Origin of the sequence: Streptomyces sparsogenes (genome assembly GCF_001704635.1) — a bacterium.
Taxonomy (GTDB): domain Bacteria; phylum Actinomycetota; class Actinomycetes; order Streptomycetales; family Streptomycetaceae; genus Streptomyces; species Streptomyces sparsogenes.
Genome location: NZ_MAXF01000234.1, coordinates 1 through 49,693 on the forward strand (window position 1 = coordinate 1; position 49,693 = coordinate 49,693).

38 protein-coding genes and 4 pseudogenes are annotated in these 49,693 nt (G+C 69.2%); 22 read left to right on the forward strand and 20 right to left on the reverse strand.

Annotation, left to right across the window (positions count from 1 at the left end; all coding sequences use genetic code 11):
- Positions 1–296, forward strand: a 296-nt coding sequence (locus BBH68_RS38175; RefSeq protein ID WP_170066648.1) for a tyrosine-type recombinase/integrase, incomplete at its 5' end; no start/stop codon positions are given.
- Between the two features lie 1,084 nt (positions 297–1,380).
- The gene (gene acs, locus BBH68_RS38185; protein WP_065968504.1) at positions 1,381–3,336 is read left to right on the forward strand and encodes an acetate--CoA ligase; all 1,956 of its coding nucleotides are present in this window, start codon (positions 1,381–1,383) and stop codon (positions 3,334–3,336) included.
- 366 nt (positions 3,337–3,702) lie between these two features.
- Here the strand turns inward: acs and BBH68_RS38190 are convergent, their stop codons facing one another.
- Positions 3,703–4,335 carry a DUF2461 family protein gene (locus BBH68_RS38190; protein ID WP_245738532.1) on the reverse strand — a complete coding sequence of 211 codons (633 nt, stop codon included), beginning with the start codon at positions 4,333–4,335 and terminating at the stop codon, positions 3,703–3,705.
- A gap of 129 nt (positions 4,336–4,464) precedes the next feature.
- Here BBH68_RS38190 and BBH68_RS38195 point away from each other — a divergent pair, with 129 nt between their 5' ends.
- The 3 genes from BBH68_RS38195 (at position 4,465) to BBH68_RS38205 (ending at position 7,138) form a co-directional block, all read left to right on the forward strand.
- A complete protein-coding gene (locus BBH68_RS38195; RefSeq protein WP_158080333.1) occupies positions 4,465–5,448 on the forward strand; it encodes an AraC-like ligand-binding domain-containing protein in 984 nt (327 codons plus the stop codon).
- Between the two features lie 158 nt (positions 5,449–5,606).
- A complete protein-coding gene (locus BBH68_RS38200) occupies positions 5,607–6,338 on the forward strand; it encodes a hypothetical protein (protein WP_141713165.1) in 732 nt (243 codons plus the stop codon).
- Positions 6,339–6,697: 359 nt separating this feature from the next.
- The gene (locus tag BBH68_RS38205) at positions 6,698–7,138 is read left to right on the forward strand and encodes a hypothetical protein (protein WP_065968508.1); all 441 of its coding nucleotides are present in this window, start codon (positions 6,698–6,700) and stop codon (positions 7,136–7,138) included.
- Between the two features lie 285 nt (positions 7,139–7,423).
- Here BBH68_RS38205 and BBH68_RS38210 read toward each other — a convergent pair whose 3' ends face one another.
- The 6 genes from BBH68_RS38210 to BBH68_RS38235 all read right to left on the reverse strand — a co-directional run bounded on the left by BBH68_RS38210 (position 7,424) and on the right by BBH68_RS38235 (position 13,787).
- A complete protein-coding gene (locus BBH68_RS38210) occupies positions 7,424–8,275 on the reverse strand; it encodes a class II fructose-bisphosphate aldolase (RefSeq protein WP_065968509.1) in 852 nt (283 codons plus the stop codon).
- Positions 8,276–8,370: 95 nt separating this feature from the next.
- Complete coding sequence (locus BBH68_RS38215) at positions 8,371–9,321, reverse strand: DMT family transporter (protein ID WP_065968510.1); 951 nt, start codon at positions 9,319–9,321, stop codon at positions 8,371–8,373.
- The gene (locus tag BBH68_RS38220; protein ID WP_065968511.1) at positions 9,318–10,310 is read right to left on the reverse strand and encodes a BadF/BadG/BcrA/BcrD ATPase family protein; all 993 of its coding nucleotides are present in this window, start codon (positions 10,308–10,310) and stop codon (positions 9,318–9,320) included. The genes BBH68_RS38215 and BBH68_RS38220 overlap by 4 nt, the downstream gene beginning before the upstream one ends.
- A 49-nt stretch (positions 10,311–10,359) precedes the next feature.
- The gene (locus BBH68_RS38225) at positions 10,360–11,517 is read right to left on the reverse strand and encodes an SIS domain-containing protein (RefSeq protein WP_065968512.1); all 1,158 of its coding nucleotides are present in this window, start codon (positions 11,515–11,517) and stop codon (positions 10,360–10,362) included.
- Positions 11,514–12,809, reverse strand: coding sequence for a D-tagatose-bisphosphate aldolase, class II, non-catalytic subunit (locus tag BBH68_RS38230; protein ID WP_065968513.1), 1,296 nt, complete (start codon positions 12,807–12,809; stop codon positions 11,514–11,516). Before BBH68_RS38230 ends, BBH68_RS38225 begins: the two co-directional genes overlap by 4 nt.
- A gap of 189 nt (positions 12,810–12,998) precedes the next feature.
- A complete protein-coding gene (locus BBH68_RS38235) occupies positions 12,999–13,787 on the reverse strand; it encodes a GntR family transcriptional regulator (protein WP_065968514.1) in 789 nt (262 codons plus the stop codon).
- Between the two features lie 443 nt (positions 13,788–14,230).
- Between BBH68_RS38235 and BBH68_RS38240 the strand changes: the two genes are divergently transcribed.
- Positions 14,231–16,306 carry a glycoside hydrolase family 36 protein gene (locus BBH68_RS38240; protein ID WP_065968515.1) on the forward strand — a complete coding sequence of 692 codons (2,076 nt, stop codon included), beginning with the start codon at positions 14,231–14,233 and terminating at the stop codon, positions 16,304–16,306.
- Between the two features lie 114 nt (positions 16,307–16,420).
- Positions 16,421–16,816 (forward strand): MFS transporter, encoded by a 396-nt coding sequence (locus BBH68_RS38245; protein ID WP_065968516.1) that lies wholly within the window; start codon positions 16,421–16,423, stop codon positions 16,814–16,816.
- 596 nt (positions 16,817–17,412) lie between these two features.
- Here the strand turns inward: BBH68_RS38245 and BBH68_RS38250 are convergent.
- Entirely contained in the window at positions 17,413–18,681 is a 1,269-nt protein-coding gene (locus tag BBH68_RS38250; protein ID WP_245738533.1) for an MFS transporter, read from the reverse strand.
- Positions 18,682–18,758: 77 nt separating this feature from the next.
- Positions 18,759–20,033 carry a lyase family protein gene (locus BBH68_RS38255; RefSeq protein ID WP_065968518.1) on the reverse strand — a complete coding sequence of 425 codons (1,275 nt, stop codon included), beginning with the start codon at positions 20,031–20,033 and terminating at the stop codon, positions 18,759–18,761.
- Between the two features lie 191 nt (positions 20,034–20,224).
- On the opposite strand from BBH68_RS38255, the gene BBH68_RS38260 reads away from it, so the two are divergent.
- Positions 20,225–21,064 carry an IclR family transcriptional regulator gene (locus tag BBH68_RS38260; RefSeq protein WP_065968519.1) on the forward strand — a complete coding sequence of 280 codons (840 nt, stop codon included), beginning with the start codon at positions 20,225–20,227 and terminating at the stop codon, positions 21,062–21,064.
- A 145-nt stretch (positions 21,065–21,209) separates the two neighbouring features.
- On the opposite strand, the gene BBH68_RS43890 is transcribed toward BBH68_RS38260, so the two are convergent.
- Positions 21,210–21,545, reverse strand: coding sequence for an integrase core domain-containing protein (locus BBH68_RS43890; RefSeq protein ID WP_342673170.1), 336 nt, complete (start codon positions 21,543–21,545; stop codon positions 21,210–21,212).
- A gap of 493 nt (positions 21,546–22,038) precedes the next feature.
- Positions 22,039–24,783, reverse strand: coding sequence for an NACHT domain-containing protein (locus tag BBH68_RS38265; RefSeq protein WP_065968520.1), 2,745 nt, complete (start codon positions 24,781–24,783; stop codon positions 22,039–22,041).
- A 202-nt stretch (positions 24,784–24,985) separates the two neighbouring features.
- Here BBH68_RS38265 and BBH68_RS42665 point away from each other — a divergent pair.
- Positions 24,986–25,529 (forward strand): annotated as a pseudogene (locus tag BBH68_RS42665) (IS5 family transposase); the annotation flags it as partial.
- Between the two features lie 276 nt (positions 25,530–25,805).
- On the forward strand, positions 25,806–26,699 hold the full coding sequence (locus BBH68_RS38275; protein WP_065968521.1) for a LysR family transcriptional regulator: 894 nt from the start codon (positions 25,806–25,808) through the stop codon (positions 26,697–26,699).
- Between the two features lie 71 nt (positions 26,700–26,770).
- Here BBH68_RS38275 and BBH68_RS38280 read toward each other — a convergent pair whose 3' ends face one another.
- On the reverse strand, positions 26,771–27,742 hold the full coding sequence (locus BBH68_RS38280; protein ID WP_065968522.1) for an amidohydrolase family protein: 972 nt from the start codon (positions 27,740–27,742) through the stop codon (positions 26,771–26,773).
- A 173-nt stretch (positions 27,743–27,915) separates the two neighbouring features.
- Between BBH68_RS38280 and BBH68_RS38285 the strand changes: the two genes are divergently transcribed.
- From BBH68_RS38285 to BBH68_RS38315, 8 genes and pseudogenes are all read left to right on the forward strand, one after another.
- The gene (locus BBH68_RS38285; protein ID WP_065968539.1) at positions 27,916–28,809 is read left to right on the forward strand and encodes an alpha/beta fold hydrolase; all 894 of its coding nucleotides are present in this window, start codon (positions 27,916–27,918) and stop codon (positions 28,807–28,809) included.
- A 251-nt stretch (positions 28,810–29,060) separates the two neighbouring features.
- Positions 29,061–29,324, forward strand: a pseudogene (locus BBH68_RS44680) (MFS transporter); the annotation flags it as partial.
- Between the two features lie 121 nt (positions 29,325–29,445).
- Positions 29,446–30,117 carry a hypothetical protein gene (locus BBH68_RS43900; protein ID WP_245738534.1) on the forward strand — a complete coding sequence of 224 codons (672 nt, stop codon included), beginning with the start codon at positions 29,446–29,448 and terminating at the stop codon, positions 30,115–30,117.
- 242 nt (positions 30,118–30,359) lie between these two features.
- Positions 30,360–31,862 carry a class I adenylate-forming enzyme family protein gene (locus tag BBH68_RS38295; RefSeq protein ID WP_065968524.1) on the forward strand — a complete coding sequence of 501 codons (1,503 nt, stop codon included), beginning with the start codon at positions 30,360–30,362 and terminating at the stop codon, positions 31,860–31,862.
- A gap of 228 nt (positions 31,863–32,090) precedes the next feature.
- A complete protein-coding gene (gene ubiA, locus BBH68_RS38300; protein WP_245738535.1) occupies positions 32,091–33,032 on the forward strand; it encodes a 4-hydroxybenzoate octaprenyltransferase in 942 nt (313 codons plus the stop codon).
- A gap of 125 nt (positions 33,033–33,157) precedes the next feature.
- Positions 33,158–33,688, forward strand: a complete 531-nt coding sequence (locus BBH68_RS43905) for a hypothetical protein (protein ID WP_141713166.1) — start codon at positions 33,158–33,160, stop codon at positions 33,686–33,688.
- A gap of 8 nt (positions 33,689–33,696) precedes the next feature.
- Complete coding sequence (locus BBH68_RS38310; protein ID WP_065968527.1) at positions 33,697–35,118, forward strand: FAD-dependent oxidoreductase; 1,422 nt, start codon at positions 33,697–33,699, stop codon at positions 35,116–35,118.
- Positions 35,115–35,492, forward strand: a complete 378-nt coding sequence (locus BBH68_RS38315; RefSeq protein ID WP_245738536.1) for a nuclear transport factor 2 family protein — start codon at positions 35,115–35,117, stop codon at positions 35,490–35,492. Before BBH68_RS38310 ends, BBH68_RS38315 begins: the two co-directional genes overlap by 4 nt.
- 11 nt (positions 35,493–35,503) lie before the next feature.
- Here BBH68_RS38315 and BBH68_RS40330 read toward each other — a convergent pair.
- Positions 35,504–36,191, reverse strand: a pseudogene (locus BBH68_RS40330) (transposase).
- A 367-nt stretch (positions 36,192–36,558) separates the two neighbouring features.
- Between BBH68_RS40330 and BBH68_RS40335 the strand changes: the two are divergent.
- Positions 36,559–38,280, forward strand: coding sequence for a protein kinase domain-containing protein (locus BBH68_RS40335; protein WP_079151484.1), 1,722 nt, complete (start codon positions 36,559–36,561; stop codon positions 38,278–38,280).
- A gap of 49 nt (positions 38,281–38,329) precedes the next feature.
- Here the strand turns inward: BBH68_RS40335 and BBH68_RS38330 are convergent.
- The 4 genes and pseudogenes from BBH68_RS38330 to BBH68_RS38345 form a co-directional block, all read right to left on the reverse strand.
- Positions 38,330–38,994 (reverse strand): annotated as a pseudogene (locus tag BBH68_RS38330) (transposase).
- Positions 38,995–39,291: 297 nt separating this feature from the next.
- Positions 39,292–42,036, reverse strand: coding sequence for an alpha/beta hydrolase (locus BBH68_RS38335; RefSeq protein WP_174589144.1), 2,745 nt, complete (start codon positions 42,034–42,036; stop codon positions 39,292–39,294).
- A 330-nt stretch (positions 42,037–42,366) separates the two neighbouring features.
- Positions 42,367–43,221 (reverse strand): alpha/beta hydrolase, encoded by an 855-nt coding sequence (locus BBH68_RS38340; protein WP_065968531.1) that lies wholly within the window; start codon positions 43,219–43,221, stop codon positions 42,367–42,369.
- Positions 43,218–44,480: a metal-dependent hydrolase family protein gene (locus BBH68_RS38345; protein WP_245738537.1), complete on the reverse strand. Its 1,263-nt coding sequence runs from the start codon at positions 44,478–44,480 to the stop codon at positions 43,218–43,220. The genes BBH68_RS38340 and BBH68_RS38345 overlap by 4 nt, the downstream gene beginning before the upstream one ends.
- A gap of 16 nt (positions 44,481–44,496) precedes the next feature.
- On the opposite strand from BBH68_RS38345, the gene BBH68_RS38350 reads away from it, so the two are divergent.
- Positions 44,497–45,102, forward strand: coding sequence for a TetR/AcrR family transcriptional regulator (locus BBH68_RS38350; RefSeq protein WP_065968533.1), 606 nt, complete (start codon positions 44,497–44,499; stop codon positions 45,100–45,102).
- Between the two features lie 56 nt (positions 45,103–45,158).
- Entirely contained in the window at positions 45,159–46,469 is a 1,311-nt protein-coding gene (locus tag BBH68_RS38355; protein WP_065968534.1) for an NAD(P)/FAD-dependent oxidoreductase, read from the forward strand.
- Between the two features lie 32 nt (positions 46,470–46,501).
- On the opposite strand, the gene BBH68_RS38360 is transcribed toward BBH68_RS38355, so the two are convergent.
- From BBH68_RS38360 to BBH68_RS38370, 3 genes are all read right to left on the reverse strand, one after another.
- Positions 46,502–47,200, reverse strand: coding sequence for an aspartate/glutamate racemase family protein (locus tag BBH68_RS38360; RefSeq protein ID WP_065968535.1), 699 nt, complete (start codon positions 47,198–47,200; stop codon positions 46,502–46,504).
- A 185-nt stretch (positions 47,201–47,385) separates the two neighbouring features.
- A complete protein-coding gene (locus BBH68_RS38365; RefSeq protein WP_065968536.1) occupies positions 47,386–48,255 on the reverse strand; it encodes an LLM class flavin-dependent oxidoreductase in 870 nt (289 codons plus the stop codon).
- A 140-nt stretch (positions 48,256–48,395) separates the two neighbouring features.
- Positions 48,396–49,133 (reverse strand): SDR family oxidoreductase, encoded by a 738-nt coding sequence (locus BBH68_RS38370; RefSeq protein ID WP_065968537.1) that lies wholly within the window; start codon positions 49,131–49,133, stop codon positions 48,396–48,398.
- Between the two features lie 127 nt (positions 49,134–49,260).
- On the opposite strand from BBH68_RS38370, the gene BBH68_RS38375 reads away from it, so the two are divergent.
- Positions 49,261–49,693 (forward strand): MarR family winged helix-turn-helix transcriptional regulator (locus BBH68_RS38375; RefSeq protein ID WP_065968538.1); only part of this gene is annotated, 433 nt, incomplete at its 3' end.

Here is a 49,693-nt window from a genome sequence, read left to right on the forward strand (position 1 = left end):
CATCGCCTCAAACCCGCAGCAGCAAGAACTGGGTCGCCATCCCTCCGCGCGTGGCAGCCGCGCTCACAAAGCAGGCGTCCCCCCGCATCACCCTTCACGACCTGCGACACCTCGCCGCCACCCTCTCCATCACCGCGGGCACCCCACTCACCGTCGTCTCCAAAACCCTGCGGCACTCCACCCTCTCCACCACCGCCAACCTCTACAGCCACCTCACCCAGCAAGCCGCCCACGACGCCGTGGACGCCATCGACACCGCACTGCTCCCCCGCTGCTCCATCACGCCCAGCGGCTAGACCGCCGCGCCCACACTTCGTCGCCACGTCCGCGATATCAGGCGAGGTCAGGCACTCAACTCTCAACCCGGCCACGTGGAGCGACATCTCCCTTGCCTTGATCGATATCGACGTGTTAACGCAGTTGTCCGCCACTCCTCGCGCCCTGCGCGCGTCACAGAGAGGAGCGGACCCTTCAGTTGGTTAATGAACACTAACGAATCTGGGCTCACTCTCGGGCCTTGACCTCGATCGGGCCACCCCCATACGTTATTGCCGAATAACATTCGACGGAAGGGTAGGTTGGTGTATGGACTTCATCCTCGCGAACACCTGCAACGCCCCTGCCTCCCAAGCTGCCCGCGAGGTGTGGAATGACTGAGCAACTGCAAGGGGTGGACGCAGCTGCCTTCCGCTCGGCGCTGGTGAACTCTGCGCTCGGCGCCCTCGTCCAGGGCGGCGGGGCCATTGTTCGGGAACCGGAGGAGGGCCCCCACGAGGTTCGGGCCGTGGCTCGAGACCCATGGGGCAACACCGTGGTGCTCTACGGGCCGCGGTAGGCGGTCAGTTCCGGTCCCGGGGGCCCGAACGTGCGAAGCCCAACGCGCTCAGCATTTCGTCCTCATGCGTCTTCCCTGCGCTGATCTACACCTCACCTTCTTCTGGCCGAGGTTCAATCGCAGAGGGCTTCTCTGGTCGGTCTATGGAGGGCTGGCACTGTGTCCCCTGTTCACGATTGGCTCACCGGCCGTCTCAGGGACCGAGAGTTCGCTATGGCCGACACTGGACCTCAACTGGTACCCCTATTACAACGCAGGATTGTTTTCCACGCCAGCGGCACTCTTTCTCGGATGGCTCGGAACTCTCACCTCGTCGAGGCACAACGGAACAAAATCGCGTGAAGCGTATAGGCGGAAAGGGGGGTCGGGTCCGTGGCCACGGCCAGGAACTATTGGTTCAACTCCGGGCTTGCGCGGATACGCGCTGCCCCAAGCAGCAAGAAGATCACGCCCTACTAGAGGCCGAACGCCCTCCCTCATTACGGGAGGGCAAGTCGGCCTGTCATACGGGACAATTGTTGTCTGCATGTCGGGAGAGCCATAAAGTGAACGAGCGTCCGTCAATCGCAAAACTCAAGGAAGAGCGCAGGTTCGCACCCCCCGCCGACCTGGCCGCAGGCGCCAACGTCACCGCGGAGGCGTATGAACAGGCCAAGGCTGACAGGCTCGGCTTCTGGGCCGAGCAGGCCCGCCGGCTGACCTGGGCCAAAGAGCCTACCGAGACGCTGGACTGGTCGAACCCGCCGTTCGCGAAGTGGTTCAAGGACGGCGAGCTCAACGTCGCGTACAACTGCGTGGACCGGCATGTGGAGGCCGGACACGGCGACCGGGTCGCCATCCACTTCGAGGGCGAGCCCGGCGACAGCCGCGCGATCACCTACGCCGAGCTCAAGGACGAGGTCTGCAAGGCCGCCAACGCCCTGCTGGAGCTGGGTGTCCAGAAGGGCGACCGGGTCGCGGTCTACATGCCGATGATCCCGGAGACGGCGGTCGCGATGCTGGCCTGCGCGCGTATCGGCGCGGCGCACTCCGTCGTCTTCGGCGGCTTCTCGGCGGATGCCATCGCCACCCGGATCCAGGACGCGGACGCCAAGGTCGTCATCACTTCCGACGGCGGCTACCGACGCGGCAAGCCGACTGCGCTCAAGCCGGCCGTGGACGACGCGGTGGCGCGCGTGGAGAACGTCGAGCATGTACTCGTCGTCCGGCGCACCGGTCAGGACGTGGCATGGGACGACAGCCGCGACGTGTGGTGGCACGAGATCGTCGAGCGGCAGAGCGCCGAGCACACGCCTGAGGCGTTCGAGGCGGAGCACCCGCTGTTCATCCTGTACACCTCCGGGACGACGGGTAAGCCCAAGGGCATCCTGCACACGTCCGGCGGCTACCTCACCCAGACCGCATATACCCACCACTCCGTCTTCGACCTCAAGCCGGAGACGGACGTCTACTGGTGCACCGCCGACGTCGGCTGGGTGACCGGGCACTCGTATGGCGTGTACGGGCCGCTGGCGAACGCCGCGACGCAGGTCATGTACGAGGGCACGCCGGACGCACCGCACCAGGGCCGGTTCTGGGAGATCGTGCAGAAGTACGGTGTGACGATCCTGTACACGGCGCCGACCGCGATCCGTACGTTCATGAAGTGGGGCGACGACATCCCCGCGAAGTTCGACCTCGGCAGCCTGCGGCTGCTGGGTTCCGCAGGTGAGCCGATCAACCCCGAGGCGTGGATCTGGTACCGCAAGAACATCGGCGCCGACCGCACCCCGGTCCTCGACACCTGGTGGCAGACCGAAACCGGCGCAATGATGATCTCGCCACTGCCGGGCGTCACCGCGACCAAGCCCGGCTCCGCGCAGAGCCCGCTGCCCGGCATTTCCGCGACCGTCGTCGACGACAAAGGCAACGAGGTGCCCGACGGTGATAGCGGCTACCTTGTGCTGACCGAGCCGTGGCCGTCGATGCTGCGCACCATCTGGGGCGACGACCAGCGGTTCCTGGACACGTACTGGTCGCGGTTCGAGGGCAAGTACTTCGCCGGCGACGGGGCGAAGAAGGATGACGACGGGGACATCTGGCTGCTGGGCCGGGTCGACGACGTCATGGTGGTGTCTGGGCACAACATCTCCACCACGGAGGTGGAGTCGGCGCTGGCGTCGCACCCTTCGGTCGCCGAGGCGGCCGTCGTCGGCGCAACGGACGAGACGACCGGGCAGGCGATCGTCGCCTTCGTGATTCTGCGCAGTACGGCCGCCGAGACCGAAGACCTGGTCGCCGACCTGCGCAACCACGTCGGCGCCACCCTCGGCCCGATCGCCAAGCCGAAGCGGATCCTGCCGGTGGCCGAGCTGCCCAAGACCCGCTCCGGCAAGATCATGCGCCGGCTGCTGCGGGACGTCGCCGAGAACCGCCGGCTCGGTGATGTCACCACGCTGACCGACGCGACCGTCATGGACCTCATCCAGGCGAAGCTCCCGGCGGCGCCGAGCGAAGACTGAGCGAGGAACGCGTCCGGAGGGCACCCGGCGACCGCGCCAGGTGTCCTCCGCGAACGTATGGCGGAGCCCGCCGATATAACGACATTCCGGCATGTCGCCGTAGGACTGGCCGTCGGCGTGCTGCTGCTCGCCGGCCCGGCAGTCGCCCCGCGACCGACAACGACACGGTCGTGGCGGCAGGCTGCGGTACGAGCGCCAACGCCGACTCACGCCAGCGCTGTATCGGGCCGTGTTCAGCGTGTCTGCCGATGGTGTGAGCGGCGCTTGACCTCGGCGACGGCCGGGGGAGAGGGTCTGTACGCACGGTCTGCTGGCGACGTGCACCAGTTTCTCTGATGGCCTCGGCGCCGGCTCCTCTTGCTTGAGTCACGCGGAGCGCCCCACGTAACGGACCAGCCACGTGAGCATGGCGTCGAGGTCATTGGCGGCCGAGAGGACCTTGTCGACGGCTTCCGGGGTGTGTAGCCAGTCGTCGCAGCCGAGGGGGCGGGCAGCGATCAGTGAGCGGTGGCGCAGCAAGTCCGTACGGGAGTGGCCGGGCGGATATCCCCGCGGGGTCTGTTTCATCACGTCCCCGGAGATGTCGTAGCCCCTCTTTCTCAAGTCCTCGATGATGGCGGCGAGCTCGCGGCCGCTGCCCTCGGCGGCGACGCCTTTGCGGAACATGGCGACCTGGCCGGGGTCCGGATACCACCAAGCGCCCTGGATCCGCAGGCCGTCCAGGTCGAACCGCAGACCGATCTCGATCTTGCGGCCGAGACGGATCACCGCGCCCTGATGCTGCCACCACCAGGAGTTCCTGCGGTAGTGCCAAACGGAGAAGTCCTCATACCGGGGATCGGCGTCTGCCACATCATTCAGCAGTGCGATCATCGGCTGCCGGACCAGACGTTCGCGATCCGCGCGGTACTGCTCGCGCACTGCGTGTGACGGCTCGCCCTGCAAATGCAGCAACACGTCCATGGCTCGCTCTGGCCAGCCGGTGAATCCTTTGCTCATGCGGGGCACGATAAAGCCAGAGCGTCGACCGAACAGGGTTGGATACAGAGCAGGAGGCTGGGTCGCCTCGGCCGGGGTTGCGACAGGGGCGTCGGAGTGGCGATTCCGGGGGGCGCGATGTGGCAGAGGGTGTCGAATGAGGCACTGCCCGCGAAGGAGCAGTTGCCCTATTGGGCCGAGTTGGTCTCCCGTGAGCTGGCACCGCTCACCCTGAGCAGCGCGAACGTCGCGGGCTTCCCCGCGCGGGCCTCCGTGCTGTCCCTGGGCTCCGTACGGGTGGCCGCGTTCGACAGCCCGCCCGCGCACCTTAGACGCACCTGGGCGGACATCCGGCGGTCCGACCCGGGCACGTACCAGCTGACCTTCGTCTCCGGCACCTCTTTGTGGATCAGCCAGCGGCGCCAGGACTCCGGGCTGGTGCTCGGCGACATGGTGCTCTTCGACGTATCGCACCCGTTCGAGGGCGCGGTGCCCGACCAAGGCCGCCACACCCAGGTGGTCATCATGCAGTTGCCGCGCGAACTGCTCCCGCTTCCGCCGGACAAGGTCCACCGGCTCCTCGCCCAGCCCTTGTCGGCCCGCACGGGCATGGGAGCGATCCTCGCCCGGTTCATGACCACACTGGACGCCTACGGCCCTGACTGCGACCCCCGCGAACTGAGCCGATTAGGAGTGATGGCGCTCGACCTGGCGGGCGCCTGTCTGGCCCAGCACCTCGGAGCCTACGACGACCTTCCGGTCGAGACCCGCCAGCAGGCCATGCTGGACCGCGTCAACGCCTTCATCGACCACAACCTCAGCGATCCGGAGCTGAGACCGGCGGACATCGCGGCACACCATCACATCTCCGTGCGCTCCCTGCACACGCTCTTCCAGCAGCAGGGGGAGACCGTGGCGGCCTCGATACGCCGGCGCCGCCTGGAACGCTGCCACACCGACCTCACCGACCCACGGCAGCGGCGGCGGTCCATCAGCGCCATCGCCGCCCGGTGGGGATTTGTGCGCCCGGCGGACTTCAGCCGGGCGTTCCGCGGCGCGTACGGCGTGACGCCCAGAGAACTCCGGCAGGCGGCACTGTGCAGTCAGCCGGATACGCGCAACGGGCTGCGCTGAACGACAAGTAACACCGCACGCATCGCCAACTCGCAGCCGGCGGCGCGTGCCACGATGTCAGGCGGGAGAAGGGTACGGGGGCCCAGCGCCGCACGAAGCCCTGCTCGGCGTTCCGGTCGCAGTCGTCAATCACTCATGACGGACGGGGCGTTCCAGCGATGCGCAAGCACCTCGGCGGGGCGCCGGGTGAGACCAGCGCAACCCTTCACGTGGATGTCCAAGGCACTCATGGAGGTTCCTCTGTGATCTCACGGCACGCACGAGGGGCGCGGCTCCTCTTGGCCCTACTTGCCGGGCTCGCAGCCTGCACGTTCACCATCGCACCTGCCACGGCGGACGAGCAGGCAAGGACGGAAAGACTGGCGATCAGACCCCAGGGAGCGCTTATCGATCTTCCCGCGGCCCACCGGGAGGCCCGGAGCGTAACCGTGAAGGCCGCGCCCCCGACGAGCTGTGTATGGGGCTGGGACCAGGGAACGGAGGCGTTGGCCTGGTACGCCGAAAACAAGTTGGTCAATACTCACAACCAGTGGACGGGCCACTGGGAGTGTCTCGCGGCCGAGCCTGGTTCCGAGTACGGCTATCTCGATGCGAACAGCGAGATCATCCTCAACGGTGTCGAGAGGGCAGACGGCGTCATGGACTCCTGCGAGCAGGGGGACCTTGGCGGCTGCCTGGGCGTTGCCACGCCCGGGCAGTGGGACTGCTCGGGAGGCGCCGCTTGCGCGGGGAACTACACCATCCAGGCAGCCTTCATCGTTGAACTGGCTGATGGGTGGACGTGGACTGGCCCCGGAACAGACGGGCCGTGTAGGTACTGGAGCGCGGACCACACAACCATCGCCTGCTTAGCGCAGTGGAGTTACCACTTCCCGGCCGTACGACCGTAACGACGCGCCGCACCTGCGAGGGCGAAAGAGAGCGCCAAGGCGCTGCTTCCGCCTGAGCGGGTGCGACCGCAGAGCCGTAGGGGAGCCTCCACGCCGGCCGAGCCCGCCTCACCGTCGAGAATCTGGCCAGGCGCCTACCGCGGCGTCCACGCCCCCGCCCGCGGCCGCAACGACAGTCTGGCCCGCCGCCCCGGCTCCGCGGCCAGGAACACCACCTGCTGCACCTGAGGCCCACACCCGGGGCACCCGAGCCCGTGCCGCACCTCAGCCCGCAGGCCCGCCACGCCTCTCCCCACCACCCTCCTCTCTCCGGCCCCTCCCAGGCCCCGCCCGTTCCACGCCCACCCAAGGAGCTGACGATGTCCGAGATGAACACCGCGTGCCCCGTGGCAGCCCTGACCGCCGCCGCAGCACTGCTTGCAGCAGGGATCACACTGGCCGCCGCACCCCCAGCCGCTGCCGCCCAGGGTGACATCAACTGCCCCAGCGCCCAGTGGTACGCCGACGACATCGACTGCCGCATGACGCACAACGGCCCCGGCAGCCGGTGGTACGAAGGCGAATGGGTGGCGGTGCACATCACCCGCTACGGCACGGCCTGGGCCAACGGATACGACCCCCACGCCGGCCATTACTACAGCGTGCTGCTGTCCAATGGCTCCACCAGCATGTACTCCGAGGCCAAGTACGGCGGTACCGGCATCGGCGTCTCCGTCGGCACGGTCTCGGTGACCAGCCAGGTCAAGGCCGCCCTGGGCGTCCGAAACGGCAACATCATCACCGTCACCCGCAGAGCCTGACCCTGCTCACCCAGTGAAGAACCACCATGAATGCGGCTCCGGCGGCCGCCGTCGCCCCGCAGCACGGCCCTCTCCAGCGCGACCAAGACCTCCTCGTCGACCCGCAGGCCCGCCGCGTCGTGATGGGCCCGGGCCATGGTCGAGTCGATGCTGACCAGCGAGAGATCCACCTGACCCCGCCTGGCGGCTCCGCGTCTCGCCACACGAGTGTTCCACCAGCCCGGGTGATCACGACTCCGTACACGCCCTTGGCGACATCAGGTGCGGGGAAAGCTTCGGCCCCGCTCAGCCACTCACCACACCGAGCAGGACCCGGACCGTCTCCGCCATCGCCTCCCGGCCCTGGGCGACGTAGGGGCGGGGGTCGGTCAGGTCGGGGCGCTCCGCCAGCGTCTCGCGGACCGCGCCGGTGAACGCGATGTTGAGAGCGGTACCGATGTTGATCTTCACGATGCCCGCCTGAACGGCTTGTCGCAGATCGTCGTCGCCGACGCCCGACGAACCGTGCAGCACCAGAGGTACGGGCACGGCCTCCCGCAGGCGTTCGATGAGCGCGTGGTCCAGTGTCGCGGAGCGTTCGGTCATCGCGTGGCTGCTGCCGACGGCGACGGCCAGGGCGTCCACGCCGGTGTCCGCGACATAGCGCGCCGCCTCCTGTGGGTCGGTGCGCACCCCGGCCGCGTGGGCGCTCGCGGGAGCGTCGGGCTTGCCGCCCACATAGCCGAGTTCGGCCTCCAGCCACAGGCCCGCGCCGTGGGCCCACTGGGTCGCGGCGCGGGTGGCGGCGAGGTTCTCGGCGTACGGCCGCGCCCCGGCGTCGAACATCGCGGAGGAGAACCCCGCGTCCGCCGCCGTGCGCAGCAGCCGCATGTCCGTCACGTGGTCCATGTGCAGTGCGACGTCGACGTCACAGGCCTTGCCGACCTCGGCCGCGGCCCGCGCGATCGGCTCGACCCGGCCGCCGTGGAACCGTACGGCGTTCTCGCTGATCTGCAGGATCACCCCCGGGGCGCCCGCGGCGGCCGCGCCGGCGGTGATCGCCTCGGCGTGCTCCAGCGTGATCACGTTGAACGCCGCGACGGCCCGGCCTGCGGCGGCGGCCTTCGAGACGAGTTCGCGCGTGGGAACCAGGGGCATAAAGGTGTCCCCTCGCTTTCATGTCGGTTCGGTGAGTACGGGCCGGTGTCGGCCCGTACCGCTACGTGGTTCGGCCGGTACGGATATGTGGGCGATCAGGACTTCTGCGGGGCCGGACTCACGTCCGCGCCGTCGTCCGCCGCGCCCGGGGCCACGGAGTTCTCGCCGCTCTTCTCGTCGCTGTAGACCATCAGGGTCGAGCCCGCGAGGGCCAGCACGATACCGAGGGCGCCCCACACGTTCGGGAGCGTCCGGTAGACCGCCAGGGACAGCACGATGGTCAGCACCGGGGCCAGCGCGTTGGTGATGGGGGCGACGACCGTGGCCTTGCCCCGGCTGAACGCCATGACCAGGAACAACGCGCCGACCGCGTTGAGGACCTGCGTCACCGCGGTGAGGGCCGGCGCCTGCCACGGAGCGTCGGACGGGAATTCGCCCATCATCGCGAACGCCACCGGAACCAGCAGCAGTCCGCTGATGGTCATCCAGCCGAAGGTCGTCGCGTCGTTGACCCCGACCACCGCGGCCTTGCGCATGCAGAACGCCTGCACGCCCCAGGCAACACAGATCAGGATGGCCATCAGCAGCCACGGGCCGTGCGAGTTCGAGTCGTCCTTGCCGCTGGGAATGCTGAGCAGCACGATCGCCGCCAGCGCCGCGACGACACCCACGAGGGCGAGCCGGTTGATCCGCTCCCGCAGCAGCGCCATCGCCATGAGGACGGTGACCACCGGGGAGAGCGACACCAGGGGGAAGATCAGGTACGCCGGGCCGTTGGCGAGCGCGTGGAACAGCAGGAGTTGGCCGCCGGCACCGGTCAGCCCCGCGATCAGTCCGTACACGGCGGCGATCGGCCGGCGGTCGAATGTGTGGCCGCGCATCGCGAAGTACGCGGGTATGAGCATCGTGAAGGCCCAGATGATGTAGATCATCTCGTTGGGGTAGCCGTACCTGCTGTTCGGCTCGCTGGAGAAGGCGCCCCACACACCCCAGAACAGGACCAGCAGCGACGCGTACGGGATCCAGCTCTTCGTGCCTCTGTTCATCGGTCTTCCCCTCGTGAGGCGGAGATCCCGGAGGCCATGCGCAGCGCGTCGAGCGCGGGCCGGCCGAGCGGAATTCCGGCGATTTTCGCCGCGTACAGGGCGGCACCTACGACGGGCTCGTACAGAGGCTGTCGCAGTTCGTAGTGGGTGAAACGACTCTTCAGTTCGGTGGCGAACGCCTCCAGAACCGCGTCCGCGCCGAAGGTGCCGCCCGAGCAGGAGACCGGTACGGTCTCGTCCGGGCCGAACTCCAGCCGCTCGCGGGTGACTTCGACGAGCAGGGCGAGTTCCCGGCCGGCCTCGGCGAGGATCGCCGAGGCGGCCTCGTCGCCCAGACCGGCCGCCTCGGCCACCGAGCGGCTGAGCGCGGCGATCCGGCCGCGGTCGCCCTGCCACTGGTTGTGGACGACGTCGATCACGTCGAGGTCGGACGCGAGATCCAGGTGGCGCCGGAACACCTCGGCCAGGGGGCCCTCGGGGAGCCGTCCGTCGCCCATCCGCGAGAAGGCGTTGAGGCCGCGGATCGCGATCCAGTGCGCCGATCCCTCATCGCCGAACATCTCGCTCCAGCCACCGACGCGCACGCTCCGGCCCAGCCGCTCGCCGTAGGTCATGGAGCCGGTGCCGCTGATGACGTTGATGCCGTCGACCGCGCCCAGTGAACCAGCCCAGCCGCAGACCATGTCGTTGTCGCAGGCGTAGCGGTCGTGTCCGAGCACGGCTCGCGGGGTCGCGTTCAGGACGGGCAGATCGCGGGCCGCCTCCCCGTAACCGGGCAAGCCGAAAAAGGCGTACTCGATGTCGGCGGGGGTCAGCTCGGCCGCCGCACAGACAGCGTCGACGCCTTCCCCCAGCACACGCTCGACGAGCTCGATGCCGTGGGAGAAGTAGTACGAACTTGCCGCCTGCGCTCGCGCCACGACTTGTCCGCCCCGGTCGACCAGGCAGAATGCGGTTTTCGTACCGCCGCCGTCGACACCTAGGAACATCGTTGTACCTCCGTCCGGCGCCCTGGATCCGCGCCGTTGATGCCTTTGATCAGTGGTGCAAGGAGTGCAGGGTCACGCCCTGCACGACGCGGTTGACCTCACCCGAGGGGAACGGGTTGTCGGCCCGCAGGCCCAGGGCCTGGGAGGCGCGCAGGGCGATGAGCTGGGCGTACACCACAGCGGACAGCGCCAGGGCGACGTCCTCGACGCCATCGAGGCCCGGCAGCGGCCAGGCGTCGTTGCCGTCCGCTTCCGCGTCGGGGCCCGCGGAGACCGTGACGACGCTGCCGGCGGGAAGATTTCCGCGCAGCTCCGCGGAGATGTCCTGGTCGTACTTGCGGGTGTAGGGGTCGTTCGACATGTACACCACGGCGACCGAACGGTCGTTGAGCACCGCCTTGGGACCGTGCCGGAATCCCAGCGAGGTCTCCGAGACGGCCATGAGCCTCCCACCGGTGAGTTCGAGCACCTTCAGCGCCGACTCCGCGGCGAGGCCCTTCAGCGGGCCGCTGCCCAGGAAGACGATGCGCTCGGGCGCGCGGGCCACGAGGGCGCCGACGGTGCGGTCCACGGCGTCGCTCTCGCAGATCGACTCGACCGCCTCGGCCAGGCGTTCGGCGACCCCGTCGTAGGCGCTGCCGCCGAGAGCGAGCAGTGCCGCGAGCGTCATGCACGTGAAGCTCGACGTCATGGCGAAACCGCGGTCGTTGGACGCGGCCGGCATCAGCAGCACGTGGGACTTCGGCAGCTCCGCGTGCTCGCGGGCCAGGCGGCCCTGCTCGTTGCAGGTGATCACGAGGTGGTGCACCTCGGAGAGGACCTGGTCGGCCAGGGCGGTGGCGGCCACGGACTCCGGGCTGTCACCCGAGCGCGCGAAGGAGACCAGCAGCGTGGGAACGTCCTCGGCGAGACAGCCGCGGGGGTCGGCGACGAGGTCCGTGGTGGGGACCGCGTCGACGCGGCGTCCCAGGCGCCGGGCCAGGGCGGGCTGGAGCACCTGGCCGGCGAACGCGGAGGTGCCGGCACCGGTGAGTACGACGCGCAGGTCACCGCGGGCGACGAGCGGACGTAGGAAGGCGTCCAGCGACTCCCGGGAGTCCGCGACGATCCGGTCGACCTCCCGCCACAGGGCGGGCTGCTGGGCGATCTCGCGGGCGGTGTGGGTGGCGCCGTCGTCCAGGGACAGGGCGCCGGAGGGCGTGGTCACACGTGCTCCATCAGGTGGGGGTGGGAGGCGCGGTCGTAGTCGCGCAGAACGTCGCGGATGTGGTCCACGGCCAGGTCGCGCGGCCGGGCGGCGAGCTCGCCGTGGCGGACGCGGGCGTACTGGAGTGGGAGGTGGGCGCTGAGCAGCGGCAGGGGGATGTCCACGGCCGAGAGGTTGTCCATCAGCCGGGCCTGGGCCTTTTCGATCTCAGGGTCGGGCCAGTAGTAACGCATCCGGTCGCTGTAGCTGTAGCGGCGGGCGAGGCGCTGCTCGGCAGCGCTGCCCGGATAGTAGCCCTCCCACTTGGCGGGCTCGGCGAGCATCCGCTCCTCGACGACCTCGGGAAGGCGTGACCGCTCGGCGGCCGGGACCAGCTCGTCCTCGATCGCGGCGAGGGCGAACAGCGCCTCGCGCAGGGCGAAGGTCAGCCCGGGGCCCACCTTGAGGACCGCCCAGTGGTCCTCGACCAGTGCGGTGAGCGTCTCGGCGGTCTGGTAGTCGGTCGAGTGGGCCTCGTAGACCATGGTGGGCTCGTCGTCGAGGACCTTGCGCAGCTCCTCGGTCAGCTCGCGCCGGTAGTCGACGACCTGCACATGGTCGAACTCGACGGCCGGCTGGACCACGAGGGCCATGACGCGCGGCCAGACCTCGTCGATGCCGTGCTGGGCGAACGCCTTGCGGTGCTGCTCCAGAGTGGTGCGCGCCGCCTCGGGCGTGGTCGGGACGAGCGCGTCGAGCGTCTCGTGCGCGCCGCCGGGTGTGGGCACCTCGGTACCGATCACGTACCGGATCCGCTCGGCCCGCTCGGGGCCGGCCGTCTCCTCGGCCACCCGGATCAGCCGCGCGGCGCGTTCGGCGACCACATCGTCGGTCAGCGGTACGGGGTCACCGGCGCAGGCGAAGCTGCAGTCCAGGTGGATCTTGGTGAAGTCCGCCGCCACGTAGGCGGCGACCAGGGCGTCGGCCCGCTCCATCGCCTCGTCGGGCGTCAGGGACTGCCACCGGTTCGGTCCGAGGTGGTCGCCGCCGAGAATCACGCGGTCCAGTGGCAGACCACTTTCGGCGGCGATGCCGTACACGAGGTCGCGGAAGTCCGCGGGCCGCATGCCCGTGTAACCGCCGTACTGGTCGACCTGGTTCGAGGTCGCCTCCACCAGTACATGACCGCCGGTCTCCCGTGCTTGCACCACGGCTGCCTCGATGACCAGCGGATGAGCCGAACACACCGAGGTGATGCCCTGCGGCTGTCCGGCCTTCTGACGCCGGACCACCTCGCTCAATGGGCTCTGCATTGCCAACCCCTTACTCAATGTGTATCTCAAGCCAATGTGCCGTCATGGCCTGCGGCTCATTTCGGACAGTACTGGTCTTATTTGGGGTCGTCAATAGTCTTATTCTGGTCTGCATCTGGTATTGCACAAGGTATTGCGCAACCGAGCCGGCGGATCCGCGGCGATCGTCCAAGTCCGGCTGGTGATCGTTTAAGTCTGGTTGGTGATGGAGGCCCGGAACCGGTAGCGGTCCCCCCGGTAGACCTGGACGGTCAGTTCGATCGGGCGTGATTCCTGGTTCGACGTCAGCTGGGTCGCGACGAGCATCGGCATGGTCTCCCCGATCTCGAACAGCTCGATCTCCCGTGGCGTCGGGTGGCGGGCCTCGACCGAATAGTCCGCGATGCGGGGCAGCTGCGGCGGGTTGGCGGCGCGCAGGGTGGCGTAGAGCGAGGCCGTATTGAAGTCGGTCTCGGCCAGGGCGGGGCAGGCCGCCAACGGAAGCCGGTTGTGCTCGAGCGCGACGAGCAGACCGTCGAGGAAGCGCAGTCGGTGGAGGTCGAAGAGGTCGGCGCCCGGAGCGATCCGGAGCTGCTCGGCCTCGGACACCGTGGCCGGGCGAACGGTGGCGGAGAGCACCTTGCCGGCCGCGGTCAAGCCGTTGACCTGCGCATAGTCGGCGAACCCCTGGACCTGCGGGGCCGCCGAGGCGGACGTCGTCGTCGCCTCGGGGGGCAGACCGAGCTCGGCGACGAACCACCCGCGCGACGACGACGGCCGCACGATGCCCCGCGACTCCAATTGCGCGAGGGCCGCTCGCAGCGTCACGCGCGACACGGCGTACCGGTCGGCCAGGGCCCGCTCGGAGGGCAGCCGGTCACCGGGGCGGGCGGCAGCGGCGCGCAGGTCGTCGAGCAACTGCGTGGCTGTGCGCTCGTACAACGGGAGGACGTCGTCACCGAACAGGCCTCTGGGCATCGACGTGCTCGCATCTGTCATACCAGAAGCATACCAATCCGATCGACGGCGCGAACCCTCCTCGAGGAGGCCCCACCCGTTGACATGCCACTCGCATACCGCTTACGTTCTCGAAGCAGACCACCCGGTGATAAAGAAGTCGCCCGTGAGCGACCTTCCGTTTCGCCGGGCCTCGGGCACCCGCCGGTGATCGACGCAGCGTTGTCGCAGCTCACCGAGGATGCCCGTCCGCTGCTGCCGGAGGCGACCTCGCGCTGGGGCACGCGTTCGGACGATAAGCCGTTCCCCCGACCCCAGCCGACCCACTGCGAAAACCGGTAGTAGACCAGGCACCGACCAGCCTTACGGACAGCCTTACGGACGGTCGCTTCGTCGCGAGCGTGCGGCTCGACTTTGACGATCCCCAACGACGGACAAAAGGCGGCTGCCCCAGTCGGGCACGCACGACCGAAAGAGAGTTCGACATGACGGACATGAACCGGCGAAGCGTACTGAAGGTGGCGCTGGGGGGTGCCGGCCTGGCCGCCTTCCCCGCCGTGGCCATGGGCGCCTCACCCGCGGCCGCCGCACCGAACTCGGATCCTGACCTCGTCGGAGTCGGCGACACCTCCATCACCCTGGAGTTCGACGACCAACTGCGAAGCCGGGTGGCGCTCAAGGGCGTCGACCTCACCCGCTTCGACGCCGGCGAAGCCCTGCTGGTGGGTGGTAAGGCCATCGAGGCGTTCGCCTACCGCGGGCACCGGACCCGCGGCATCCGGCACCCCCGCCACGGCGCGGGCGTCCGGGTGACCATCGAGGGCATGTCCAAGGAAGGCGTACAGAAGACGGTCGTGCTGACCTCCTTCGAGCGTCTTACCGGCATGATCGTGATGAAGGTGACCTACACCAACAGGTCCTCCACCGCGCTGAAGGTGACCGGGTGGCGCAACGGAGCCCATGAACTCCTGGAGACTCCCGACGGCTTCTACACCTTCTCCGGTACCACGTACACGGACCGCCGCGACTGGGTGATGCCGGTGAATGACGGCTATGTCCAGCAGAACTCGTTGGGGATGGACTCCTCCGACTACGGCGGCGGCACCCCGCTGGCGACCGTCTGGCGCCGGGGCGCGGGCCTCTCCGTCGGACATGTCGAGCCCGTGGCGACGGCCCTGCGCATGCCGGTCCGCAAGACGGACGCCGGAGCGAGCATCGCCATCCAGGACGGCACCGCCCGCACCCTGAAGCCGGGCCGTCGGCTCAGCACCGACACCACGTTCCTGACCGCCCTCCCGGGCGACCACTTCGTGCCGCTCCAGCGGTACCGCGACTACATGAGCGACATCGGCCAGCGCGCCCCCAAGGTCCCCGCCTCGGCCTTCGAGCCCATCTGGTGTGCCTGGGGCTACGAGCGCGACTTCACCATCGAGCAGATCACCGGAGCGCTGCCGAAGGCGCACGAGGTCGGTCTGCGCTGGGCCGTGCTCGACGACGGCTGGCAGAGCAACGAGGGCGACTGGGACATCAACACGGCGAAGTTCCCGCGCGGCGAAGCGGACATGCGGGCCTTCACCAAGGAGATACGGGACGCCGGTCTGCGGCCGCGCCTGTGGTGGGCCCCGCTGGCGGCGGACCCCGACAGCAACCTGTTCCGGGACCGGCCCGACATGCTGCTGCTGGACCGCGACGGCAACAAGCAGGACGTCACCTGGTGGGACGCCTACACCCTCTGTCCGGCCTACCAGCCGACGGTGGACTACTTCGTCGAGCAGGCGAAGAGGTTCATCGGCGACTGGGGTTACGAGGGGCTCAAGATCGACGGCCAGCACCTCAACAGCGTCGCGCCCTGCTACAACCCGAAGCACCGGCACGCCCGCCCCGAGGAATCCACCGAGGGCGTGGCCCTGTTCTGGAAGGCGATCCACGAAGCCGCGCACGAGGCGAACCCCGACGCCCTCGTCGAGCTATGCCCCTGCGGCACCGCCTTCGCCTTCCACAACCTGCCCTACGTCGACCAGTACCCCAGCTCGGACCCGGAGTCCTCCTACCAGGTCCGGAGCAAGGGCAAGACGATGAAGGCGCTGATGGGCGCGGGCAGCAGCTACGCCGGCGACCACGTCGAACTGAGCGACGGCGGGAACGACTTCGCGTCCTCTTACGGGGTCGGAGCCGTCCTGTCGACCAAGTTCACCCTCCCCGGAACCGGAGCCCCGGACAAGGCGACCGACCTCACCCCGGAGAAGGAGGTCCTCTGGCGCAAGTGGGTGTCCCTGTACGAGAAGAACATGCTGTCCACCGGCGAGTACCGCGGTGAGCTGTACGACATCGGCTTCGACAAGCCCGAGGCGCATGTCGTGGCCAAGAAGCGGACCCTCCACTACGCCTTCTACGCCGACCAGTGGGACGGGACGGTCGAGCTGCGCGGTCTGGGCCGCACGCGGTACCGCCTGACCGACCCGTTCACCGGCAAGTCACTCGGAACTGCCACTGCTCAGCACAACACCGTGAAGCTGTCCTTCGAGCGGTTCCAGCTCATCGTGGCCGAGCCCATCGGCTGATCAGCCGGGGCGGCCGGGCGGCCGGGGTGGCCGGGGCAACACTTTTGATAATGCGAGTGGCGTGCCACAGGTTTGCCGGACCCCCGCTTCTCCACCCGTGACGTGGAGTCCCGGATGCCCCGCCTGGTACCGGACACCCCGCCGCAGCGTGTCCTCGCGGCCACGAACTTCGTCTACACCATGAGCTACGGCCTCTGTCTGACGGCCGGTCTGCTCTACTTCGCCGAGGCGGTCCACCTTTCGGCAGGTCAGGTGGGGCTCGAACTCGGCATGGCCGGTGTGGTCGCGCTGGTCCTGGGCGTCACCGTCGGTCATCATCTGGCGGACCGGCACGGCGCGCGCGGCGTCTACGCGGTGACGCTCACTGTCCAGGCGCTGGCCACCAGCTGCTTCGTGCGGGCGGACACCTTCTGGCCGTTCGTGGTCGCGGACTGCGCGGCCGCCGGGGCGAGGACGGCCGGGACAGCCGCCCGCTCCCCGCGGCCGGGACCACCACCTTGGCCGGGGTGAGCAGCCCTTCCCCCGCTTGTATCCGGTCGGTGCACATTCGCTAGCGAATACACGGGAAGCCGCAGGTGAGGGAACGAAGTCCGCCGGACGCGCAAGGGCCCTGGCCAGGGCAGTATTTGCCCTGGCCAGGGTCGTGACATAAGCCGGGCAGCCTCTCAGCGCTAGCCGTGTGCTTCCCAGCCCCGTCCGAACAACCACAACCCCGGTCGTCGGGCCATGGCCAGTGAGGTACGCCGCCCAGAATCACGCCTACGGGTCTGGGTGCCAGTACTCGGCGACCGCGCGCCGACGAGTTGGGGGTGCCAACCCCGGGTGCCCTCGCGGCTCGGCTTACACGGCTCTTGTCATCCTGATGAAACCGGTGGGCACGGGCCCGACGGGCTGGACTTCGCTGCGCCCGGCACCACTCAGGGCTGTGCGGGAAAACGGGTCGACGATCCAGTCAAACCGGTGCTCGCGCTGAGGGCCGCGCCCACCGCTATCAGCCTGTACGTGCTCGATGGGGTGGTGGGGGCTGAGCCGCGCTCTCCTACCGCGCGGTCAGGCAGCATCGGGCCGCAGCACGACCCCACCCGGGGTCACGACGTTGGGCAGGATCAGGCGGCCCGGGGGGTGTCGTCGTCGATCTCGCTGAGGGTTTCGGTGCTGGTTTCGGGGGCCCAGGCCCAGCAGACCAGTGCACCGGCGAGCAACACGACGACGCAGCCAGCCAGGGCGGCCTTCATGCCGTAGCTGTCGGCGACCAACGGAAGCAGGAAGGTGCTTCCCGCCGAGCCGATCCGGCTGGCGGCCACGGCGATGCCGACGCCGGAGGCGCGCACGGCGGTGGGGAACAGCTCGGGGGGATAGACGAACTCCAGGTTCACCGCGGCGGCGAGGACGAACGCGAACGCGGTGAACAGCACGACCGCGATCACCGGCGACAGATCGGCGAAGACGGTCAGGCCCGCCAGCAGCGCGCCACCGACCAGGAAGGTGCTGATCAGGAAGAAGCGCCTGGAGATTCGGTCGATGAGCAGAAGCCCCACGATCGCGCCCGCCAGCAGGAACACGTTGTAGAGCGCGCCAGCGCCCAGCTTGCTGGTGACCCCCAGGGACCCCATCACTTGCGGTGTGAAGGTGCCCAGAGCGAAGAACGGGATGACCTGACAGACATAGAACAGCGCGCCGACCGCGGTCCTTCTGCGGTAGGCCGGACCGAACAAGGTCCGCATGCCGCGCTTCGGCGCGGCCTCGACGCGGAGCGGCGGCCGCACGTAGTCCCCGAGGTGTTTGCGTACGATCGCGGCGGCTTCGTCGTCGCGGCCTTTCCGCGTCAGCCACAGCGGTGCCTCCGGCACACCGAGCCGGAGCCCGAGGATCAGCAGCGCGGGAATAGCACTGATGGCCAGCATGTACCGCCAGGCGTCGTCGCTGGTGCCGGAGAGCAGGAAGCCGACCAGGTAGGCGAAGACATAACCGGCCGACCAGGCCACGGCCAGCAGGCTCATAAGCCGGCCTCGAACGTGGCGCGGCGCGTGCTCGGTGACCAGTGACTTGCTGACCACATAGTCGGCGCCGAGAACCAGGCCGAGCAACAGGCGCAGGATCAGCAACTGAGTCGCAGACTGAACGAAGAACTGCGCCGCGGAGAGGATCGCGAAGAGCAGCATGTCCCACGCGAAGATCTGCCGGCGGCCGATCCGGTCGGCGAGCGGGCCAACGATGACGGCGCCCACGAACAGGCCGGTCAGGGTGGCCGCGCCGAGCAGGCCGACCCACAGCGGGGACAGGTCCAGCACCTTGGTGGCCGAGGCGATGACGATGCCGATGATGCCGAGGATGAACCCGTCGGAGAACTGGCCGCCGGTCCCGGCGATCGCCACCCGGATGTGGAAACGGGTGAGCGGGGCATCCTCGTAGGCGACGGAGGTGGCGGAGGTGGAGTGGTGCGCGGAGGTGCTCATGACCCGGTCACTCCATTCCCGGCGGTGGTGTCGCGCAGTCGGGTGGTGGTGTTCTCGTAGCCCTCGGTGGCCGACAGCTCGACCCAGTGGTCGAGGGCGCCGGTGAGGTTGCGTTCACGGTGCGGGCCGTCCCACCGTAGCCCCTCGACGCAGCGGCGGGCGAAGGTCTCTGCCGCTGCGGTGAGGTCGCCGAAAATCGTGATCAGGGCGTCGACGACGACCGGCTCCATCACGTTTAGCTCAAGTTCGCCGTCGGCGACGGCGCAGTCGACGGTCAGGGCCCCGCCCCGGACCCGATGGCTGAGCTGCATGACGTATTCGGGGATCACCGGGTTGACCTTCGCCGGCATGATCGAGGACCCCGCCTGTACGGCCGGGATGGTGAGGTCGCCGAACCCGCCCCGCGGGCCGGAGGAGAGCAGCCTGAAATCCGCCGCGATCTTGGCCATGGTGATCGCGGCACGGGAGCCCGCGGCGGCGATCGCCGCGTAGGGGTCCAGGTGGGACAGGGCGTCGAACCGGTTCGCCGTGGCTGTCACCGGCAGCCCGGTCAGCGCCGCCAACTCGGTGGCGACCCGCTCGCCGAAGCTGTCCGGGGAGCCGATCCCGGTGCCGACCGCCGTGGCGCCGATCGGCACCTCGCGCAGGGCGGCGGCAGCCGACTCCAGGGCGTCGGCCACTCGGCGCGTGGCGGCGGCGTGACCGCGGTGGGAGTCGCCGGCGGTGAGGCTGACGGCATCCTGGAGACAGGTGCGGCCCAGATGCGGGGTGGCGGCGAACTCCTCGGCCTTCCGGTCGAACGCCATGGCCAGCTCACGCAGCGCGGTGACCGGGGCGGCGACCAGTTCCAGCACGGTGAGCGCCATTGCGGTCGGGTAGCTGTCGTTGGTCGACTGCGAGGCGTTGACGTGATCGTTCGGATGCACGAGAACACCGGCGATCGCCGAGGCCCGGGCCGCGATGACCTCGTTGATGTTCATGTTCGTGGTGGTGCCGCCGCCACCGTGCACCAGCGGGGTCGGGAACTGGTCGGCGTGCTTTCCGTCGATGATCTCCTGGCAGGCGCCGGTGATCGCGTCCCGACGCGTACCGTCGAGGACTCCGCACTCGTGGTTGACGCGCGCGGCGGCGAGCTTGACCCGCGCGTAGTTGCGCACGAAGGACGGCACGTCTCCGAAGGCGGGGCCCCGAAGCGGGAAGTTCCGGACACCCAGTTCGGTCTGGAGCCCATAGAGCCGTTTTCCGGTGGTGTCGTAAACGTCGGCGGTCATCGTTCGACTCACCCTCTCCTTGGAAAGCGTCGTTGCAGTGCGTGTCCGCAGTGCCGGGAAGTGTGCGGTCGGGATGGCCTCCGCGCCAATGGCGTTGCTCTTCCAACAACACGCTGAACGGAGCTGACTGGGATCTGGGGTAAGGTTCGTCCAACGATGTTGCTGTATACACAACACCAGGGAGGGTGGGGGTGACGACAGCGAGCGGAGCCGACACCAACGGGTGGCCGGCCGACAGGTCGACATCTGCCGAACGGGTCGCGGCTCTGCTGCTCGCCTTCGGGAAGGGGGGCGCGGGCAGCTACCACGGGGTCAGCGACCTCGCCCGCGCGGTCGGCCGCGAACGCAGCCAGGTCTCCCGCATGCTGCACGCCCTCGAACGCGGCGGGCTGGTCGAACAGGACCCGGTGAGCCGACGCTACCGGCTCGGCTGGTCGCTGCTCGTACTCGCCTCCGGCGCAGGCGACGCGGCACTGCTGCGCGCGGCCCGTCCGGTTCTGCGCAAGGTCGGCGCCCGCACTGGTGAGGTGGCGCTGCTCTCGGTCCAGCGGGGCAACCGCTCCTTGACCGTGCTGCGGGAGGAATCGGCCCAGTCACTGCGCGCCGGGGGCTGGGTAGGGCGCAGTTCCCCCATGCACTGCACCGCCTCCGGTCGCGCGCTGCTGTTCGACTCCGACGACGAACTGGTCGAGGCACTCACCGCCGACGATCTGCTCGCCCCGAGCCATGGCCTCGCCGTTCCCCGTAACCTTGACGAACTTCTGGCCCGGCTGCGTATCGAACGGGAACGTGGCTACGCGGTCGCCAGCGAGGAGGTCGAGATCGGTCTGACCTCGGTCGCTGTGCCCGTCCGCAACCCAGCGGGCGACTTGGTGGCGGTCGTCAACATCTCCGGCCCCACATCCCGGCTGATCACTCGGATCGACGAGGTGGCGCGTCGGCTGCGAGCCGCAGCCACCGCGCTCGAAACGGCCCTGGCCAACCCTCCTCGCCCCCCTCTCTCCCCACCAGGTAGCGAACTGACACGCTGAGCGAAAGGCTCGCCTGCTTCCAGGCAGTTGACCGCGACCGCGCGGTGCCCCCGGACGCCTCGTTAGGACTGTGTCGACAGGGACGACGGGAGAGGCGCGTGCCCCGAAAGGGGGTCTGCATGCGTCACACGCCTGAAGGGTGTCATTATTCCGAGCGGGCTGCTGAGCTGGGCGTTCTCTGTCGATGGTGAGGCAGTCGGGGCGGCGTGGTGTGGTACTCGTTGAGCAGTCCACCAAGGACTTGGCGGCGCCTGACTGCGCCAGCAGGTAGGGGGATGGTGTGCGGGTCGTCGTCGGGTGCTCGTATCGCGAGGCTGCGGTGGGCTCGTCCGGTGTTGTAGTGCTTGGCGTACGTGGTGAGGACGGTGTGCAGGTGTCGTTCGCCGGTGATGAGGAGGCGGTCGGTGCATTCTGCGCGGTCTGTGCGTATCCATCGTTCGGCGAACGCGTTTGACCGGGGGCTTTGTGGCGGTGTCGGGATGACGGCTGTGCCGTTGCCGGCGAAGACGGCGTCGAACGCGGTGGTGGCGCTGGATGAGCGCGACTGTCTCTTCCGGCAACGGCGGACGACCGGATCCGACCGTCGTCTGGCGCCACTTCCAGCGCACCAGACGGCGGTGCCAGGTCAGCAGGGTGCCCGGGGTGACCAGCCGATGGCGGCGTAAGACGGGTGGCAGGTGCCGTGCGAGCGCGGAGAACACCGCACGATCGGCCCAGCAGGACCAGAGAACCCTCCCGACCGACCGGTCAGACGATCTCCACCACGGACACCCGCCGCCGACCAGTCCGAGCACCCCCGAGCCCGCGCACACCAGCCCACGCGACCTGTACTTTTCACGATGCGCACGTCTCAATGCTGGTGGTGCCCGTAGCGCGGTGCCGCGACCAGAGTGCCTCTCCCGCGCGGGGGTGAAGGTGGAGACGTCTTGTCACGGCTCTGTAAGGGGCTTCGGGTCCGGTGTGTTGTGCGGCACTCATGCGCGTACCAGGAGGACCACCTCGCGTGCCGGGATGATGCCGTCAGCGCGGTCTTGAAGGGTGGTGATGCCGAGAGCGATGTCACGGCACGTCGCCTCGACTTCAATCCCGCCACTGCGGTCTGCGAGGGCTATGGCCGCCACCCTCAGTAGATCAGCGGCTTCTGGCTCTGCTCCGACACCACGGGCGACCATCTCCGCTCCCAGGGCAGCGATGCTGTTCGCCAGGCGGCGATCGCCCCTGGCCGAAGAGGGTTCGTGACCGCCGAAGAGCCGTCGTGCTTGTTCCGCCACCAAGTCGGGAAGGGACGTGAGGAGCTCTATGAGAAGTTCAGGGGACGAGGGGCGGATCAGTGCCTGACTCGAACTGATGTTGATCGAGGGGAAGGTGATGACGGGGTCGAAGGGAACACCGTGGCTGTAAACCTCACGGGCTGTACCAGTTAGTAAGTCGTGAAACTGCGGGTCAGTGTGCTGATACGGGAACCCGGTGCTTCTGTCGAAGTCCTCGATGGCGAGGGTTCCGTTCACGGCTCGCTCGTACACCCGCTCCAGGGACACCGACCAGGGATGAGACACGCCCTCCGGCGCCCAGCAGACCGGTGCCCGGTTGCTCCAGTCACGCGGAGGCTGGCTCCATAGGGAGCACGCCGGAGGCAGCAGCGGCTGCATGGCGGGATCGCATGCCTCGTCCCAGGTGGGCAGCCGGAAAATGGCAGAGCCGTCGAGCACGTCATTCACCCACCGGACCAGGGCCTCCGGCGCACCCGGCGGAATGCCGAGGAACGTGGTGCCGTAACTGGTGTTGGCGTCCTGTGACCGTGCAGGCCCCCTCTCCCACTCGTACCCTTCGGGGCGGAACTCCGGGTGGGCGTCGGTGAACAGACGGTAGACGTCTTGGTCGACCGGCAGCGCGCTGACCAGTACTCCGTCCGCCAGCCAGACGACCTGGCGCAGATGACGGGCGACCGTGGCTCCTGTCATCATCCGTCGACGCGGTGAGTCCGCCGGCGACTGCAGCGCTTCCAGGCGCAGTTGCTCCAGGCGCTGACCGAGCTCATGCGGCTTCTCCTGGGCCTCGTCGTAGCAGTCGAGCGCGAGCCCCAGTGCATCGGCCGTATCCAACTCAAGGCACGCCTCAATGATTTGAACAGGCGGGTTGACCGCCGACCACAGCAGAATGCTCTCGCGCCACCAGGCGTCGCTAATCCTCTGCTTCAGCAGGTGGCTCATCCCGTTTCGATGAATGTGGGATGCTGCCAGGTACTCCTGGAAGGTCTGGTGCGCGAAGCTGAATTGTCCGGGTTCGCGTTCGACCAGCAGTCCGGTGCGGGCGACGGATGTCAGGAAGGCGTCCGCCGACACACCCGGGAGTTCGCGGGCGAGCGCCGGAAGCAGCAGATCTGTGGCGAGCGGACCGCCAACGGGCAACGAGCGGGTATGATGGACCATCATCCCGTACGCCAGTTCCCGCAGCACTGTCTCACGCGTCGGTCCCGCGTCGGCGTCCTCCCAGAGCCCCTTGGCCTGGTGCCTGCGCCACAGCAGCACCTGGCAGATCTGGCCGTACAGCTCCGCCCTGGTGCCGGGCAGCGCTCCGAGGTAGCGGTGCACGTTGCAGAGCATGGTGAGCAGCAAGGGGTTGGAGGACAAGTCGTAGAGACTGGGCTGGGCGCGTAGCCGGTCGATGAGATCTGCAGCCGAGGCGTATGCCGCCGCGCCCGTGTTCCCGCTGCCCGAGAGGCGTTCAACGGCGCCGTACCAGCCGTGCACAAAGCGGCGGATCTGATCCGGCGTGAAGCGGCGGACCACGAGCACCTCGGCGCCGTCCATTGGCGCGGCGTCGTAACCCTGTGGCCGGGTGGTGAGCACCCAGCGGTTGTCCGGGTAGCGGGCGGCCTGGGTCTCTGCCCACCGCACCAAGCGCTGACGTGTGTGCGGGTCGGCGACCTCGTCCAGGCCGTCGAGCAGCACCACACAGCGGCCGTTCTCCAGGTGATCCTCGAACCATCCGGCGGGCGCGTCCCCCAAAGCGGCGGCCGAGAGCGTCAGCCGCGCGACGTCGGCCATTGTCAACCCCACACCAGCGACGCCGTCTCCGACTATCTGCTGAACGTGGTCGCGCAGGGTGACAAAGACCGGAAGCCAGCGCTTCGCCCGCCGCCGCTCCCGGCGTCGGGCGTACACAACCGTGGTGTGTTCCAGAAGCGTTGTCTTCCCCGTACCGGGAGCGCCGATGACGACCAGGGGCCGCAGGACTGGATGGTCCAGGATGTCCTGGAGAGATCTGCGCTCGCCGTCCGGAACCTCCTGCTCGGCGTCCGCGAGGGTGACGTTCCGCGCCTGGTGCAATGGGCTTGGCCTCAGGCTCACGTCGACGAACACGTCCTCGAGGCGAGGGTTCCGCGCCCCCTGGATGGTCAGGCCCTTGACGCCGCCGGCCGAGTGCCGCACGGCCAAATACCGACGATACCTTCGCTCGTACCGTGTGAGGCGCCCCAACAGCAGCCGCTCAGTCCCGTCAGCCACCCGCTTCGCCAGCCGGTTCTCCAGCTCCTTCGAAACGGCTGAGACGAACGCGAGGACAGCCAGCACCGCTTCATAGGCGAAGAGGAGTCCAACGGCTAATAGGGGATGACTCTCCACCTTCGGCCACAGCTGCGTTCCCACGACCAAGGGGGCGCCGACTCCAAGCCCCAGCAACCCCGCACGACCGATGGACAAGCCTTTGTCGCCCGCCACGGATCCCCCTGTCTAGCCACCGTGAAGTCTCCGCACAGCACTCAGCACACGGATATGAGACAGCATTTCATCACCTACCCATCGCCCAGCGCCTACAGTCCCTCGAACCTGCTCCGACCCCAGGGGGCGTTGACTGATCGTTTCAGAATGAATTGAGGTGCGGGTCTTGTCCTTGCTGATCTTGGTCGGCAGGCTGTCCCGAGTGCTTGCTGATCTTGTTCCTGACGGCCTATGGGAGCGGGTGGCTCGCCTGTTGCCGCCGGCTCCCGAGTGCCGCCGCCGCTATCCGGGGCGACTGCGTGTTCCGGACCGAACGGCACTCGCCGGCGTCATGTACGTGCGACGGACCGGTGTCGCCCGGTGTGGTGTCCCCGCGGAGACGGTGGGCTGCGCCGGGGGTGACGGCCTGGCGCCGGCTGCGGGACTGGACCGAGGTCGGCGTATGGCCCCGCCTGCACGCCGCCCTGCTCAACGAGTTGCGCCGCGCCGATCTGTTGGACCTGGACGACTGTGCCGTGGACGGCTCGCACGTCCGGACATTGAAAAGGGGGATCACGTCGGTCCCTCACCCGTCGACCGGGCCCGACCCGGCTCCAAGCACCACCTGATCGTCGACCGTCACGGGACCCCGCTCGCCGTCACACTCACCGGCGGCAAACCGGCACGATGTCACCCAGCTCCTGCCACTGCTGGATGACGCGCTCCCGCCGATCCGGGGCCTGCGAGGTCGCCCCCGCCGCCGGCCCCTGCGGCGGCGTGCGGCGACCGGTATCCGGGCCGCGGCGGGCCGTCCGGTCCGGGCGTGTCCGTGGTCGCACAGCGCTGGGGCTTCGCCCGCCCCACCCAATTCACCCGGGCTTTCCGGACGGCCTACGGCATGACATCCAGCGAATGGCAGGCGGCAGCTCGCGACGCCGACGCGACGGACTGACGCCGCGACTGACGCAGATCCGGCAGTGATGATTCCGATTTCTCGTATGATCGAAGGGCTCGTCATTCAGCTTTGTATATGAGGTCCCCCGATGGAGCTTCGGCATCTGCGTTACGCGCTCGTCCTCGCCGAGCATGAGCATTTCGGGCGTGCCGCCGCGGCTCTCGGGATTCAGCAGCCGCCGCTGTCCATGCAGATCAAGGCGCTGGAGACCGAGGTGGGGGTGCGGTTGTTCGAGCGCACCGGGCGAGGGGTGCATCCCACGCTGGCGGGCCAGGCGTTTCTCAAGCGGGCCCGGGAGGCGTTGGACCAGGTGACGCTGGCTGCGCGGGAGGCCGCGGACGCCGAGCGCGGGACGTCGGGGAGTCTGGCCATCGGCTTCCTCGGCACCGCGCTGGGGGCGGTGATGCCCGAGGTCTTCACCGTCTACCGCGAGCGTTTCCCCTATGTGCGGCTTCAGCTGCGGGAGATGCCGAGCATCGAGCAGGTGGACGCGCTGCTGCACGGCGACCTGGACGCGGGTTTCGTGTGCGGTCCGGTGCCGCGCAGTGCGCGTGAGCAATTGACGACGATCCCGGTCGCCCGGGAGTCGCTCGTGGCCGTGGTGGCGGCGGACCACGAGTTCGCCCGGGAGCCGTTGCTTTCGGCTGCCGCGTTGGAGGGGCAGCCGCTGGTGGTTCCGGCGCGGCGGAAGGAGACGGCGGCGTTCGAGGCGGCGTGGGCGATGTGCCGGGCAGCCGGCTTCGAGCCGCAAGACGTGACCGAGGTGAGCGGCCTGCACACGCTGCTCGGCTTCGTGGCGTGCGGCCTGGGTGTGGGCGTGGGGCCGGCGGGCATGCGCAGGTTCCGCCACGTGGGCACGACGATCGTGCCGATCGAGGCGACGGACGCGCGCCTGGACATCCATCTGGCGTTCCGCGGCCGGGACAAGGAGAGGGTGCTGCGGAACTTCCTGGCAGTGGTGCGCGGTCTGACGCCGGTGTGAGCCTGCTCTTCGGCCCGGTGCAGGCTCACACCTCGATGCGATCGGCGCGCAGGGTGGTCGGCGATCCGGTGTCAGCCGAGGAGCCGGGGCAGCAAGCGGGTGGCGTTGCGGGTGGTCAGTTCGCGCCAGGAGGAGGCGCCGGCGGGGGCGGGTGCCTGGTCGACATCGTCGACCTGGGTGGCGACGATGTGCGGCGGGGTCCAGCAGTAGTCGCTGCCGTACAGGATCCGGTCAGTGCCCACCAGGTCGGTGAGGGTGGGGATCTGGCGGGGGAAGGGGGTGCCGGCCATGTCGAACCAGACCCTGGAGAGCTGCTCCTGGAGGGTGGGGCCGTCGAGGTCGTAGCCGAAGATGCGGCGGCACAGCTCCATGCGGTCGGCGAGCAGCGGCAGCGCACCGCCGCCGTGGGGGAAGATCCACTGGATCGCCGGAAAGCGGCGCAGGACCCCGTTGAAGATCAGGTCGGAGGCGGTGCGGGTGGTCTCGAAGGGGAACTCCAGCATCGGGCGCGGGCGGCCGATGGCGATGTGGTCGGCACCGCACGGCGAGGTCGGGTGGAGGAAGACGACCGCGCCGCGGGCGTTCAGCTCGGCCCACAGCGGCTCGAACGCCGGGTCGCCGAGGTAGCGGCCCTCGGCGTTGGACTCCACCGCGACGCCGTCGGCGTGCAGGACGTCCAGCGCGTACGCCGTCTCGGCCAACGCGCCCTCGACATCCGGCAGCGGCAGCGAGGCGAACTGACCGAAACGCCCCGGGTGCCGTTCGGCAACCTCTGCGGCGAACTCGTTGGCCTCGCGCGTGACGCGCCGGGCGGTGGCATCCGCCTGGCCGAAGTGGGTGCCGGGGGAGGAGACGGACAGGAACGCGGTGGCGATGCGGTGCTCGTCCATCAGGGCCAGGTGTTCCTCGGCGCTCCAGCTCGCCCAGGCGGCCATGCCGTCCGGGTGGATGAGGCCGGCGTCGCGAGCGGCGGCTAGGTAGGCGTCGGTGACGAAGTGGGCGTGCACGTCGACGAGGCTGCCGGGGGTGAGATCGGGGGCCATGGCTCCTTCTTCCGGGTCGGTCACGTCAGGGATCAGCCGGAAACGGCTGCGTGGGCGCCATCGTGACCCCGGCGGACACGCCCCCGCGGGGCCCATATGTCGATCATGAAAGGTCTTTTAGCTCTCATATATGGCGGGTGAAACCGTGGCGGCGGCGGCGTTCCATGGCCGCCATGAACAACACCACCACGGCCCAGAGCCGAGAGACCGTATGGACCCACCGCACGGCGACGGTGGACGGAGTTGACCTGCACTATGTGCAGGCCGGAGACCAGAACGCGACACCGCTGGTGCTCGTGCACGGCTGGCCGGAGACCTGGTACGCCTGGCGCAAGGTCATCCCCGCCCTCGCCCAGCACTACCGCGTCTACGCCGTCGACCTGCCCGGCCTGGGCGACTCGGCCGCCCTGGCCGAGCCGGGCATCCGCACCGCCGCCGCCCTGCTGGACCGCTGGCGCGAGCAGCTGGGCCTGGGCGCGGTGCACGTGGTCGGCCACGACCTCGGCGGCATGACCTCCTACGCCTGGGCCGCACAGCAGCGCGAGGAGATCCGCAGCCTGTCCGTCCTCGGCGTCCCCCTGCACGGCTTCGGCCTGCAGGAGTTCATCAACCGCGCCGGACTGTGGCACTTCGGCCTCTTCGCCGTCCCCGGCCTGACCGAGCATCTGGCCGACGGCCGCGAGCGCCTGCTCCTCACCCACTTCTACGAGCACATCCACGCCGCGGACGCCGTGACCGAGGCCGACGTGGACGCGTACCTGCGCAGCTACGGCCGCCCCGGCGGGCTGGGTGCGAGCCTGGCCTACTACCGCAACTACACCGCCGACACCGAGGCGTTCACCGAATACGGCCGCCGCAGCCTCGCGATCCCCGTCCTGGGCGTCGGCGGTGACCACGCCGGAGGCCCGATCCCCGAGATCAGCCTCGCACAGGTCGCGGACGACGTCCGGGGCGCCGTACTCACCGACTGCGGCCACTTCCTCGCCGAGGAGCAGCCCGAGCAGCTGACCGACGTCCTGCTGGACTTCCTCACCGCCGTCGACAACAAGGGCACTGCTGAGCAGTAAGCCCCCCCGGGGCCGTCCGCAGCCGGGGCACGCCATCCACGCCATCACCGCACCGCCCCGGCCGACCGCCCGGGCGCGCCCCGGCAGCGCGGCCCCACATCCCCCTCTCGTCCCGCCACTCAGGGAGCCCACACCGCTGCCCGAAAGGGAGAATCTCGTCCACCACCGCCAGCAGACCTGCCGCCGCCCCTGCCCGGCCCGCCCGCACGAGTGGTTCACGCACCCGCGCGTTCCTGCTCTCCGCCACGGCCATCGCGACCGTCCAGGCCGCCTCCACCGCCCCCACCCCGCTCTTCGCGCTCTACCAGCAGGCATGGCACTTCTCCGACCCCGTCCTCACCGTCGTCTTCAGCGTTTCCGCCCTGGCCCTGCTCCTCTCCCTGCTCGCCACCGGCTCACTGTCCGAGCACCTCGGCCGCCGCCCGGTCATCGCCGCCTCCCTCGCCGTACTGGCCGTCGCGATGCTCATCCAGGTCCTCGCCCACGGCGTGCCCGAACTCCTCATCGCCCGCGTCCTGCAGTGCCTGGCCACCGGCACCGTGACCTCCGCGCTGAGCGCGTTGCTGCTCGACCTCGACGACTCACGCCGACCCGGGGCGCGCCGCACTCGTGAATGCCGTGGCCCCGGTCATCGGCATGGCGGCAGGGGTCCTGATCGCCGCGCTCACCGCCGCGTACGTGCCCGACCCGACGCGCACGATCCCGCTGCTGTTCCTCGCTCTGTTCGCGCTCCAGGCCGCCGCCACGGCAGTAGTCATCCCGGAAACAGCCCACCCCCACAAGGGAGCCCTCGCGGCCATGCGCCCACGCCTGGCCGTGCCACCCACCGCCCGCCGCGCCCTGGCGATCTCCGCACCACCGGTGGTGGCGGTCTGGGCGCTGGGCGGCCTCTACTCCTCCCTGGGCCCCCGCCTGCCGTCCCTGATCGCCCCGCACAGCGGAGCACTCACCGGCAACCTGGTCTTCCTCGCCTTCACCACCACCGCCGCCTGCACCGTGGCCGCCTGCCACGGCCGCCCAGCAGGCACCGTCATGCTCTGGGCCTGCAGCCTCCTGATCGCCGGGGTCGCACTGACGACGCTGAGCCTCCAACTGTCCTCGCTGGCCGGGGTTATCGCCGGCACCTGCCTGGCCGGCGCAGGATTCGGCGCGATCATGCATGGTGCGCTGAGTCTGCTGCTCAGCGGGGTGGACGCCGGCGAGCGGGCAGGCATCGTGGCCACGTACTACACCATCGGCTACTTCTCGCTCAGCGTCCCTACCATCGAGTCGGTGTTCTCGCGTAGCCGGGTGGTCGACGCGTCATGATGATCGACCGTGTTGCTGTGACTGGCCTACCTGGGACTGACCAACGCGTTCGCGTTGCTGCGTCATCGTGCTCCGCGACACCGTCCAAGAGCCGGCGGAAACGGCCTGACGCCGCCCGAACCCCCCTGCGACGCCGGAGACCGGCCAATTCGCGCCAGCCATAATGGGGCGACGTTTCCCGGATGAGACAGGAGCATCGGGTGGACATACCCGAGAACTTGACGCGCCGTTGGGCAAATCATGTGCGCGAGAAGGGGTGGAGCGAACGGACCGCGTTCCATGCCGACGGCCGGGCGTGGACCTTCGCGGAGGTGTTCGACGGGGCGGCGAGGGTGGCGGCCGGATACCGGTCGCACGGTCTGCGCACCGGTGACCGGGTGCTGCTCGCCTTGCCCGACAGTGTGGAGATGGTGTGGTGTCTGCTCGGCGCGTGGCAGGCGGGTCTCGTCGCGGTGCCGGTGAACGTCCAGATGAGCCGGGAGGATCTGACGCGCGACGTGGTCACGGCTGAACCGGCGCTTGTCGTGGTCGACCCGGAGACCGCCGGGTGGCTCGGGGACAGCGGGCCGGCTCCCACCAGCGAGGTCGGTCCGCTCGTGGCGGCAGAGCCGGAGGAGGTGTTCGCCACGGGCGGGGACGCCGCCGCGCTGGCCGTGTTCACCTCCGGCACCACCGGGGCGCCGAAGTTGTGCTTCTTCCGCCATCGCGACCTCGGCGCCCCACGCGCGCCTGGCCTGGTGAGCGGACCCGACACCGTCGGGCTCTCGGTGTCGCGCATGTACTTCGTGGGCGGGCTGAGCGCGTCGGTGTTCACCACCCTCGAAACCGGGCAGGCGGCCGTGTTGTCGCGGCCCCGCGCGACCCCGGCCGCCGCGGTCGAGCTCATGCGCCGCCACAACGTCACCGTCCTGTTCGCGCAGCCGAGCTTCCTGGCGCGGCTGCTGCTCGAACCCGGCCATGCCGAGGTACTGGGCAACGTCCGTCAGGCCTTCTGCGCCGGGGAAGTGCTCACCGCGCGGCTGCGCGAGCAGCTGGTCCCGATCATGGGCCCCCGGCTGCTCAATACCTACGGCACGACGGAAGCCGGTGGCATCGCCGTCGGCCCGCCCGCGGCCTACGACGTGCCGTCGGCGGTCGGTCCGCCCCTGCCCGGCAGGCCGGTACGTGTCGTCGACGCCGACGGACAGGAGCTGCCCACGGGCGGCAGGGGCGAGCTGCACATCCGCGTCCCCGTCGCCACCCGCGGCGTCGCCCGCGGCAGCCTCGGACCCGACATCCTGACCGACGTGTGGTGGCCGACCGGCGACCTGGCCTCCATCGACGAGAACGGTGTCGTGCACGCGCACGGCCGGCTCGACGACGTCGAGGTGATCGGCGGACAGAACGTGGTGCCGAGCGAGGTCGAACGCCTGCTGGAGAGCCACCCGCGCGTGCTGGAGGCGGCGGTCAGCTCCGTGCGGCGCCCGGCCGGGGATACGAGCCTGCGCGCCTACGTCGTCGCCGCCGCGGCACCCGGTTCGCCCGGCGAAGGGCCGGTGCGGGGTGACGACGCGCTCGCCGCCGAGTTGGTCGAGCTCGCCCGATCCACCCTGTCCTGGTACAAGGTTCCGCAGGACGTCGTATGGCTGGACGCACTGCCCCGCAACGGCAACGGCAAGGTGCTGCGCAGGGTACTCCGCGCACAGGGCGACGAGTTCGTCCAGCCCCATCGCCACTGTCCGGCGTCGAATGTGCCTCGAACATGAACACTCGGTTCGGCAAACACCGTGAGGACAAGGCGGCGTCCACGCAACGGCCTACTGCGCCGCCAACGAACCGATGGTCAGTCAGGAAGGCACCCAGGCCGACAAATTGAGGTTAACGGGACGAGATCGGCACGACGCGAACAAACGTGTTCAAGATCACGGGGAGACCGTGTTCAGCCGAGGTGGGCTTTCTGCGAGAGTCACGAAAATAGTCCTCGCACCGGTCAGGTGATCGACATTTCCGCTCAACCCTCGCAGCAGAGCACTCGATACCGGTTTGTCGTGCCGAGCATCGCGGCGTCGGTCGTGCCGCATACGCCGAAGGCCGTCCTCCCCTATCTGCAACTGGCGCGTATGCACGCGCCCATAGGCAGTTGGCTGTACCTCCTCCCCGGCCTGTGGGGGATCGCGCTCGCCTCGGCGGGGCTGCCCGACTGGCGCCAGGTGCTGCTGTTCACGGTCGGTGGGGTGCTGGTGCGCGGCTTCGGCTGCGTCGTCAACGACCTTGCCGACCGCAAGTTCGACGCCCGGGTGGCACGTACCGTCGCGCGGCCGCTCGTGGCCGGTACGGTCACGGTCACGGGAGCGCTTGTCTTCGCCGTGGTGCAGGCGGTGGCGGGGCTGCTCGTGCTGGCTGTGGCCAGCGTTCCGGCGGCGGTGTTCGTCGCCGCCTCCTATCCGCTGGTGGTCGCGTACCCGTTCATGAAGCGGATCACCTACTGGCCACAGGCCTGGCTGGGGATGGTCTTCGGCTGCTATATCCTCGCGGGTTGGCTCGCGGTGGCCGGGAGGATCGAGACTCCCGCGCTCCTGCTCTTCGTCGCCGGTGTCTTCTGGACGCTGGGGTACGACACGATCTACGCCCACCAGGACAAGGCGGACGACGTGCAGGTGGGGGTGAAGTCCCTCGCGCTGCGCCTCGGCAGGGCGACCCGGCCCTGGGTCGCCGGGTTTTACGGGGCGACCGTGGTCGGGATCGTGGCCGCCGGAGCCGTCGCCGATCTGCACTGGACGTTCTACGCGCTGTTTCTGCCGGGCGTGGCGCACCTGGCCTGGCAGGTGGTGACGGTGGACATCGACAACCCTGCCGACTGCCGGGACAAGTTCATGGCAAACCGTTTCTTCGGGTGGCTCGTGCTCGTCGCCATCGTTGCGGGGAGGGTCCTTTGAGGCGCGGCCACGCGGTCGCACCGGAGTGACGGCGGAGGAAACACATGTACTCAGGCCCCTGGTCCGTGCGCACGGAGTCGCGCAGCCTGGCCCAGTTCGTGGCGCTCCTGCGGGAGCCGGCGAGTTTGGCCACCGAGGTGCTGGAGGAGTGGTGCGGTGCTCCGGTCACCGCGGAGATCCGCCACCGCGCGGATGGCCAATTACCCGTCCCGCCGGCCGGGCGGACACTCGGCGGGGGTTCGGCACAGGCGGAGGGAGACCCCTTCTTGCCGCCGGAGCGGGTGGCCGAACTGATGCGGCTCTCGACGGGTGCCCGTGTGCAGTTCCGCACCGTTCACCTGCGCGCCGGGACCGAAAAGGTCGTCACCGCGAGCGCCGTCGTGGCGCTCGACCGCATAAGCCCCGAGGAACGCGCCGTGCTCAGCACCACCAACGCACCGCTGGGGCCCGTGCTGGCCGCGGGCGGTGGAGTGCGGCGCGTGATGGTCACGTCCGAACCGACCCACCTCGAACCCGCCGTGCGACCGCCCTGCGACGCCGACGCTCCCGTGCTGACCGTCACCGCACTCCTGTGCCGTGGAACCGTGCCCGTCAGTCTCGTGCGGGAGGCTTTCCTGCCAAGTCTTCTCGATCGAGACGCCGTCCACGACGCATGAGGGATCCCATGCCGAACTCTCCCGCCGCGGTCTTCGAGCGGCTCACCACCACCGTCCCGCCGGTCCGCACCGAGGTTTGTCTCGGCACCGCCTGCGTGCTCGGCGGCGGCGTGGCCGGCCTGGTCGCGGCCCGCGTGCTCGCGGACCACGCCACCCGTGTCGTGATCATCGAGCCCGACCAGCCGGAAGCCGCGCTCAGCGGCGCGGCTCGTCCCGGCGTCCCGCAGGGCTCCCAGGTGCACCTCCTGCTGCCCGGCGGACGCGCCCAGCTCGAACGCTTCTTCCCCGGTGTCGTGGCACAGGCCCTCGCCGGGGGTGCTGTCTCGTGCGGTCCGGAGCGCACCGCCACCTACCTCGACGACGTCGAGCAGATCGCCACGCCCAACGCGCGGTTCCTGGGGAGCAGTCGCCCCTTCCTGGAGTCGCTGATCCGTCGGCGCACGCTCGCACTGCCCAACGTCGAGCTGGTGAGTGGACGCGTCATTGGGCTGCGGTACGCGCGCGGCGCCGTCGAGTCGGTGCGCTACGCGGTCGGCGGCGACCACGTCGTCGTCCCAGCCGACTTCGTCGTCGACGCCTCCGGCCGCGGCAGCAGACTGAGTGACTGGCTGGAGCAGGGCGGCTGGCCCCGACCGGAGACGCAACGGCTCCAGGCCGACATCCGCTACCTGTCTGCCCGCTTCACGCGCTCGGCCGACTGGGACGGCCCCCTCAGCGGCATCTCCCGCTACAGCCCGCACTTCCCGAAGGACATCGCCGGAGCGGCGGTCAACCCGATCGAGAACCAGCAGTGGGCGGTGATGCTCGCCCACTTCGGCAACGGCGCCGAGGGCCGCACGGCCGACGAGTTCGTCGCCCGGTGCCGTGAGCTGCCACCGATCTTCCAGGAAGCCGTCAAGGGCGAAATCGTCGGCGATGTCGTCCCGTACCGCCACCCCGACAGCAGGTGGCGCCACTTCGAGGCGCTCGACCGCTTCCCCGCCCGCCTGGCGGTCCTCGGCGACGCCGTCGCCTCGTTCAACCCCCTGTACGGGCAGGGTATGTCCTCGGCCGCGCTCCACGCCTCCTGCCTGTCGGAGTACCTGTGCTCCGGCCCCGACCTGGACGCCCCGGCCCGGCACTTCCTCGAGCTGGAAAAGGTCGTCGTCGAGGCCGCGTGGCAGACGTCCACGGCCGGCGACGCCATCCGGCTGGGCCTGGCAACGCCACCGGCCACCGATCAGGGGCGGCGGCAGGCGTGGGCCCTGCGACAGGTGCGGGAGGCAGCGGGCCGGGACGAGCAGGTCGGCACGGCCCTGCGGGCGGTGGGGTTCATGACCGCCCATCCGGCGTCGCTGATGGCACCGGAGTTGGTGCTTCGCGCGGCGCGGGTCAACGGTGTGCCGGAGGAGCGGATCCGGCAGGAGTACACGATGACGGAGACGACGTGACGGGCCAGATGACGCACACAGCACTCGACCGCTACATGGAGCTCGCCGACCGCGCCGTGCGGGACCCCTCGGCGCTGGCGGAGCTCCCCACGATCTTCGCGCCGGACGCCACCGTGAGGCTGCGCGACGAGCCGGTGACCGGCATGCCCGCCATCATGGAGTTCTACCGGGTGTTCGTGGCGGCGGTGGCCGAGAGCAAGCACTACTGGACAACCACGATTCTCGAGGACGGCACGATCGAGTCGCACTGGGTCGTCGCGGCGCGCCGGGCCGACGGCAGCCTGATGACCGCGGCCGGGGTCGAGCACGCGACCGTCGACACCGATGGGTTGATCACGAACCTGCGCAACCGGTACACCCGTCCGCCGGGCTGACCAGACCCGGCCTACGGGCCTTCGCCGATGCGCCGGTAGCTGCCGAGAAGGGTCGGGCCGCGGTTGCCGCACGTCCCGCCGCGCCGCCCGGACGGGGTGGTGCGCATCGACGGGCCGTTCGGGGCCCCGTAGGCGGCGAGGGCGGTCAGGAAGGCCGGGCGAGCATGGCGAGCGTGATGTGCCGGTGCCAGGAGGCCCAGGTGCGGACCTCGTAGTGGTCGAGCCCGACTTGGCCCTTGGCGGCCTGGAAGCACTCCTCGACGCTCCACCGGAAACCGGCGACGCGGACCAGTTCGGACAGGGGCCCCTCGGGGGGTGACCAGCACAGGCAGAAGGCGAGTTCGGCGGTGGACCGGTTGCGCCGGATGAGCCGGCGGCGGTGACCGCCGGCGCCGGCGTGGATCTGCGGTGCTGGTGTCTTGCCTCTGCCCTCCTGCCGAGGACCGGCCCTTCTTCAGGAAGCCGGTCTCGTCGGCCACGAGAACCCTGCCGTCGGCGCCGAGGTGTTCGGCGGCGTAGGCACGCACCTCGTCGCGGACCGACTCGGCGTCCCAGCGGACGTAGCACAGCAGACGCTGCATCGGCTCGGGCCGGGCATGGCCGGCCTGTTCGGCCAGCTGCCAGCAGTTCTTCCGCTCGACGCTGCGACAGCAGCCCGAGCGGGCAGGCGCGGGCCGCGGCTCGAGGCTCAACTCGCATGAACCTGCCGAGATCCGGGCCATGGCCTGGTCGGGCATCGCCCGCCAACGGGGAGGGCCTACGTCTTGGCCTGCGGCCACCGCACGATCTTCAGGAGTCCGCACCCCCCCGATGATCACGCGGTGGCCGTACCCGTTCCCAGCCGGGTCCGCTGCAAGATCGCGGAGTCAGACTGGAGTACCAGGAACGGGCAGCCGTTTCCAGCGGGGCGCCGGACAGCCCCGACCCAGCCGCCTCACGTGGTCTGCGTCCCCGCGGGCGGCCTACCCCTGCATGCGCGCGGGTCGGTAGCATTCTGCCGGCGTGTGGGCGGATTTACGGGGGCGCTGGACTGCTATTCCAGGCCTCCGGGGTGTTAAGGGGAGATATGGAACCTGGCGACGTGCTCGATGCCCGTTACCGGCTCGTCAGGCTGTTGGGCAAAGGCGGCTTCGGTGCGGTGTGGCGTGCGCAGGATATGTACACCCGCGGCGACGTGGCGATCAAGATCATGCATTCGAGCCAGCACCCCAAGGCAGTCCAGCGGTTCATCGACGAGGCGATCACCGCCGGGCATCTGAGAAACAAGCACATAGTGGCCGTATATGGTCACGGTCGCACCATGCATGAGGGGCGGGATCTCCTCTATCTGGTGATGGAACTCCTCGATGGGGAACCGCTGAGCAGCCTTCTTGAAAAGAATCCAGGGCCAGTCCCGCTGGCGCACGCGCTGAAGTGGGTTTTGCAGATTTGCGACGCCTTGGCTGCAGCCCACCGGAACGGAGTGGTGCACCGCGACATCAAACCCGCCAACGTCATGATCCAGAAATCCGGGGAAGCCAAGGTCGTTGATTTCGGCATCGCCAAGAACAGCTCGATGCCGCAAGCATTGACCTCCACCGGCATGGTGATCGGCTCGTTTCCGTACATGGCGCCTGAACGCTTCACCAGCAACCACGCAGATGCCCGCTCCGATTTATACTCACTCGGCTGCCTACTGTTCGAGCTATGCACCGGGAGCACTCCCTTCGCCGGAGAGAGTCCCGTCAATTTCATGTATGGGCACGTGCAGCTGACACCAAGCACGCCAAGCAGCATTAATGGTGAATTGCCATCAGCTGTCGATGAACTAATACTTGGGCTCCTCGCCAAGGACCCAGAATCCCGCCCAGGTGATGCGACACTGCTCCAACAGCAGATACTGCCCATCCTTGACACCCACAGCAGACCAGACCGTCCAGGGCCGAGATTGGCTCTGAGATACGCGGCCGGCAGCCACGCGGGCTTGACCCTCCCGCACAGCCAAGATTCTGCCTACGCCGGTCCGCATCTGCTCGCTGTCGCCTCCGGCGTAGGAGCGGGAGGAATGGGGAGGGCTGCTTCAGCCGAGGTGATCTCGACGCTGGTCGGACTCGATACGGAGCCTCCCGCCTCAAGCAGTGCGGACGTCTGCTCGCTGCTGTGCGATTCGGTGGCGCTCGCAAGTAACGGAGTACGGCACCTGGCAGCCGCAAACCCGCAGGTGGAGGGAGTCGGGGCGTCGCTTACTGCACTGTTGTGGACCGGGGAGACTTTGGCCCTCGCCCACATAGGGTCCTGTCGAGGGTATCTCCTCCGTGACGGCGAGCTCTGGCAGATGACGCACGACCACACGTGGGCCCAACAGATGGTCGACGAAGGCCGCATCACCCCGGAGGAGGCCGCCTCTCACCCACAGCATTCCCGGCTGATTCGCATGCTGGGAAATGGTGTCGACATGGAGCCTGATGCCTCCATCCGTAAATGCAATCCCGGGGACCGCTACCTCCTCTGCTCGGATGGGTTGTCGAGCGTTGTCGGCCCCCAGTCTATTTTTGAGGTGCTGTCTGATCGGCAGGTTCCGCAAGAGGCGATTCGGGAACTGATACAACTGGCACTGCGCGGTGGTGGCCCTGATAACGTCACTGCGGTCATCGCGGACATTGTGGTTCTCGATGAAAACGACATTCCTGGCGGGCTCGGCAAAGGATCTCCCATCCCGCCAAGTTCCCGCCTCGACGATGTCCCCATCGTCGTGGGAGCCGTTGCAGAATCGGATCTCCGCCTCAACCCCGGGCCGCTCGCAGGCTAGGTCCTTTCTTTGGGATCTTGTCGGCTAAGAGGTCGTTTTCTCCCGAGTTTCATCCCGGAATTGGTGTTTGATCCCATAGTGTCGGGTCGCGCCAGGAGATGGTGGCTTCGCCGGTGAGGCGGCGGGCCATGAGGTCGGTCATGGCGAGGTGGATCATGGCTTCGGAGCGGGCGGGCAGCGTCTCGTAGTCGCGCGTGAGGCGACGGTGGAACATCAGCCAACCGTAGGTGCGCTCGACGGTCCAGCGTTTGGGGAGCGGGGTGAATCCCCTGGTCCCGGGGGCGCGTTGCACGATTTCCATGTCGATGCCGAGGCGGGTGGCGTGTTCGACGAGGTGCCGGCGGTAGCCGCCGTCCACCCAGGCTTTGCGGACCGAGGGGTGGGCGGTGGCCACCTGGCCGACCAGGTGGGTGCCGGCGACGGCGTCCCGCACGCTCGCGGCCGTGACCAGCACTGCCAGGAGCAATCCGGGCGTGTCGGTGACGATGCTCCGCTTGCGGCCTACGATCACTTGGCGAAGTAGCCGTACACGGTTTCCCGGGGCGGGAAGTCGTGCGGCAGGTAGCGCCACTGCACCCCGGTGCGGTCCACGTACAGGATCGCGTTCATGATCTCGCGTAAGTCGTGCTTCGGCGGGCGCCCGATGTTCAGCGCATGCCGGCGCCGCTCGGCCCGCCAGGCGACCGCCGAAGGCGACACCGTCTTCGCCCGCACCCTTCACGGCGCGGCAGAACGCGCCCGCGCCCTGGCCGGCCGGCAGCGTTCGGTGTGGTGACCGGCCCGGCCGTGCCCCCGGCGGTTCAGCCGTCCTTGGTCGCCCGCTCGAGAGCCGGGGCGACGTGCAGCGCGTTCGCCCCGATCGTCAGGGCCGGCCGGACGGTGGGCATCCACTCCCGCCCCGACGGGGGTGCTGGACGGGGCGGTCGGGGTCCGCGCGGCCCTGTGAAGCGCGGGGTCCGGACAGGCCGGACCCCGCGCAAGAGGGTGCTCACGATCCTTCGTACCTGGTGCTTACGGCTTGTCGAGCACCGTTCCCGTCAGCACCGGCTTGCCGGGCAGCGGCTCGGCGTTGTCGTCGGTCAGCGCGAGGCGCATCGACTCGGCCGGCTCGGCCACGTGGTCCCGCACGGTCGGTACGGCGAAGTCCACGCTGGTGCTCCCGGGCGGGATGTTCAGCCACACCCACAGGTCCGCGTCGGACAGCGGCCGCTCGGGGTCGGGCGCGTCACCGGACCAGTCCTTGAGCCATTGCGGGTCCACGTCCTTGGTGGACAGCTCGGCGCCCTCGGAGACCGGAAGTACCCGCACCGGCTGCCAGATGTCCACCGCCGTGGGCGCGTCCAGGGACAACCGCCAGGTCAGCTTCTCTCCCTCGGTCACCCGGTCCGCGACCGGAGAGAGGGTGATCGCCGGCGCGGGGTCGTCGTTCTCGACGGTGAGCCCGCCCCGGTGCTTGCCGACGACGGCGTTGTGGACGGCCTTCACGGCGATGTCGTGGGCCACGTCGTCACCGTAGACCGTGTCGCCGTTCACCTCGACCGGCACGTCGATCGCGTCGCTGCCGGGCCGTACGGTCACGAGCCGGTTCTTGGCCCGGCCGCCGTCCGGGTCGAGGACGTACACGCGGACCTGCCCGCTGCCGTGCCCGGAGATCTCGACCGGAATCCGGTAGGTGCGGGTGCCCGAGTCGCCCTCCTTGACGACCGTGCGGCCCACGTCGACGCGCGGCAGCGCGGCGGCCTTCACCGGCAACGTGCCGGGCGCCCAGCCCCAGGCGTCCATCAGCCAGGCCTGCCCGGACTGTGAACGGGGCGTCAGCTCGAGGGACGTGACATGCCGGAGATCGAGCCCGGCCCGGGTCGCGGCCGACAGCGGGACCCGCAGCTCCTGAGCCCAGTAGGAGGCGGTGTTCGCGGAGCCCGGGAGCCCGTCCACCTGGACCGAGCCCAGTGTCGCCCGACGGTGGGAGGAGTCGGTGACGGACACGTCGAACTTCGTGCCGGTCGTGTTCGGCGGTACGAAGACCCGGAGCGCGAGCTTCTGGGAGTCGCGGAGGGAGAGCGGTTTGGCCGGAGTGATATGCGCGGCCGTGCCCGGCGCGGACCACTTCAGGGCCACCGCGCCGCGGCCGGTCTCCGGTTCCGCCTCCCACCACGCGAAGTGCGGTGACGATCCGGGGGCCTCCGGGTTCAGACAGGCCACGGCCGGGTCGGGGTCGACCGCCGAACACAGCCGGGCGCCGGTCACCTTGACCCCGCCGTCCGGCAGGAAACCACCGCTGCGACGGCCGCCGACCGCGTGGGTCAGCACCCGGGCCGGGCCCGCGGACGGGGCCCGCTTGCCGGACCCGTCGAGCAGCGGACGCACCCGATCGTCCCCGGCGAGGAAGAGCCGGGCCGCGGCGGCGATGTATGTGGCGCCCGCCTTGTGCTGCTGGGCGGCGGTCAGCCGGGTCGCGGCACCCGGCGTGCACACCGGATCCGGCTGCTCCGGGTCGGTCCCGAAGTCGTCCATGGCCGGTGCGGCGGCCTCGCCCGGGGTCCACTCGCTGTTGAAGTAGTTGTGGTTGGCGCCGACCAGGTAGACCGCGCTGTGCAGTGCCGTACCCCGGCTGATCCCGCGCGTCCCGTCGACGAAGTTCTCGCCCTGCAGGTCCGACACGTCGCCGTCACAGCCCGGCAGCAGCGTCACGGACGGCACGTCGGCGACGGGATTCTGGCCGAAGATCGTCGGTCCGATGAGCACAGTCCCGCGCACCTTCCAGCGCACCGGACCCCGGTAGCCGTCCTCGGCGGCCGGCGGCGGGTAGAGGCTGTCCATGGCGGCCCGGTTGACGCCCTCGCCACCGCGAGAGTGGCCGACGAGCAGGACACGGGAGAGGTCGGCCTTCGCCGCCTCGCGTACGACGGCCGGGGCGGAGGAGCGATGGGCGGTCCAGTCGGCCCAGTGGGCGAGGTGCTGCCGTACCAGCGAGGAACGCGCCTGCGCGCCGGCGTCCTCGGCCTGCCAGTCCTGGGCGTTGATGCCGTTCGCTGAGATCGACACCGTCACATAGCCCTGTGAGGCCAGCAGTCGCTGGTCGCGCAGATAGCCCAGGTAACTCGGGATCGGCTTGGAACCGTCCGCACAGGGCCAGTCGCCGGTCACGCCGTCCTCGGAGCCCGGCTTGTAGCAGGTTTCGTGGCGGCCGTGCAGGAACAGCGCGAGCGGCCGGCTGCCGGTGGCCCCCTTCGGCGCCACCACCTCGGCGGTCATCTCCACCGGGGTGTCGAACCCGGGCAGGCGCACCGGGGCGAGGTCGTACTCCCCGGTGACCGTGCGGTACGAGCCGGGTTTGCCCGGATCGACGCCGTTCGCCGGCGCCTGCGCGGGCCTCCGCGCCACGCGCGAGCCGGACCTGTGCGTGTCGTCGGCCGCCGCGTCCAGCCGGCGCCCCGCGGCCGTCACGCGCAGGGCCGTCAGCCGGTCGGGCCGCGTCGTGCCGAGTACGAGCCGGAAGGTCCGCCCGTCCCTCGCCGGTTTCGGCACTCCGAGCAGCCGGCCCCCGGTACGGAACTCGACCCGCGCATCCCCCATGGGCACGGCCTTCGGCGCGCGCCAGACCAGCTCACGCGCCCCACCCTCCCCGTCGATCTGCCACCCCGGCGGGAGTGGGCTGTCGGCCGTCGCGCTCAACTGCCCGGATGGGCGCGGCTGTTCGGCCTGTGCCAGTCCGGGTGAGCCCGCCAGGGCCGCCAGCACCGCCAAGGCGGTCACACCTATTCGCCGGGCACGGATCAATGATCCTCTCCTCAAAACCCCGTGCGCAGACGTCCCGTCCGTCCCGGGCGCCTCTCGCGTCACCTAGGACGGGGGAGAGGTGTCTGTGGGTTGTCCGTGAGGAGATGCCGAGAGCGGGCGAGCGCCGTGATCAAGCCAGTGCCACTGATCGCTCTCCGATACGTCGTCGGGCAGCACCGTCTCACCGCAGTGGGCGGTGCACGGAGGCGCCGACGAGTTCGGCGCCGGACGCGTCACCGCCGTGCTGATGGCCACCACCGTGAAGTCGGCTCACATGGGACGGAACGAGAGCTGCGGCATCCAGGCTCACTGGGCGCGGCAGGTCCTGAGGTAGCTGAGGAACGATGCCTGCAACCCGGTCACGTGCGTTTCGTGCATGAGTGCGCTGGTGACGGATCCGCTGCGTGAGGTGAGGCGGTGCAGGAACGTGGCCGCGTTCTTCGCGAGATTCTGGTAGACCGCCAGCTCTCCGAGCAGCTCTCGGTCGTTGAAGGTCACGTGAAGCTTGGTGGCGGGCAGGGTGTCACCCATTGCCTGAAGACGAGCGAAGACCTGACTGTCCGCATTGACAATGCCGGGGCTGCCCGCGCCGATGCTCTCGAAGAAGGTGCTCTTGGTGAGCCAGGCGTAGAGACTGAAGAGTCCGCCGTAGGAGTAGCCGAAGAGGCCGTGACCGCTCGGGGCTGTGCCGTAGTCGCGTTCGATCCGCGGGTGCAGGTCGTCGGTGAGGAAGTCCAGGAACACATCCGCGCGGCTGTCGCTCAATTCAGCGAGGTAGGCGTCGGCTTGCTCGCGCGTCATCGTCCCCGTTTCGATCCCCATCTCCACCGCGTCGAGGTACTCCTGCGCGATGGGTTCGCCGGGGGGCACGAGGTCGCGGTTGCGCAACCGCGACCAGTGCTCCGCTTCCTCGCCTGCGTAACCCACGCTGACCTGGACGTAGGGCTGAATCGACTGCATGGGGTCCAGCTGCGTGACGATGAGTGGGGCGGTCATGCCCACGGCCCAGTTGCCGTCGAGCACGTACACGACGGGCGCCTGCGCCGCGGCAGGGTCGTAGCCCGGTGGCGTGGTGACCCAGACGCCGTAGTCGTGCCCACCGCTGGAGCGCATCTCGAAGTAGTCGGTGTGGGGGAGGCAGCCCTGCCACATGGTGCTCATCTGAGGTCCTTTACGATTCGGCCGGCCTGGATCACGAGGACGGCGTTGGCGGGGTCGGAGAACAGTTCCGGGTCTTCGAGCGGGTTGCCGTTCCACAGAACGAGGTCTGCCTGCGCGCCGGGAGTGATGACACCCACCTGGCCGGACAGGCCGAGGATCTCGGCGTTGGTCCGGGTCGCCGCCACGAGCGCTTCCATCGGCGTCTCCAGGGCCGCGCGCAGGCTGAGTTCTTTGCCGCGACGGTCCTGGGCCGGGCCGATGAGGTCGGAGCCCAGCCCGATCCGTACTCCTGCGTGCTTGGCGGCGGCGAGCGCCTGTGTCATCTGCTCGCGTACGCCCTTGGCCCGGTCGCGGGTCGACTCGGCGAGACCGGCTCCGGCGGTGTCGTGCAGCAGTTGCTCGACGACAGCGAACGTGGGCACGAGGGCGACCTCGCGAGCGGCCATCAGGGTCGCTGTGGATTCGTCGAGGCTGGTGCCGTGCTCGACACAGCGCACCCCGGCCTCGACCGCATTTCGTATGCCCTCGTTGTTGTGGGCGTGAACGGTCACATAGGTGTTCCGTGCCGCAGCTTCCTGAACCGCGACAGCGATCTCTTCGACGGTGAACTGGGTGTCGCTCAGCCGATCATGCGCGCCCACCACTCCGCCGGTCACGCAGAGCTTCAGGAAGGAGGCCCCGCGACGGAAGGCTTCGCGGACGTTGTGCCGCAGCTCGTCCGCGTTGCCCGCCATCATGGACAGGGCGCACAGGCCCGCGATGTGGTGGCTGTTCCACAGCTCGGTGGGTTCCCATTCGGCTCCGTAGTAGCCGTGCCCGCCGATCTGGCACTGAACAGGTCCGCACGACAGGACGCGCGGCCCTCTGACCTTGCCTTTCGCGATCGCGGTGACGACACCGCCATCGATCCCGCCGGTGTCGCGAACGGTGGTGAAGCCGGCGTCGAGCGCCGCGCCGGCCGTGGCGAAGATGTCCGCCGCGATCTCGGCGGCGCTGATCCGAAACGAGAAGTGCGGCTGGATCGGGCTCGACAGGCCCAGGTGGACGTGAGCGTCGATCAGGCCGGGCGTCATCGTCAATCCCCCGGCATCGAGACGCTCGCCGTGCGCACTGGAGGCCCCGAGACGGGTGATGCGGCCGTTCTCGATCGTGATGTCGAGCTTGCCGGGATCGCGCCCCGTTCCGTCGATGACCGTCGCGCCGACTACCTGAGCAGGTCTCATCGTCGATCCTTCGCCGTTGCGAATCTTCTTTTCCAATGGATAAACTGTGGGAGTGATCCTGTCAACCTCGGAACGCAACGGCAGCGCGCGCGAGCGACTCCTGGCACGGCTTCTCGACGCCTTCGGCGAGGCCCTGCCCCCGCCGGAGATGTCGCTCCGTGAGATCGCCGCCCGGATCGAGACCAGCCACGCCCTGCTGCGCTACCACTTCGGGTCCCTCTGGGGCGTCCTGGCCGCCATGCTCAAGGCGCAGCGATCCCGTGACAACGAGGCACTTCTGGAGGCCGCCCAGCAGGGCACCTTCGACGATTTCGTCGTGGCGATCTGGCGTACTTACACCCGGCCGGAGCAGCTGTCGCGTGTCCGCGGCTTCTTCTACGTCGTCGGACTGGCCGCGTACGGCCCCGAGGACTTCCGTGAGGTCGTGGAGTCGATCGGCGACCTGACCGCGATGCTGTCCTCACTCGCGGAACGCGAAGGGCTCGAGGCGAAGGAAGCGCGGGATGTGGCCACCGTCACCGTTGCCGCGATTCGCGGCCTCCTTCTGCAGGAACTCCTCACTCCCGGAACCCTCTCGGAGGACGCGGTCACCTTGATCCTGCGCATGCGCGAGGGCCGACCCGCTCCACGATCAGCGCGGACGGCGGCGGAGCGGTGACCCGCCGCGCCCCCGCAGGAACCGTCTGGTCCGGCGATACGAAGGTGAGTTGAAACGTGACTGAGAGCACAGACGTAGTCGTCGTCGGGGCCGGGGTCATCGGATCCTCCATCGCTCTCGAACTGGCGCGGAGCGGCCTGCGGGTGGTCGTCGTCGACAGGTTCGGCGGCGCAGGCAACGGCTCCACCAGCGCCTCCAGCGCCGTGGTCCGCTTCACCTATCCCACGATCGCGGGTGTCATTGCCGCTTGGGAGTCCCGTCACTGTTGGGAAGCATGGCGCGACCATCTCCAGGCACCCGCCAGTGAACCCCTCGCCGCGTTCAACCGCTGCGGCGTCACCATGCTGGACGTGGACCTCGCACCCTGCGGCATGTTCACGCGCCACTTCGACAAGGTCGGTGTCCCGTACGAGAAATGGGGTGCACGAGAGCTGTCCAGGCGGTTGCCCGCCGTGGACACCGGCCGGTACTTCCCGCCCCGCCCCGTGGATGACGACGAGTTCTTCGCCCACGCGTCCGCTCGGCTCGGTGCTCTCCACACACCCGACGGAGGCTTCGTCGACGACCCGCAACTCGCCGCGTACAACCTTGCTACGGCGGCCCAGCGGCACGGAGCCGACCTCCGGTGGAAGACCACCGTCACCGCGGTGATGCGGCGCGGGGGACGCGTGCGCGGGGTGCGCCTCAACGATGGAACGGAACTGTCCGCCGGAGTGGTCGTCAACGCGGCCGGCCCATGGTCGGGACAGCTGAACCGGCTCGCCGAAGTGGGCGACGACTTCACCGTCGGTCTGCGGCCGCTGCGCCAGGAGGTGCACCACGTAGCGGCGCCCGCCGGCTACCGCGACACCGGCGGCGACGGGCACACACCGGTGCTGCTCGATATGGACCTCGGCACGTACATACGGCCCGAGGGCAGGGAGTTCCTGCTCGTCGGCGGCACGGAACCCGAGTGCGACCCGCTGGAATGGCTCGACGATCCGGACGACGGGAGTCCCACTCCGACCGGGTCGCAGTTCAGGACGCAGGTGACGCGGGCGGCTCGCCGACTGCCCGGTCTGCGCGTTCCCAACAAGCCCAAAGGGGTGGCGGGCGTGTACGACGTGACCGACGACTGGACCCCCGTATACGACCGAACCGACCTTGCCGGCTTCTACGTAGCCATCGGCACCAGCGGCAATCAGTTCAAGAACGCCCCTCTGGTGGGCCGCCTCATGACCACCCTGATCCACGGTGTCGAAGCCGGGCACGACCACGACCGCAGTGCGCTCACGCACACCTGCGAACACACCGGCCAGACCATCGACCTCGGTGCTTTCTCACGCCGACGCCGGCCGGCCGCATCCACGGGCACAGTCCTTGGCTGACGCCGGGCCGCCGGGGCCGGTCGCGGCCTGGGTTACCCTCCGGACGCGAATGCCGCGTCAACGGCGGCCTCGGCGTGCAGGCGGGTGGTGGCGAAGACAGGAACCGGACTGTGCTCCGGGCTGATGAGGAGCTCGATCTCGGTGCAGCCGAGGATGATGCCCTCCGCGCCAGAAGCCACAAGCCGGCCGATCACCTCACCGTAGGCCGCTCGGGACTCCTCCCGGATGATGCCGAGGCAGAGCTCTTCGTAGATCACTCTGTGGACGACGGCCCGGTCGTCCGCGTCAGGCACCAGGACCTCCAGGCCGTGCCCGGCCACGCGGTCGCGGTAGAAGTCCTGCTCCATGGTGAACGCGGTGCCCAATAGCCCCACTCGGCGCAGACCTGCGGTCCGCACCGCAGATGCTGTCGCGTCGGCCAGATGCAGCAGCGGAATGTCTACCGCCGCCGCCACCTGGTCGGCGACCTTGTGCATCGTGTTGGTGCAGATCAGCAGCAGGCCCGCACCAGCCGCCTGCAGGGACCGGGCGGCGTCGGCGAGTACTTCGCCGGCCTCATCCCAGAGCCCGGCCACCTGCAGCCGCTCGATCTCGGCGAAGTCGACCGAATACAGCACGCACTTGGCGGAGTGGAGGCCGCCCAGTCGCTCCCGGACCCGCTCATTGAGCAGCCGGTAGTACTCGGCCGTCGACTCCCAGCTCATGCCGCCAATCAACCCGATGGTCTTCATCGCCCCACTCTCGCACGCCCTTCGCTGGTCGCGGGGCGTGGGTCCGGGTGACAGCAAGGCTGCCCCTGTGACGCGATGGCATCGTTCCTGAACTCCTCCGGATCCGGAGACCCACGTCCCACCAGGCCACCCTTCCTCGGATCTGCAAGATCCAGTGTCAGAGTGTCCACACCACCGGGGTCACCTCAGGTGAGTTTGTCCCCGAGGATGTCGGCGAGGAGGTCGATCTGGTTCGGGTCGGTGTCGTTGGCCACGAAGACGAGTTCGTCGAGTCCGGCTGCTTCGTGGGCGGTGACGGTTGCGTGGATCATGTCGGCGGTGGTGGCCGCTGTGTCGATGACGGTCCGGACGTAGTCGGGGCCGGCGAAGGCGTAGTAGTCGTTGACGGCGCGGGCGAGGGATCGGTGTGCGTGGCGGCCGAGGGCGAACATCGCCGTGGCCCTGGTCCGCGGACGTCCTTGCCTGCCGGCCTCCTTCCAGCGGCTGTGGAGGCGGGTGGTGAAGGTGGTGAACTCGTCGATGTCTCCGCCGGTTCCGGCGATCCATCCGGTGCCGTGGGAGGCGATACGCCGCAGCGTCGCCTGCGATGCGCCGCCGAACCACAGGGGCGGCCCTCCGGGGGTGGCCGGGGCCGGACCCACCTCCTCCTCACCCCGCCAGATGGCGGTGACGCGTTCCACCAGTGTGTCCAGGGCGCGCCCTCGCGTACTGAAGTCCAGGTGGCTCGCCCGGTAGTCGTCTTCGCGGGCTCCGGGAGCGAGACCGAGATGCAGCCGTCCGGCGCCCGCGATCCGGTCCAAGGTCGCCGCGGCCTTGGCGAACAATGCGGGGTTGGTGTGCAGCGGGGCCAGCAGCACGCTGGTGACCAACCGGATGCGTTCGGTGGCCCCGGCTGCCGCGGCCAGTGTGATCAGGGGATCCGGAGTGGACCAGGCCAGGCGGTCGCTGGCGATCAGCGAGGCGAATCCCCGCTCCTCGGCCCGCCGCGCCCACGTCACCAACGTACGCTCCTCAACGCCGGTGACATGACCCGGCAGCCCTACGCCTATCTCCATGTGCCGTGTCTCTTCCTTCGGTAACGGACCGGGTGGTGCGTGTCCTTCCACCGCCGCCGCCTGTGCTTCGTCGACAGCAGCGGAAGGCGTTGCCCGCCCGGCCTCATGACGTGCGTCGGGGTATTTTCCTTTTCGGTGGCTCAGCTTTTGAGCGTGCCGCCGTACTCCTCCGGGACGAGGTCGGCCTGCTCGGCGCCGCTCCTGATCAGATCGAGGATGGTGTCGGCGGCGCGCTCGGGCGACTGGGGTACCAGGCCGCTGGAGCCCTCCATTTTCAGCGCGCCTGCGACGTCGCCGCGAACCGTCCCGACGAACTCGGTCTCGGTGATCGACGGGAACATCATCGACACGGCGATGTTGTCGTCGGCGAGTTCGACGCGGGCGATGGCCGAGAGCTTGGCGAGGGCGGCCTTGGAGGCGGAGTATGCGCCGGATCCGGGCAGCGACGACCAGATGATCCCGGAGCCCACGTTCACGATGGCCCCGGCTCCCTGCTTGCGCATCTGCGGAAGGACGGCCTGCGTCGCGGTCAGGGGCGCGAGGAGGTTGAGTTCGAGGACGGCCCGGAAGTCCTCGGGGTCGATGGCGTCGACGGTCGCCTGTAGCCCCTGGCCTGCGTTGTTCACCAGGACGTCGATCCGCCCGAACTTCTCGATCGCGGCTTCTGCGGCCGCCGTGACCTGGGCCCGGTCCGTCACGTCGCATGGCACGGCCAGGGCCACGGACTCGCCGAGTTCCTCGGCGAGCTGTCGGATGCGTTCCTCGCGGCGGGCGAGGAGCACCACGCGCGCACCTGCGCGGGAGGCGGCGCGCGCGGTGGCCGCTCCGATGCCTGACGACGCTCCGGTCACGAGTACTACGGCTCCGCTGATGTCCATGGGGGATTCCTCATCCATGAGTCGGTGGATTGCCTGAGCGGCGCCACGGCCTTCGAGGAGCGGGGGCGCCCACCATTCAATGCTATCAATTAATAGCTATCGAGCGATAGGAAGATATCCTCGTGGCATGAGCGACGTCAAATCCGCCAGTCTCCACGAGCTGGCCGACCTGGTCTTCGCCGTGGGGCGGCAGCTTCGGCCCCCGACGGACCCCGCCTTCGAGCCGTGCACGCCGATCGAGATCAGCGTCATGCGGTTCATCCACCACCACCCCGGCACGTCCGCGCGAGCCGCGTCGGAGGCGACCCTGCTTCCGTCGAGCAACTTCAGCCGGGTACTGCGCGGCCTGGAGAAGAGAGGACTCGTGGATCGCGTCGTGGACGACCGCAACGCCCGAGGCGTGCGCCTGTACCCCACCGACAAGGCCCGCCGGAATCACCAGATCCTCCGGGACAACTGGGACCGGACCCTCCGGGGCATCATCGACGACCCCGCCACCATCGAGATCGTCAATGCCACGCTCCGGCGTATCGAGGACGAACTCATAGCCCGGCGCAGCG

What these genes read in the sequence shown, in the direction of transcription:
- BBH68_RS38190 (WP_245738532.1), bottom strand. Translation starts at nt 4,335, where the DNA reads ATGAGCAAAGGATTCACCGGCTGGCCAGAGCGAGCCATGGACGTGTTG.
- BBH68_RS38200 (WP_141713165.1), top strand. Translation starts at nt 5,607, where the DNA reads ATGCGCAAGCACCTCGGCGGGGCGCCGGGTGAGACCAGCGCAACCCTT.
- BBH68_RS38205 (WP_065968508.1), top strand. Translation starts at nt 6,698, where the DNA reads ATGTCCGAGATGAACACCGCGTGCCCCGTGGCAGCCCTGACCGCCGCC.
- BBH68_RS38210 (WP_065968509.1), bottom strand. Translation starts at nt 8,275, where the DNA reads ATGCCCCTGGTTCCCACGCGCGAACTCGTCTCGAAGGCCGCCGCCGCA.
- BBH68_RS38215 (WP_065968510.1), bottom strand. Translation starts at nt 9,321, where the DNA reads ATGAACAGAGGCACGAAGAGCTGGATCCCGTACGCGTCGCTGCTGGTC.
- BBH68_RS38220 (WP_065968511.1), bottom strand. Translation starts at nt 10,310, where the DNA reads ATGTTCCTAGGTGTCGACGGCGGCGGTACGAAAACCGCATTCTGCCTG.
- BBH68_RS38230 (WP_065968513.1), bottom strand. Translation starts at nt 12,809, where the DNA reads ATGCAGAGCCCATTGAGCGAGGTGGTCCGGCGTCAGAAGGCCGGACAG.
- BBH68_RS38235 (WP_065968514.1), bottom strand. Translation starts at nt 13,787, where the DNA reads ATGACAGATGCGAGCACGTCGATGCCCAGAGGCCTGTTCGGTGACGAC.
- BBH68_RS38240 (WP_065968515.1), top strand. Translation starts at nt 14,231, where the DNA reads ATGACGGACATGAACCGGCGAAGCGTACTGAAGGTGGCGCTGGGGGGT.
- BBH68_RS38245 (WP_065968516.1), top strand. Translation starts at nt 16,421, where the DNA reads ATGCCCCGCCTGGTACCGGACACCCCGCCGCAGCGTGTCCTCGCGGCC.
- BBH68_RS38255 (WP_065968518.1), bottom strand. Translation starts at nt 20,033, where the DNA reads ATGACCGCCGACGTTTACGACACCACCGGAAAACGGCTCTATGGGCTC.
- BBH68_RS38275 (WP_065968521.1), top strand. Translation starts at nt 25,806, where the DNA reads ATGGAGCTTCGGCATCTGCGTTACGCGCTCGTCCTCGCCGAGCATGAG.
- BBH68_RS38280 (WP_065968522.1), bottom strand. Translation starts at nt 27,742, where the DNA reads ATGGCCCCCGATCTCACCCCCGGCAGCCTCGTCGACGTGCACGCCCAC.
- BBH68_RS38285 (WP_065968539.1), top strand. Translation starts at nt 27,916, where the DNA reads ATGAACAACACCACCACGGCCCAGAGCCGAGAGACCGTATGGACCCAC.
- BBH68_RS43900 (WP_245738534.1), top strand. Translation starts at nt 29,446, where the DNA reads ATGGCGGCAGGGGTCCTGATCGCCGCGCTCACCGCCGCGTACGTGCCC.
- BBH68_RS38310 (WP_065968527.1), top strand. Translation starts at nt 33,697, where the DNA reads ATGCCGAACTCTCCCGCCGCGGTCTTCGAGCGGCTCACCACCACCGTC.
- BBH68_RS40335 (WP_079151484.1), top strand. Translation starts at nt 36,559, where the DNA reads ATGGAACCTGGCGACGTGCTCGATGCCCGTTACCGGCTCGTCAGGCTG.
- BBH68_RS38340 (WP_065968531.1), bottom strand. Translation starts at nt 43,221, where the DNA reads ATGAGCACCATGTGGCAGGGCTGCCTCCCCCACACCGACTACTTCGAG.
- BBH68_RS38360 (WP_065968535.1), bottom strand. Translation starts at nt 47,200, where the DNA reads ATGAAGACCATCGGGTTGATTGGCGGCATGAGCTGGGAGTCGACGGCC.
- BBH68_RS38365 (WP_065968536.1), bottom strand. Translation starts at nt 48,255, where the DNA reads ATGGAGATAGGCGTAGGGCTGCCGGGTCATGTCACCGGCGTTGAGGAG.
- BBH68_RS38370 (WP_065968537.1), bottom strand. Translation starts at nt 49,133, where the DNA reads ATGGACATCAGCGGAGCCGTAGTACTCGTGACCGGAGCGTCGTCAGGC.